General features: G+C 60.4%; 38 protein-coding genes. 16 read left to right on the forward strand and 22 right to left on the reverse strand.

From position 1 onward, the window contains the following. Window positions 1–85: 85 nt before the first annotated feature. Window positions 86–1,114, reverse strand: coding sequence for a LacI family DNA-binding transcriptional regulator (locus K5E37_RS19640; RefSeq protein ID WP_311776188.1), 1,029 nt, complete (start codon window positions 1,112–1,114; stop codon window positions 86–88). 237 nt (window positions 1,115–1,351) lie between these two features. Here K5E37_RS19640 and K5E37_RS19645 point away from each other — a divergent pair, with 237 nt between their 5' ends. From K5E37_RS19645 to K5E37_RS19655, 3 genes are all read left to right on the forward strand, one after another. Further along, window positions 1,352–2,173, forward strand: coding sequence for a hypothetical protein (locus K5E37_RS19645; protein WP_085603397.1), 822 nt, complete (start codon window positions 1,352–1,354; stop codon window positions 2,171–2,173). 166 nt (window positions 2,174–2,339) lie between these two features. Next, window positions 2,340–4,325 (forward strand): hypothetical protein, encoded by a 1,986-nt coding sequence (locus K5E37_RS19650; protein ID WP_221534901.1) that lies wholly within the window; start codon window positions 2,340–2,342, stop codon window positions 4,323–4,325. 194 nt (window positions 4,326–4,519) lie between these two features. Beyond that, window positions 4,520–7,177, forward strand: coding sequence for an autotransporter outer membrane beta-barrel domain-containing protein (locus K5E37_RS19655; protein WP_260404344.1), 2,658 nt, complete (start codon window positions 4,520–4,522; stop codon window positions 7,175–7,177). Between the two features lie 52 nt (window positions 7,178–7,229). On the opposite strand, the gene K5E37_RS19660 is transcribed toward K5E37_RS19655, so the two are convergent. The 5 genes from K5E37_RS19660 to K5E37_RS19680 all read right to left on the reverse strand — a co-directional run bounded on the left by K5E37_RS19660 (window position 7,230) and on the right by K5E37_RS19680 (window position 13,346). Next, window positions 7,230–7,871 carry a DUF1345 domain-containing protein gene (locus tag K5E37_RS19660; RefSeq protein ID WP_085603401.1) on the reverse strand — a complete coding sequence of 214 codons (642 nt, stop codon included), beginning with the start codon at window positions 7,869–7,871 and terminating at the stop codon, window positions 7,230–7,232. Window positions 7,872–8,025: 154 nt separating this feature from the next. After that, window positions 8,026–8,493, reverse strand: a complete 468-nt coding sequence (locus K5E37_RS19665; RefSeq protein ID WP_221534902.1) for a hypothetical protein — start codon at window positions 8,491–8,493, stop codon at window positions 8,026–8,028. Beyond that, a complete protein-coding gene (locus K5E37_RS19670; RefSeq protein WP_221534903.1) occupies window positions 8,490–8,948 on the reverse strand; it encodes a hypothetical protein in 459 nt (152 codons plus the stop codon). The genes K5E37_RS19665 and K5E37_RS19670 overlap by 4 nt, the downstream gene beginning before the upstream one ends. A 126-nt stretch (window positions 8,949–9,074) precedes the next feature. After that, window positions 9,075–12,173, reverse strand: a complete 3,099-nt coding sequence (locus K5E37_RS19675; RefSeq protein WP_221534904.1) for an efflux RND transporter permease subunit — start codon at window positions 12,171–12,173, stop codon at window positions 9,075–9,077. A gap of 15 nt (window positions 12,174–12,188) precedes the next feature. Then, a complete protein-coding gene (locus K5E37_RS19680) occupies window positions 12,189–13,346 on the reverse strand; it encodes an efflux RND transporter periplasmic adaptor subunit (RefSeq protein WP_221534905.1) in 1,158 nt (385 codons plus the stop codon). 263 nt (window positions 13,347–13,609) lie between these two features. On the opposite strand from K5E37_RS19680, the gene K5E37_RS19685 reads away from it, so the two are divergent. Together K5E37_RS19685 and K5E37_RS19690 are read left to right on the forward strand one after the other, a co-directional pair. Beyond that, window positions 13,610–14,311, forward strand: a complete 702-nt coding sequence (locus K5E37_RS19685) for a response regulator transcription factor (RefSeq protein WP_221534906.1) — start codon at window positions 13,610–13,612, stop codon at window positions 14,309–14,311. A 4-nt stretch (window positions 14,312–14,315) separates the two neighbouring features. Further along, window positions 14,316–15,617, forward strand: a complete 1,302-nt coding sequence (locus K5E37_RS19690; protein WP_221534907.1) for an ATP-binding protein — start codon at window positions 14,316–14,318, stop codon at window positions 15,615–15,617. A gap of 132 nt (window positions 15,618–15,749) precedes the next feature. Here the strand turns inward: K5E37_RS19690 and pncA are convergent, their stop codons facing one another. From pncA to K5E37_RS19710, 4 genes are all read right to left on the reverse strand, one after another. Next, window positions 15,750–16,376 (reverse strand): bifunctional nicotinamidase/pyrazinamidase, encoded by a 627-nt coding sequence (gene pncA, locus K5E37_RS19695; protein ID WP_221534908.1) that lies wholly within the window; start codon window positions 16,374–16,376, stop codon window positions 15,750–15,752. A 50-nt stretch (window positions 16,377–16,426) separates the two neighbouring features. Continuing rightward, a complete protein-coding gene (locus tag K5E37_RS19700; RefSeq protein WP_085603411.1) occupies window positions 16,427–17,185 on the reverse strand; it encodes an anti-sigma factor in 759 nt (252 codons plus the stop codon). After that, complete coding sequence (locus K5E37_RS19705; protein ID WP_221534962.1) at window positions 17,182–17,667, reverse strand: sigma-70 family RNA polymerase sigma factor; 486 nt, start codon at window positions 17,665–17,667, stop codon at window positions 17,182–17,184. The genes K5E37_RS19700 and K5E37_RS19705 overlap by 4 nt, the downstream gene beginning before the upstream one ends. A gap of 62 nt (window positions 17,668–17,729) precedes the next feature. Continuing rightward, on the reverse strand, window positions 17,730–18,263 hold the full coding sequence (locus tag K5E37_RS19710; protein ID WP_221534909.1) for a tetratricopeptide repeat protein: 534 nt from the start codon (window positions 18,261–18,263) through the stop codon (window positions 17,730–17,732). A 158-nt stretch (window positions 18,264–18,421) separates the two neighbouring features. Here K5E37_RS19710 and K5E37_RS19715 point away from each other — a divergent pair, with 158 nt between their 5' ends. The 3 genes from K5E37_RS19715 to nudC all read left to right on the forward strand — a co-directional run bounded on the left by K5E37_RS19715 (window position 18,422) and on the right by nudC (window position 20,927). Next, window positions 18,422–19,195, forward strand: a complete 774-nt coding sequence (locus K5E37_RS19715) for a class I SAM-dependent methyltransferase (RefSeq protein WP_085603417.1) — start codon at window positions 18,422–18,424, stop codon at window positions 19,193–19,195. Between the two features lie 82 nt (window positions 19,196–19,277). Continuing rightward, window positions 19,278–20,090: a crotonase/enoyl-CoA hydratase family protein gene (locus tag K5E37_RS19720; RefSeq protein ID WP_011334292.1), complete on the forward strand. Its 813-nt coding sequence runs from the start codon at window positions 19,278–19,280 to the stop codon at window positions 20,088–20,090. A gap of 6 nt (window positions 20,091–20,096) precedes the next feature. Next, window positions 20,097–20,927 (forward strand): NAD(+) diphosphatase, encoded by an 831-nt coding sequence (gene nudC / locus K5E37_RS19725; protein ID WP_039768669.1) that lies wholly within the window; start codon window positions 20,097–20,099, stop codon window positions 20,925–20,927. On the opposite strand, the gene K5E37_RS19730 is transcribed toward nudC, so the two are convergent. Next, window positions 20,895–21,674 carry a TSUP family transporter gene (locus K5E37_RS19730; protein ID WP_007951261.1) on the reverse strand — a complete coding sequence of 260 codons (780 nt, stop codon included), beginning with the start codon at window positions 21,672–21,674 and terminating at the stop codon, window positions 20,895–20,897. The genes nudC and K5E37_RS19730 overlap by 33 nt on opposite strands. Before the next feature lie 257 nt (window positions 21,675–21,931). Here K5E37_RS19730 and sfnG point away from each other — a divergent pair, with 257 nt between their 5' ends. Further along, window positions 21,932–23,026, forward strand: a complete 1,095-nt coding sequence (gene sfnG, locus K5E37_RS19735; RefSeq protein WP_221534910.1) for a dimethylsulfone monooxygenase SfnG — start codon at window positions 21,932–21,934, stop codon at window positions 23,024–23,026. A gap of 42 nt (window positions 23,027–23,068) precedes the next feature. On the opposite strand, the gene K5E37_RS19740 is transcribed toward sfnG, so the two are convergent. Continuing rightward, on the reverse strand, window positions 23,069–23,548 hold the full coding sequence (locus tag K5E37_RS19740) for a nuclear transport factor 2 family protein (protein ID WP_039768666.1): 480 nt from the start codon (window positions 23,546–23,548) through the stop codon (window positions 23,069–23,071). A 53-nt stretch (window positions 23,549–23,601) separates the two neighbouring features. Beyond that, window positions 23,602–24,168 (reverse strand): TetR/AcrR family transcriptional regulator, encoded by a 567-nt coding sequence (locus tag K5E37_RS19745; protein ID WP_007951264.1) that lies wholly within the window; start codon window positions 24,166–24,168, stop codon window positions 23,602–23,604. Window positions 24,169–24,423: 255 nt separating this feature from the next. Here K5E37_RS19745 and pssA point away from each other — a divergent pair, with 255 nt between their 5' ends. Beyond that, window positions 24,424–25,767 (forward strand): CDP-diacylglycerol--serine O-phosphatidyltransferase, encoded by a 1,344-nt coding sequence (pssA, locus tag K5E37_RS19750; RefSeq protein WP_115078039.1) that lies wholly within the window; start codon window positions 24,424–24,426, stop codon window positions 25,765–25,767. A 149-nt stretch (window positions 25,768–25,916) separates the two neighbouring features. Here the strand turns inward: pssA and efeO (K5E37_RS19755) are convergent, their stop codons facing one another. The 4 genes from efeO (K5E37_RS19755) to efeU are packed head-to-tail and all read right to left on the reverse strand — an operon-like array spanning window position 25,917 to window position 30,126. Continuing rightward, window positions 25,917–26,741 carry an iron uptake system protein EfeO gene (gene efeO / locus K5E37_RS19755; RefSeq protein WP_039768660.1) on the reverse strand — a complete coding sequence of 275 codons (825 nt, stop codon included), beginning with the start codon at window positions 26,739–26,741 and terminating at the stop codon, window positions 25,917–25,919. 21 nt (window positions 26,742–26,762) lie between these two features. Continuing rightward, a complete protein-coding gene (gene efeB, locus K5E37_RS19760) occupies window positions 26,763–28,061 on the reverse strand; it encodes an iron uptake transporter deferrochelatase/peroxidase subunit (RefSeq protein ID WP_221534911.1) in 1,299 nt (432 codons plus the stop codon). A gap of 17 nt (window positions 28,062–28,078) precedes the next feature. Then, a complete protein-coding gene (gene efeO / locus K5E37_RS19765) occupies window positions 28,079–29,278 on the reverse strand; it encodes an iron uptake system protein EfeO (RefSeq protein WP_221534912.1) in 1,200 nt (399 codons plus the stop codon). 8 nt (window positions 29,279–29,286) lie between these two features. Next, the gene (gene efeU / locus K5E37_RS19770; RefSeq protein ID WP_102688071.1) at window positions 29,287–30,126 is read right to left on the reverse strand and encodes an iron uptake transporter permease EfeU; all 840 of its coding nucleotides are present in this window, start codon (window positions 30,124–30,126) and stop codon (window positions 29,287–29,289) included. A gap of 179 nt (window positions 30,127–30,305) precedes the next feature. On the opposite strand from efeU, the gene K5E37_RS19775 reads away from it, so the two are divergent. The 6 genes from K5E37_RS19775 to K5E37_RS19800 all read left to right on the forward strand — a co-directional run bounded on the left by K5E37_RS19775 (window position 30,306) and on the right by K5E37_RS19800 (window position 37,172). Beyond that, the gene (locus K5E37_RS19775; protein WP_221534913.1) at window positions 30,306–31,322 is read left to right on the forward strand and encodes an AraC family transcriptional regulator; all 1,017 of its coding nucleotides are present in this window, start codon (window positions 30,306–30,308) and stop codon (window positions 31,320–31,322) included. Between the two features lie 269 nt (window positions 31,323–31,591). Next, a complete protein-coding gene (locus K5E37_RS19780; protein WP_221534914.1) occupies window positions 31,592–33,256 on the forward strand; it encodes an AMP-binding protein in 1,665 nt (554 codons plus the stop codon). 16 nt (window positions 33,257–33,272) lie between these two features. Next, window positions 33,273–34,034 carry an SDR family NAD(P)-dependent oxidoreductase gene (locus tag K5E37_RS19785; protein ID WP_085603435.1) on the forward strand — a complete coding sequence of 254 codons (762 nt, stop codon included), beginning with the start codon at window positions 33,273–33,275 and terminating at the stop codon, window positions 34,032–34,034. 12 nt (window positions 34,035–34,046) lie between these two features. After that, window positions 34,047–35,237: an acetyl-CoA C-acyltransferase gene (locus tag K5E37_RS19790; protein ID WP_221534915.1), complete on the forward strand. Its 1,191-nt coding sequence runs from the start codon at window positions 34,047–34,049 to the stop codon at window positions 35,235–35,237. Window positions 35,238–35,256: 19 nt separating this feature from the next. Then, window positions 35,257–36,384, forward strand: a complete 1,128-nt coding sequence (locus tag K5E37_RS19795; protein WP_127798246.1) for an acyl-CoA dehydrogenase — start codon at window positions 35,257–35,259, stop codon at window positions 36,382–36,384. Between the two features lie 14 nt (window positions 36,385–36,398). Then, a complete protein-coding gene (locus tag K5E37_RS19800; protein WP_085603440.1) occupies window positions 36,399–37,172 on the forward strand; it encodes an enoyl-CoA hydratase in 774 nt (257 codons plus the stop codon). Window positions 37,173–37,209: 37 nt separating this feature from the next. On the opposite strand, the gene K5E37_RS19805 is transcribed toward K5E37_RS19800, so the two are convergent. The 5 genes from K5E37_RS19805 to K5E37_RS19825 form a co-directional block, all read right to left on the reverse strand. Beyond that, window positions 37,210–38,361, reverse strand: coding sequence for an acyl-CoA dehydrogenase family protein (locus K5E37_RS19805; RefSeq protein WP_039768643.1), 1,152 nt, complete (start codon window positions 38,359–38,361; stop codon window positions 37,210–37,212). A 3-nt stretch (window positions 38,362–38,364) separates the two neighbouring features. After that, on the reverse strand, window positions 38,365–39,471 hold the full coding sequence (locus K5E37_RS19810) for an enoyl-CoA hydratase/isomerase family protein (RefSeq protein WP_085603444.1): 1,107 nt from the start codon (window positions 39,469–39,471) through the stop codon (window positions 38,365–38,367). 190 nt (window positions 39,472–39,661) lie between these two features. Continuing rightward, window positions 39,662–40,348, reverse strand: a complete 687-nt coding sequence (locus tag K5E37_RS19815; RefSeq protein WP_221534916.1) for an HPP family protein — start codon at window positions 40,346–40,348, stop codon at window positions 39,662–39,664. 157 nt (window positions 40,349–40,505) lie between these two features. Then, window positions 40,506–41,684, reverse strand: a complete 1,179-nt coding sequence (locus K5E37_RS19820) for an MFS transporter (protein ID WP_127798243.1) — start codon at window positions 41,682–41,684, stop codon at window positions 40,506–40,508. Window positions 41,685–41,700: 16 nt separating this feature from the next. Continuing rightward, window positions 41,701–42,876, reverse strand: a 1,176-nt coding sequence (locus tag K5E37_RS19825) for an MmgE/PrpD family protein (RefSeq protein ID WP_260404345.1), incomplete at its 5' end; no start/stop codon positions are given.

Consider the following 42,876-nt stretch of genomic DNA (forward strand, 5'->3'; position numbering starts at 1 on the left):
CCGCTCCCACAGATATAGCGTCGTTAACAGTTCTCGAGTACACCCGAACACCTGTGGGAGCGGGCTTGCCCGCGAAGAGGCCGCATCAGTCACCGCAAAGTCCAAGGGTCGAACCGCGCTCGATCAACACAGGCGCAAAATCCAGTATCCGCGCCGCTTCATCATCCCCACGCAACCGCTTGAGCAAACACTCAAACGCCCGCGCACCAATCTCCTCTGTAGGCTGGGCGAGGGCGGTGATTCCGCTGCCTACCAACGGATACCAATCCAGATCATCCAGCGCGATCAGCCCGACAGCCTCGAACAGCCGGCAGCCAATCTCGCGTAAGGCCATGGTACAGGCCAGCGCCGCCACGCCATTGGCGCAGAACAGGGCTTTCGGGCCGTTATCAGGTGTGTTCAAAAAGATTTGAAGATCGTTCGCTAGGCTTGGGCCGGTTTCCAGCACCGCGCCACGCATGTCTTCACGCTGGCCAATCTGCTGCTGAAAACCGCTGACCCGCTCGATCCGCGAACTGGTGCCGTCATAGGGTTCCGTCACCAGCAACACATCGCGATAGCCACGCTGCTGAAGATGTTCGAGCGCCATCTCGATGGCCTGCGGGTTGTTCAGCCCGACCATGTCGCTGTCCAGCCCCTCGACTTTGCGATCCACCAGCACCAGCGGCATTTCCCGCTTCAACTCATCCAGTTCATCCCGGTGATGGCCCAGGGTGTTCACGATCAGCCCTTCGATGTTGTACGAGCGCAACAGCGCCAGGTGCTGGCGTTCCTGCTCGTCATCGCGGTCGGTGTTGCACACCACCAGGCTGTAACCGTGCCGGCGGCAGGCGGTTTCCACGCCGTGCATCACGGCAATCGAATAAGGGTTGCGGATATCGGCCACCAGCATGCCGATCAGGCGCGTGCGGCCGCGTTTCAGGCCGCGGGCCATTTGATTGGGGCGATAGCCGAGTTCGGCAATGGCCTGCTCGATGCGCTGGGCGATGGCATCCGAGAGCAGGGCGCGGTCGTCACCAATGAAGCGCGAGACGCTGGCCTTGGACACGCCTGCGTGTTCGGCGACGTCGAGCATGGTGACGCGGCTGCGCTGGGCGGCGGAGAAATCGTTCACGGGTGGGTCTTCTTATTGTCTGAAACCGGTTTCAGGAGACACCAAACCCTTTGGTGGCGTCAAGTGAAGATGCTTTGCGTAGCCGGGTGGAAGTCGGATAAGTCCGACAGACGGTAGCAATACCTGTCAGATCTGACAGTAGGCAGCGCAGGAGATCAGATGTTTACTTTTACCCAACGAACAGCTTTTTATTTTCATCAGATTCCAATCATCAATTTTGATGGCAGGTTATGAAAAATGTCGATATCGACCAATAAGGCACCCACTTCCGCGGGAACAGTTAATTCAGCGGGAGGCGGTATTCTTGCCGACATTATAAAAGTTGACGGTGTAGACCCGAGTGATGTCGAGGGTAATCTCACACCTCCAGAATCTACAGGCGGGACTATTGCGAGAGTACCGAGATGGAAGGACTATTCGGCTGATCCAAAAAGGCCGGACAGGTTGCAAGTGTTTTTCGAACAGCTCGGAAGTATAACGACGATTCACGACAAGCCTTACGTGCCAGTGAGTATTACTGAGATTCAGATACCGCTTACTCCTTTATTGTTGAGCAAAAGCGGAGTTGCCTGGTTGTATTATCTGGTCACTGACGCGGACGGTAACGACGATCCCGCGCCCCGGCGGAAACTGACAATCGATCACACGCAGATTCCAGTTCGGCCATTACCCGAAGTAAAGTTTCTTCACACGACTTTCTGGGGGTACTGGAACTGTATTATTCTTCCCGCTCTCAGCGGGGGTGGGTGGATTGAAGTTTTGCCTCAAGTGATTGGCAGTCCCAAAGATCTTTATATATTGGAATGGAGAGGATGTGAAAGTCTCAACGGTGTAGGCGAAGTTAGCGAAACATTTGGTACTTTTGAGAGAGAGTTGAGTGCCGAGGATAATTCGAAAGGTTTCAGAATGCTCATACCGTACGAAAGGTTTATAAAGCCGTTAACGCCTGGTGTGGTCATTCAATCGGCGTTAGTGGTGGGTAAAATTTACAGTGGAGGGAGGTTGGTTGCGCAGTCCGGATCTGCGTTGGTAAAAATCGATACAACAATACCTGGATAGTTGTGCCGTCATAACGAGCACTTCGCTTGTTGTTTTTCGGGTGGATGGTTCTTGCCGATTGAATGGAAAGGGTCTTCAGAAACACGTAACTCCCTGAAAGACTCTGGTCATTTTGGTAAGTGTTCTTGAGTAACAGCTTTTCTATTCTCATCATGGAGCGTGTGAAATGACTATCGAAGAAAAAATTCCTGCTGATACAAAAAGTGCGAAAAGTGCGAATGCAGGTGGCGGCGTCCTTTCTGATCCACCGGTTATTGCTAACCTCGCAGTGAATGGGCGAGTTAAAAAGGCTGATTTTGACAGAGGGACTGTCGACATCGAACTTTCTGGATTGAACAACTCGGCCAGTGGGACGGCAACACTTGAACGGGTTAATCCGGACGGCACGGTCACGCCTCTTGAGTCAAAAAACCTGGAGGGCGCCAACGTACCGTTGATGTATGCATTGAAAATAACCGACATTCCTGAACATACAGCGCCGGAAGATCCTACTCCTTATTTATTTCGGTTCGCGGTTTACGATGGCGACGGCAACGAGGACCATTCCACGGCTCCTACTACCGTGTTGGCCAGGTATCGTGGGCCATACGCAAGGAAAACCCCTTCAGGCAGAGGCCTTGTCCCGGCGGTTGCGTATGTGAATGCGCCGGCCGATGGCATCCTGAATCAGGCTTGGTTTAACAACAATCCAGGAGGGCTCAGGTGCAAGCCAGTCACAACTTATCCTTTTAGTCATGCGGAAGATATTCATAACTTCTATTTGAATACGAGAGCTTTGCCCTCGAGTTCGCAAACTCCGATTTTTAGCGGGACGCTGAATGCGAGCGGAGAGTTTGTTTTAGGTAATGACGTCCTACGCGCACTGGGTAATGTATCACTTTATCAACTCACCAATATTGTTGACGTCGCCGGATTCAGGAGCGGCGATTCGATACCCAAAAAGGACCTTGCAATCCAGCAGCCACCGGCAGTTGTATTTTTCCCTCTTGAAGTTCCAGAAGCCGGTACCGATGGCACCACCGTGCTGACGCTGAAACACTTCAACCCTGTTGTAAATGGTGTAAGCAAAACCGTAAAGGTCAACCTGCCTCGGCCTACGAACGGTGCTGCGGGAGCAATTATTGAAGTCAAGCTGGAAAATGAAGTCCTTGGCAGTAAGCCTTTGGGCGCATCGGGAGGGCTGGAATTTGATATGACCTACGATGCATATGCTGCTGCGATTGGCACGTCAACTGTCGAGGTTGCCGCAAAACTTACCTACACCTACAAAGAGGGTTCTGCAGCTGCTCAGGATTCGAAACAGGTAACCACGGTATATTTGAACAATAAGCGGCCAGAGATAGGATTGATACCGGAGCCGGATCTTGATAGTGAGAACATTCCACCTGTTGAGGTTACCGGCGACACACGTACTCTAAATCACCTCGTTCCAGGTGACTTTGGGGAGCCGATTAAATTTACGTTCAAAATGTGGGAAATGGACGTTGGTGATCCACTGTCCGGTACTGCAACGGTGGGCTTCCATTACAACGAAAAGTTCATGGGGGATACAACCATTGAGCCGACCGATACAGAGGCCTCAATATATGTAGACTTCGCTACAGTCTCTGTTCATGGCACTGGTATAAAAAAAGCGTATTGCGACATTCGTTATCTGGATGTTGACGCTACTGTCAAACAGAAAACCCCGACCGATGTTAACTTCGAGGCTAATGAGGTCAAGCTGGAGGAGCACGCGGCGAGGACTTTCAATACCGACAGAGTATGCAGTTGCCCTTCGTTCGACCTGGTTGGAGGCGAGCTTCTATGGCGTGTGGCCGTGCCACAAGGGCAAAGTTCGCTGCCGGCAGGTCAAAGCATCACGCTGCATGCCGTAGGTTATGACGACGTCGCAATGAATATACCAATCGGTACTCCTCACTCGGAGACGAAACAGGTTGTTGCCGGGGTGCAAACCATTTTTGATGTCAACTTCACTTATCTCAAGACATTGCAAGGTCCGATCGTGCCATTTCCAGGAACCCCCGACTTTAACTACGTATATGTATGGTACGAAACCACGATCGCCGGAACACTCTACAAATCACCGGAAGTCCTGCACAGGGTCAACGTGCGCAATACCAGTAGCAAGTTCTGCGATGGCAGCGAGTAAGTAACTACCGACCGTGCCTGGCTTACAGGGAGACTGTGAGCCAGGTAACGGTTTCACTTACGAGTTATGAAGGTATGTCCGGCTACAAAAGAGGACTTGTCCTACAGATGTATGTGGGGTTGGTCTGTAGTCTCCCGCCCCGCAAATCCTGCTTCAGCGGATATTCCGACAACTTCATGTAAGAGTTTTTTCCTATGCCAATGTCGTCATTGCGTTCCAGAACAATTGTCAAAGGATGCGCACTTTCGGCGCTCTCATCATTTGTGTTTCTCGCTGCGTCCGTACAGGCCGGGACCGTTCCTGGCGGCACGACTCATACCATTGACAACACGTTACCCGCCGAAGACTGGACGTTGAATCCCGGCTCTACGCTCATTTCCAACGGTGCCCAGGCACTCGACGTGACCGCTCAGGGCGCGACATTCAACAATAACGGTGGGAGTGCGGGGCGCCTCGATGGAAGACTTAATTCAACGTTCAATCTAACCAACGCGTCCGTTGATCGTATCGGCGGTGGATTTGCGGTAATGGTCAACGACAGCACTGCAAACTTCGACAACAGCACGGTCACCAGCGACGACATCGGCCTGCAACTGATCCGCAACAATTCGGGGCAGATCGGCTCCAGGGTTTTCCTCACGAACAACAGTTCTGTTGTCGCGCTCAACGGTGGCGCTCTGGCGACCGGGTTCAGCCAGATCAATCTTGCGAATTCATCCATCGAGGCCACCAGTTCGACGGCTTATGGCGTTCGCTTGAGCAATGCCGATCTCAATGCTGTCGGCAGTACGATTACCGGTGGATTGAACGGTTTACAAATCGGTCGTGAAATTGCCGGGGTCAGAACCTCCACAATAAAACTGGATAGCACCACGGTCGAAGGTAAAGCGGGTGCTGCCATCGTTGTCGGTTTTCAGGACAGGTCGGGAATCACTGCGAATATCGACGCTACCAACGGTACTCGACTGATCGGCGCCAATGGCACGATGGTGGAGGTCAACGATGGGGCCGCAGTCAATTTCAAAGCGGATCGCAGCGACCTCACGGGCAACTTTGTTGTGGAGTCCGGCAGCTCGGCCACCGTTACCTTGCAAAATGCCTCGACGCTCAATGGTGATTTGCAGAATGTCGGCCAGGTAAGCCTCGACGCGAGCGCAATGACTGGTAACGTGTTGGCGGATAGCGCGAGTCCCGCTCTGGTGCAACTGACCAATGGTTCATCGCTCGAAGGTGATTTGCGCAATGTCGCTCGTTCGGTGCTCGACACCGGCAGTGTTCTGAACGGCAATGTACAAGCCGCTGCGGGAACCGCGGCCACTGTCAGCCTGAACAACGGCTCGGTTATCAACGGCAACGTCGACAATGTCGCCAGCCTCTCACTGAACAATGGCAGCACGCTGACCGGCAACGTCACCACCGATACCAATGGCAGTGTCCTGCTGGACAACGGTTCGGTACTCACCGGTCAGATCAACAACTCGGGCAATCTGACCATCAACAATGCTGCGCAATGGGTCATGACCGGCGACAGCACCGTGCAGCAACTGGGCATGAACAACGGTGTCGTGCAGATGGGTACCAACGAGCAGTTCCTCCATCTGAAAGTCGGCAATCTCTCGGGTAATGGCACCTTCGTGATGGGGACCGATCTGGGTAATGGCAATACTGATTTTATTGAGGCGGACAATGCCACCGGGCGTCACCAATTGTTGATCTCGGCTACGGGGACTACGCCGGTTACGGCAGATGCGGTGAAAGTCGGCAATATTGCCGCTGGCACCGCTGCTTTTACTCTGGCCAATAAAGACACGGTGGATGCCGGTACATTCGTTTACCGACTGAAGCAGGACGGGCAGGGCCTGTACCTCGACCCGGACAAGGAAACTGTCAGCACTTCGACCAACACCGCCCTGGCTTTGGCCGGCAGTGCCCGCAGCGTATTGAACGCGGAAATGAACATGCTCAGCGACCAGATCGGTGATCGTGGATTGAGCCTCCAACCCGACGCTTCGCTTCGCGCGGCCAGCGACAGTGACACCACTAAATTGAGTAACAGTGTCTGGGTGCGTACGAATGGCAACCAGTACCGCGTCAAGAATGCCTATGGCAATGGCTACAGTCAGAACACGAACGGCATCACCGGTGGTGCCGATACGACGGTGGACATTGCCGGCCGCGCCTGGGTTGTCGGTGGTTTCGTGGGCGCCAGCCGCACCAACATGGACCTCAAATACGGCTCCAGCGCGACGGTCGACAGTCTGAATGCCGGTGCCTACGGCAGCACCTACGATGTTGGAAGTGGTGTGTTCGTCAACGTCATGGTCAAGATCAACCAGTTCGACAACAAGGCCAAGGTCACCATGAGCGACGGCACGCGGGCCAAGGGCGGCTACAAGGCTTTGGGTGCCAGCGGTTCGGTGGCGGTGGGCAAGCATATTCGCCTGAAAGACGACTGGTTTGTCGAGCCGCAGGTTCGGGTATCGACCGGCGTGACTCAGAGCGACAGCTATCGATTGGACAACGGCCTTGAAGTCGAAGCCGACACCATGCGTTCGCTTCAGGGCAATGTTGGAGTAAGGGGTGGTCGAGTCATTGCCCTTGAAAAAGGCAGCCTGCTGGAACCGAGCCTGTCGCTGGGCGCCAACCATGAGTTTGTCAAAGCCAACCGGGTCAAGATCAACGACGACAGGTTAGATGACGATCGCGCCAGCAGTGGTGTTGGATATGGAGCGGGTTTGAAGTGGACACCGGCGCAACGCAACTGGCAGGTTTCCGGTCAGGTCGGTGGCAGCAAAGGTAATACCGTCAATCAGGACTGGAGTGGCAGCCTGCGGGTCAGTTACTTCTTCTGATGCGCTGAAACAACAAACGCCCCGTGCAGAGATGCCGGGGCGTTTTTTGTGCTCAACCGAACAGCCCGGCGGCGATGTTGATCGAGAAACCCAGAATCGCGGTGTTGAACACAAACCCGATCAACGACTGCGCCAGCACGATCTTGCGTATCTCCCGTGTCGCCACGCCGACATCCGCAGTTTGCACGGCCACGCCGATGGTGAACGAGAAGTACAGAAAGTCCCAATAGTTGGGCGTTGTCAGGCCATCGGCAAAGCGCAGCGCGGGCTCCTTGCCGTCCCAGGTGTAAAACAGCCGGGCGTAGTGGACGCAGAAAATCACGCCGATCAGCAGCCATGAGCCGATGACCGTCAATGCGGTAAAACCGTAATGCATCAGTTTGTGGTGGGTATCCAGGTCCTTGCTGCCGACAAGTTCCAGGGTGATGGCCGCCAGGCTTGCCAGCGCCGCAATACACACCACGAACAGCACCAGCCCGGCGTTTTCATCTTCGACGACGGCGATCTGCTTGACGTCCGGCGCCTTGGCCCGGGCGGTGAGCCAGAGCATCAGCACCAGATAGGTCCAGACCCCGGCATTCCAGCCGATGAGTATTTTACTGATGACGGAATCGGCGGGTACCAACAGGCCGACGGCGAGGCCGAGCAGGAAGGCGGCAGAGAGGCGAGGGTGGGTGCGGGCGAGGAAGCGCATGGAGAGCTCTTTGTTGACGGCGTCGAGCAAACCATAGCATGGGTGTGGGTTCTGGCAGGTGCGGGGGGCTGCAAACAAGAAACCTTGAGACTCTGTCAGCATCGACAAGACACTCAAGGTTTTTTTGTTTCTGAAAGATGGGCGTGTAGCTGGATCAGTTCTGGATTCGAAGCGTGCCTTCGGAGATCGTCACGGTTTTCGGAGGGCTATCACCGTTCTGGCCTAGGAACTCGAATTTGGATTCAATTATCCCCTTGTCCGAGCCGAGGGCAGGAACGCTGGTAAAGGTGACTTTACCTTGAGTTGCCCTGTAGAACGGATCAATGCCAACCGCCAGAGGCTCCACGAGTACCGCTCTGACCAGACCGGAATCCGAGATCAGGTCGTAGGAGACGTCCGTTTTAGCGTCCTGTGACACGTCCAGAACAATGCTCAGATCCCGCTTCGGCCGGCCATCAATCGACCAATCTCCCCGAGCCTTCCATGCTTGCTGATTGAAAGCCGAATCGAACTGTGCCGTAAGGTGGACGGTTTTCGTTGTGTAACTGTCTTCTACCGGTGGTTCGAGTCCTTTGACATTAGCGGTCAAAGTCCCTTCGGATTTTGCTTGTGCAACATTCATGGCTTGGCACTCCCTTGGTCGTTGGGCGCCAGATCAAGTTCCCCTTCAACAGTTACTTGCTCTTTTCCGTTCTGCGACACGGCAACGAAGTTGAACGTTGCCTTGGCCTCATCGGTGGTGGCGTTCACTGTGACAGTGACGGTACCGCTTTTCGCAAGGAAGGGGGGTTCGCCGGAGCCGGATGTACTTTTCCACCAGCTAGCCGAAGCCTGAGGATTAGCATCGGCGAAATCGAAAGTCTGGTTGTCGATGTCACCCTCATTCACGAATCTCAGGGAAATGTTTCTGCGTTCATTCTGCCAGTCCGGCAATGAGGCCCACCCTTGCAGGGAGCGTCCATTACCCGTTGAATAGAGCTTTTCCTCTGCAACAAACTTTAGGAGTTCGGGATCGCTTGTGTCGGCTGTAAATGTGCCCTTTGCATTGCGATTTGCATCGTCCTTTACATTCGTCATGAGAAGCTCCTGATTCAAGTCAAAACGCTAAGTCAAACGTGACAGGAGCTAGCCTAAGGGCTTGGGGCGATCGGCGAACCTGTCAAAGTTGACAGGTGTAAAAACCGATCGCCTTATAGCGAAATTTCATTTCTTGCCGGCCCATCGGGTTACGGCTTTCACCACCACCACAAAAAACACCGGCACAAAAATCACCGCCAACGTCGCGGTAATCATCCCGCCAATCACTCCGGTGCCGATGGCTTGCTGGCTCGCAGAACTGGCGCCCGTGGCAATCGCCAGCGGCACCACTCCCAGAATGAACGCCAGCGAAGTCATGACAATCGGCCGCAACCGCAGGCGCGCCGCTTGCAACGTGGCGTCAATCAGGTCGTGACCTTCGTCATAAAGACTCTTGGCGAACTCGATGATCAGAATCGCGTTCTTCGCCGACAGGCCGATGATGGTGATCAACCCGACCTTGAAGAACACATCGTTGGGCATCCCGCGCAGAGTCACCGCCAGCACCGCGCCGAGTACACCCAGCGGTACAACGAGCAGCACGGAAGTCGGAATCGACCAGCTCTCATACAACGCCGCCAGACACAGGAACACGATCAGCAGCGACAGCCCGAGCAGAATCGGCGCCTGGCTGCCGGACAAACGTTCCTGCAGCGACAGACCGGTCCATTCCTGGCCCAGACCCTTCGGCCCTTGGGCGACCAAACGTTCGATTTCCGCCATGGCTTCGCCGGTGCTGTGGCCGGGTTTCGGTTCGCCGGAAATCGAGATTGCCGGGTAGCCGTTGTAACGGGTCAGTTGCGCCGGGCCCTGGGTCCATGTGGCTCGGACGAACGCCGACAGCGGCACCATTTTCCCGGCGTCGTTGCGCACGTGCATTTTCAGCAGGTCATCGACCTGACTGCGCCGGTCGCCTTCGGCCTGCACGACAACGCGTTGCATGCGCCCCTGATTGGGGAAGTCATTGACGTACGAAGAGCCGATGGCCGTGGACAGTACGTTGCCAACATCGGCGAACGAAACCCCTAGGGCGTTGGCCTGTTTGCGGTCCACTTCCAGCTGTACTTGCGGCGCTTCGGCCAGCGCGCTTTCACGCACGTTCATCAGGATCGGGCTTTTCTCGGCGGCGGCCAGCAACTGGGTGCGCGCTTCCATCAGGGTCGCATGACCGAGGCCGCCGCGATCCTGCAAGCGGAACTCGAAACCGCTGGACGTACCGAGGCCGTCCACCGGCGGCGGCAGCACAGCGAAGGCCACGGCGTCCTTGATCTGGCTGAGGGCGATGTTGGCGCGGTCGGCAATCGAACTTGCCGAGTCATCGCTGCCACGCTGCGACCAGTCCTTGAGTGTGGTGAACGCCAGCGCGGCGTTCTGCCCGCTGCCGGAGAAGCTGAAACCGAGAATCACGGTGCTGTCGCCCACACCCGGTTCGCCAGCGTTGTGCGCTTCGATCTGCTCGACCACCTGCACCGTACGGTTCTTGCTCGCGCCGGGCGGCAGTTGAATGTCGGTGATGGTGTAACCCTGATCCTCGACCGGCAGGAACGAGGAGGGCAGGCGCGCGAAGCACAGGCCCAGCCCGACCAGCAACACAACGTAGATCAGCAGATAACGACCGGTGCGTTTCAGTGCGTAGCCGACCCAGCTCTGATAACGATCAGTCAGTTGCTCGAAGCGGCGGTTGAACCAGCCGAAGAATCCGGTTTTCTCGTGGTGCTCGCCCTTGGCGATCGGCTTGAGCAAGGTTGCGCACAGTGCCGGGGTCAAGGTCAGGGCAAGGAAGGCCGAGAACAGAATCGAAGTGGCCATCGACAGTGAGAACTGGCGATAGATGACGCCCACCGAACCCTGCATGAACGCCATCGGAATGAACACCGCCACCAGTACCAGCGTGATGCCGATGATCGCGCCGGTGATCTGGGTCATCGCCTTGCGCGTCGCCTCTTTCGGTGACAGGCCTTCGGTGGCCATGATCCGCTCGACGTTCTCCACCACCACGATGGCGTCGTCCACCAGAATGCCGATGGCCAGCACCATGCCGAACATGGTCAGCACGTTGATCGAGAAACCCAGCGCGAGCATGGTCGCGAAGGTGCCCATGAGCGCCACGGGCACCACCAGCGTCGGGATCAGGGTGTAGCGGATGTTCTGCAGGAACAGGAACATCACCGCAAATACCAGCAGCATCGCCTCGCCGAGGGTGTAGACCACTTTGGTGATCGAGACCTTCACGAACGGCGAAGTGTCGTAGGGGATCTTGTATTCCACGCCCGCCGGGAAGTAGCGCGACAGTTCATCCATCTTCGCCCGGATCAAAGTGGCGGTGCTGAGGGCGTTGGCGCCCGGCGCCAGTTGCACGCCGACGGCGGTGGACGGCTTGCCATTCAGACGGGTGCCAAACTGGTACTCCTGGCTGCCGATCTCGACCCGCGCCACATCCTTGATGCGCACGGTGGAACCGTCCGGGTTGGCCTTGAGCACGATGTCGGCGAACTCTTCCGGTGTCGAAAGCTGACCCTTGACCAGAATCGTCGCGGTGATTTCCTGAGTGCTCGGGTTCGGCAGATCGCCGATGCTGCCCGCCGATACCTGAGCGTTCTGCGCGACGATGGCGGCGTTGACGTCGGCCGGCGTCAGGCTGAAACCGATCAGCTTCTGCGGATCGACCCAGATCCGCATCGCCCGTTCGGCGCCATACAACTGGGCCTTGCCGACGCCGTCGATGCGTTTGATCTCGTTCATCACGTTGCGCGCCAGGTAATCGCTGAGCGCCACGTCATCGAGCTTGCCGTCGCTGGAGGTGAGGGTGATCAGCAGCAGGAAACCGGCGGAGACTTTCTCCACCTGCAAGCCTTGCTGGTTGACCGCTTGCGGCAGACGCGACTCGACCACCTTGAGGCGGTTCTGTACATCGACCTGCGCCAGTTCCGGGTTGGTGCCCGGCTGGAAAGTGGCCTTGATCGTGGCGCTGCCGAGGCTGCTTTGCGATTCGAAATACAGCAGGTGATCGGCGCCGTTGAGCTCTTCCTCGATCAGGCTGACCACGCTTTCGTCAACGGTCTGCGCCGAGGCGCCCGGGTACACGGCATAGATTTCGATCTGCGGCGGCGCGACGTCGGGGTATTGCGCCACCGGCAATTGCGGGATGGCCAGCGCGCCGGCCAACAGGATGAACAACGCGACGACCCAGGCGAACACCGGGCGGTCGATAAAGAACTGCGGCATAGAAGAGCGTCCTGCTTACTGACCAGAGGTCTGGGCAAGTGGAAGAGGGGTGTCGTCGATCTGCACCACTTCGCCCGGACGGGCGTGTTGCAGGCCTTCGATGACAATGCGGTCGCCGGCCTTCAGGCCTCCGGTGACGATCCAACGGTCGTTCTGCACAGCGCCAAGCTGAACCGGCTGTTGGGCGACGCGCATCTGATCGTCGACGGTCAGGACTTGCGCTACACCGGCGCTGTCACGCTGCACCGCACGTTGCGGCACGGTCAGGCCGTGTTGAATCACGCCTTGTTCCAGGCGAACGCGAACGTAGCTGCCGGGCAGCAGATCGAGATCCGGGTTGGGAAACTCGCTACGCAGGATGATCTGACCGGTGCCCGGATCGACCGTGATGTCGCTGAACAGCAGTTTGCCCGGCAACGGATAGAGGCTGCCGTCGTCCTGGATCAGTGTGGCCTTGACCTGATCCTGGCCGACCTGTTGCAACTGGCCGGAACGGAAGGCGCGACGCAGCTCATTCAGTTCACGGGTCGACTGGGTGAGGTCGGCGTGGATCGGGTTCAGTTGCTGGATCAGCGCCATGGGCGTGGTTTCGTTCTGGCCGACCAGCGCACCTTCAGTCACCAGGGCTCGGCCGACACGCCCGGAAATCGGCGCGGTGACGGTGGCGTAGCCCAGATTCAGCTTCGCGCGCTCGACGGCTGCCTTGTTGGCGGCCACGTCGGCGGCGGTCTGCCGGGCATTGGCGCGAGCGTTGTCGTAGTCCTGAGCGCTGATGGCCTGGTCGTCGATCAACTGTGCGTAGCGCTGTTCCTGCAGCTTTGCCTGGAACGCGTTGGCTTCGGCCTTGCGCAGGGCGGCTTCGGCGCTATCGAGGTCAGCCTTGAATGGTGCCGGATCGATGCGGAACAGTACGTCGCCCTTTTTCACGTCGCTGCCTTCGCGATAGGTGCGTTGCAGCACGACGCCAGCCACTCGGGCGCGGACTTCGGCAATGCGCGGTGCGGCAATTCGCCCGCTGAGTTCGCTGCTGATCGACAGGGGGCGCGCCTCAAGGGTTTCGATCCGCACGGTGGCCGGCGGCGCCTGTTCCTCGGCGTTCGAGGATTTATCACAGGCACTCAGCGTCAGCGCCAATGCGATCAGGCCGAGCCCGGCCAGCAGATTCTTCGACATGTACAACCCCCAATATTGATCTGCGCATCCTACGGACAGTCGCCGAGGGTAGCGGTGAAGCTTTGTAGGCGCTGTGTGAAATTGTGTAAGGGTTTTGCTCAGGGACGAGTGAGGGCGTATATCCTTTACGCCTTGATATTTATTGCGACAGATAAAGCATCGCGAGCAGGCTCGCTCCCACAAGGGATTGCATTCCAAATGTGGGAGCGAGCCTGCTCGCGATAGCGGACGATGGGTCGCCACTGTATTTCTGGATCACCTAAATGCCCAACATCCTCTTGGTCGAAGACGACACCGCCCTCGCCGAACTGATCTCCAGTTACCTCGAACGCAACGGTTACTCCGTCAGCGTGATTGGCCGTGGCGACCATGTGCGCGAACGGGCGCGGCTCAATCCGCCGGATCTGGTGATTCTCGACCTGATGCTGCCGGGCCTCGATGGCTTGCAGGTCTGTCGCCTGTTGCGCGCCGACTCGACAACGCTGCCGATCCTGATGCTCACCGCCCGCGATGACAGCCACGATCAGGTGCTGGGCTTGGAAATGGGCGCCGACGATTACGTCACCAAACCCTGCGAGCCGCGCGTCCTGCTGGCGCGGGTCCGTACTTTATTGCGCCGCAGCAGCCTCGGCGAACCGATGACCGCCAATGACCGGATCCTGATGGGCAATCTGTGCATCGACCTGTCGGAGCGCACGGTGACCTGGCGCGAACAACCGGTGGAACTGTCCAGCGGTGAATACAACCTGCTGGTGGTGCTCGCCCGACACGCCGGCGAAGTGCTGAGCCGCGACCAGATCCTGCAACGTCTGCGCGGCATCGAGTTCAACGGCACCGATCGCTCGGTGGACGTGGCAATCTCCAAGCTGCGACGCAAGTTTGACGACCACGCCGGCGAGGCGCGCAAAATCAAGACCGTGTGGGGCAAGGGTTATCTGTTCAGCCGTTCCGAGTGGGAATGCTGATTCGATGTTCAGAATCCTGTTTCGCCTCTATCTGGTGACGATCGTTTCCTACAGCGCGGCGATCTATCTGGTGCCGGATCTGGTGGTGATGGCGTTCAAACAGCGATTCGTCACCTACAACCTCGACTATTCCCGTGGCCTGCAATCGCTGATCACCAAGCAGTTTCGCGCGGTGCCGCAGGATCAGTGGCCGGCGCTCGCGGCATCGATGGACAAGGATTTTCAGCCGCTGCACATCGTGCTCGCCCGTATCGATGACGCCGGGTTCACCGACATCGAGAAAGAACGTCTGCGGCGCGGCGAAAACATGGTGCGGGTCGGCGACTGGGGCTGGCGCACGCTGGCGGTCACGCCGCTGAACGACGAAATGGCGGTGCAGATGGTGGTGCCGCCGGATCCGATGGACGTGAACCTGTTGTACTGGAGCATCAACGTGCTGATCGGCGCCAGTCTGCTGGCGTGCCTGTTGCTCTGGTTTCGCCCGCACTGGCGCGATCTGGAACGCCTCAAGGGCACGGCCGAACGTTTCGGCAAGGGCCATTTGAGCGAGCGCACGCAGATTGGCGCAAGCTCCAACATCGGCAGTCTGGCCAATGTGTTCGACACCATGGCCGGCGACATCGAAAACCTGCTCAACCAGCAGCGTGACCTGCTCAACGCCGTGTCCCACGAACTGCGCACGCCGCTGACTCGCCTGGACTTCGGCCTCGCGCTGGCGCTGTCCGATGACTTGCCGCAAGCCAGCCGCGAACGCCTGCAAGGGCTGGTTGCGCACATTCGCGAACTGGATGAGTTGGTGCTGGAGTTGCTGTCCTACAGTCGCCTGCAGAACCCGGCGAAGTTGCCGGAGCAGGTCGAAGTGTCGCTGGACGAGTTCATCGACAGCATTCTGGGCAGCGTCGACGAAGAACTGGAATCCCCGGAAATCGTCATCGATGTGCTGCTGCACAACCAGCTGGAACGCTTCTCCCTCGACCCGCGCCTGACGGCCCGAGCGATTCAGAACCTGTTGCGCAACGCCATGCGTTACTGCGAGAAGCGCATTCAGATTGGCGTGCAGGTTTGTCCGAAGGGCTGTGAGATCTGGGTGGATGACGACGGGATCGGCATTCCGGAAGACGAGCGGGAGCGGATTTTCGAGCCGTTCTATCGACTGGATCGCAGTCGCGATCGGGCGACCGGCGGGTTTGGCCTGGGGCTGGCGATCAGCCGTCGTGCGCTGGAAGCGCAGGGCGGGACGTTGACGGTGGAGGGGTCGCCGTTGGGTGGGGCGCGGTTCAGGCTCTGGCTGCCAACCCCCGTTTAGCGCCCCTGATCGTTGATGATCGTTCCCACGCTCCGCGTGGGAATGCATACCGTGACGCTCCGCGTCACAGTGGACGCAGAGCGTCCATGGCGGCGTTCCCACGCGGAGCATGGGAACGATCAGTGCTCTGGATTAGATGATCTCAGTCGACTGGATCAATCCAACCCCGGCCACCTGCATCCGCTCGATCGCCGTCGCCAGCGAGCCATTCAAATCAATCGCCCGGCACGCATCCAGCACCACAAACGCATTGAACCCCGCCGCCCGCGCGTCCAGCGCGGAGAACATCACGCAGAAATCCAGCGCAAGACCGACCATGTACACCGTGTCGATCCCGCGTTCCTTCAGATAACCGGCCAGACCCGTGGTCGTGACACGATCCGCTTCCAGAAACGCCGAATAGCTGTCGATGTCCGGGTTGCAGCCCTTACGGATGATCAATTGCGCGTGGGGCAGATCGAGGCCCGAGTGAAACTCGGCGCCGCGTGAGCCCTGAATGCAGTGATCCGGCCACAGCGTCTGCTCGCCATACGGCAGTTGAATCACGTCATAAGGCTGGCGGCCGGGATGGCTGGAGGCAAACGAAGCGTGGCCCGCCGGGTGCCAGTCCTGAGCGATGACCACTTGCTTGAACTGCCCGGCGAGCCGGTTGATCAGCGGAACGATCAGGTCACCTTCTGGCACGGCCAACTGGCCACCGGGAATGAAGTCGTTCTGCACGTCGATGACCAGCAGGGCTGTGCGTGGCGAAATCGGCATAAATCCATCCTTCTTGGAAAATCACCCGAGCAGCATAGTGACAAAATTCTTTAAACGTTCAGCCGGGATTTAAACATTTTCGCCATGTCTTCCAGCTCGGAAGCCGGGTGATGGCCGATCAGCATCCAGGCATGTTCGCGTTCGGTCCAGTACACCACGTTCATCCCGTGCCGGCGCTCATGGGCCAGCGGCTGGCTACCGCTGTTGGTGCGCGTGACGCACAGCGCCAGCGGGCCGTGGGTGGCGTCGAGCCAGGTCATCTGGGCGATGGGCACGCCGTCGTATTCAAGCAGCTGCGCGCGTTTGAACTGCGCGCCGGGCAGTTTCAGTTTCGCCGGCGACAGGCTCACGCCGAGCCGCGCATCGACGGTTCGCAGCTGCGCCAATTGCGAGGCTTCATCAGTGGGCAGATGTTCGAGGGTCTGCGGCACATACAGCGCCATGTAATCGCCCACCAGCTCGCGCCAGTTGTGCGATTGCTGCGCTTGCCAGGCCAGAAACAATCGGTCCGCCGCGACACCTGCGAGCGCCACGCCCGCTGCCGCTGCGCCGATGAACCAGCGTCGGCTGAAACCGGGCTTCTGCGGTGACGGCGCGGCATCGAGCCGGGCCTGCAGCCGATCGAGCGGCGCCTGTTGCGCCAGTTCGTCGTAGGCAGCCTTGAATGGCAGGTTGCTGCGGCTCAGCCATTGCACCCGCAGACTCAGCAGCGGATCGTCGGCGATGAGGCTGTCGAGCTGGCTGCGCTGTTCGCGGTCCAGTTCATCGTCCAGATACGCCACCAGTTGCTCGTCGGAAGGCGCATTCATTGCCGGTCTCCTGCGGGGGTGTTCGGTACCGCTTGCAGCGGCGGGTATTCGGCCAGCTTCAGGCGCGCGGTGGCCAGCCGGCTCATGACCGTGCCGATCGGCACTTGCAGGATCTCGGCGACTTCGCGGTAGGACAGGCCCTCGACGTAAGCGAGATAAACCGTTTCACGCTGGGTTTCCGGCAGCGCATCGACCCGGCGGATCACCTGCGCTGCCATCACATGAGTCTGCGCGGCGTATTCGCCATCGAAGGTCAGCTGGCTGTCGGCGTCTGTCACGCCCTGGCCCTGGCGCACCCGGCGGGCGCGCACTTCGTTGAGCCAGATCGAATGCAGAATGCTCAGCAGCCAGCGATCCATACGCGTGCCGGCCACGTACTGGCCCGAACGCTCGAGCGCCCGTACGCAGGTGGCTTGCACCAGATCCTCGGCCACGTGCCGATTGCGCGACAGCAGCAAGCCGTAGCGCCACAGGCGCGCCAGGTGTTGCCCGAGTTCGGCTCTGAAGGCCTGATCGCTGAAAATGTTCGCCTCCGCGTGTCGTGTCAGGTTTTCGATGAATCGTTGATGGCTTCGGCCAGGTCCCGGTATTCCTCGCAGGTCGTGCCGCAGATCTTCTGGATGTGCTGCAACTGCTCCTGCGCCAGATCGACACGCCCCTTGATCACATAGGCTTCGCCCAGGTATTCGCGGACTTGCGCGTACTGCGGATCAAGTTTGACCGATTGCAGGTAGTAACCGATGCCTTCGTCGGTGCGCCCCAGTTTTCGTGTGGCGTAACCGCGATAGTTGAGGGCCTTGGCGGTGTTCGGTTGTTCCAGCGTGTCGAGCAGGGCCAGGGCTTCTTCATATCGACCGTCCTTGGCCAGACGATAGGCGTAGTCGGTGCGGTCGGCGTCGGGCACCAGATGGCTGGTCTGCATCACGCACTTCTGCGTTTTGGTGTCGAACACCTGGCCTTTGGGGCAGTTGGGTTTCTGCACCGGCGCCTCTTCATCGCCATTGGCGAAGGCGAGGGGGCTCGCGAAAACGGCGGCCACCAGCAACGGGGCGGCGAACATAACGGAACGGATAGTCATGGGCAAGGCTCCACAGGGGGTCATGTTTCACTTTGAACACCGCAGGGTGAAAATTTATTCATTGCTTTGTCAGGCTTTGTTAAAGGAAAGCCCTTTTTCCGGCGCTATGCTCGTCAGCATTCGTTGTCGATCTGCAGTTCTACCATGGGAGTTTGGCCATGAAAGATCAGGTTCACCACTCGGCCGCCAGCGGCTACAAAACCGCTGCCGATACCTACGTCAAAGGCCGGCCCGACTATCCGCCGGCCGTCAGCGAGTGGCTGACGGGCACGCTGGGCCTCGATGGCCACAAGACCGTTATCGACCTCGGCGCCGGCACCGGCAAGTTCACCGGACGGCTGGTGGCGACCGGTGCCCAGGTAATCGCCGTGGAACCGGTGGCGCAGATGCTGGAAAAACTGTCACTGGCCTGGCCGCAAGTGTTGGCCGTCAGCGGTACGGCAACGGATTTGCCGCTGCCCGATGCCTCGGTGGATGCCGTGGTCTGCGCGCAGGCCTTTCACTGGTTTGCCAGTCGCGAGGCGCTGGATGAAATCGCCCGGGTGCTCAAACCGGGCGGCAAACTGGGCCTGATCTGGAACCTGCGCGACACCCGGATCGACTGGGTGCCCAAGCTGGACGCCATCGTCAATGCGCTGGAAGGCGACACGCCGCGCTTCTACACCGGCGAATGGCGCAAGGCCTTTCCCCATCCGGCGTTCGGGCCGTTGCAGGCTCAACACTTTCAGCATGGCCACACCGGCTCGCCGGAAGATGTGATTTTCAACCGGGTGCGCTCCACCAGTTTTATTGCCGCGTTGAGTGACCTGCAGCGCGCAAGGATCGACGAACAGATTGCTGAACTGATTGCCAGCGAGCCGCAACTGCGGGGCAGGGAGGTGGTGACGGTGCCTTACGAGACCGCCGCCTTCGTCGCGGTGAAGAACGGCTAGAGTCCCGCATTTGGCCGAACCGCCGTGCTGATGCCTTGTTATAGTTCGGGCCTCATTTTCAGCCCGGTAAAGGATTTCTGCCATGACTCAATACACCGCCTTCAGCGTCGAACTGGCCGACAACATCGCCCATGTGCAGATCAATCGTCCGGAAAAGATCAACTCGATGAACGCCGCGTTCTGGAGTGAAATCGTCGAGGTGTTCCAGTGGATCGACGACACCGACGAAGTGCGGGTGGTGGTGCTCAGCGGCGCCGGCAAACACTTTTCCTCGGGCATCGACCTGATGATGCTGGCCGGCGTGGCCAATGAGCTGGGCAAGGACGTTGGCCGCAATGCGCGCCTGCTGCGCAAAAAGATCCTGACCCTGCAAGCTTCCTTCAATGCCGTCGATAATTGCCGCAAGCCGGTACTCGCGGCGATCCAGGGTTACTGCCTGGGCGGCGCCATCGACCTGATCGCCGCCTGCGACATGCGTTACGCTGCCGAAGACGCGCAATTTTCTATTAAAGAAATCGATATCGGCATGGCGGCTGATGTAGGCACTTTGCAACGGTTGCCACGGATCATCGGTGACGGCATGCTGCGTGAGCTGGCTTACACCGGTCGCACCTTTGGCGCCGAAGAAGCGCGCAGCATCGGTCTGGTCAATCGCGTCTACAGCGACAAGGACGGCCTGATCGAAGGCGTGATGGACATTGCCCGGGACATCGCCGGCAAGTCGCCGATCGCGGTCACCGGCACCAAGGAAATGATCAGCTACATGCGCGACCATCGCATCGACGACGGTCTCGAGTACGTTGCCACCTGGAACGCCGCCATGCTGCAATCCAACGATTTGCGCGTGGCCATGGCGGCCCATATGAGCAAACAGAAACCCGAATTTCTGGATTGAGAAACCATGACATCTCGCTGGACCACTGCAGTACTGGACACCGATCAACCCGGCGGCTGGGCCGTGGCGCGCAGCCCCGAGGGTTTCCTGTTCGATGACAACGGCGCGCTGTTCCCCCGGGAATGGCTCAAGCGTCAGGACTTGTCGATCCTTGCCGAGCACGGTATCGGTCATCTCGATGGCGAACCGGTGTATCTGCTGGAACTGCGCAGCACCAGCGAGGTGCCGGGTTGCAACTGGAAAGGCTTGCGGGCGTTCATGCTCGACGGCGATCACACGATCTACAAAGTACTGGGCTATGCCGCACAGATTGGCACTTGGGCGCGCGAACACCGTTTCTGCGGCAATTGCGGTCAGGCCATGACCCAGGTGCCGCGGGAGCGGGCGATGTATTGCCAGCCTTGCGATCTGCGCAGTTATCCGCGGATTTCGCCGAGCATGATCGTGCTGGTGACCCGTGGCGATGAAGTGCTGCTGGCGCGTTCACCGCGTTTCGTCACCGGGGTCTACAGCACGCTGGCCGGGTTTGCCGAGCCTGGGGAATCGGCCGAGGATTGCCTGATCCGCGAAGTGCGCGAGGAAGTGCAGATCGAGGTGAAGAACATTCAGTACATGGGCAGCCAGTGCTGGCCGTTCCCGCACTCGATGATGCTCGGCTTCCATGCCGAATACGCCGGTGGCGAGATTGTCTGCCAGGAAGACGAGATCGAAGACGCCCAGTGGTTCAACGTGCACGATCTGCCGCCGTTGCCGGCATCCAAATCGATTGCCCGTTACCTGATCGACGTCTATGTGGCGCGGCGCTTAGGCCACGCTGAACCAGTGTTGCCAGGCTAGACGCACGGTCAACCCCAGCACCACGGTGATGAACACCGGACGAATGAACTTGGCGCCGCCGCTGATCGCGGTGCGCGCCCCGAAGAACGCGCCGACCATCACCGACAGGCCCATGCTCAGGCCGATGATCCAGTCCACCTGCCCGGAAAACACGAACACCGACAGCGCCGCAATGTTGCTGACGAAGTTCATGCTGCGCGCCACGCCGCTGGCCTTGACCAGATCGATCGGGTAGAGCAGCAGGCTGCTGACCGTCCAGAACGCGCCAGTGCCGGGGCCGGCCACGCCGTCGTAGAAACCGAGGCTGAAGCCTTGGGTCGATTGCCACTTTTTCTTGATCGGTGCGTCGCTGTCCAGCGGCGCTTTCGGCGTGCCGCCAAACAACAGGTACAGGCCACAGGCGAAGACGATCACAGGCAGCATCTTGTTCAGCCATTCGGCCGGCAGATAGTGGGCGACGACGGCGCCGGTCAGCGCACCGACCAGCGTGCCGACGATGGCGTGCATCCACTGCCGTGGGTGAAACAGCTTGCGTCGGTAGAACGTGAAACTGGCGGTGGCCGAACCGAAGGTCGAACTCAGTTTGTTGGTGCCCAGCACCAGGTGCGGCGGCAGGCCGGCGGTGAGCAACGCAGGCGTGGTCAACAGACCGCCACCGCCGGCGATGGCGTCGATGAATCCGGCAATGAAAGCGACAAGGGCCAGAACGGCCAGGGTAGTGAGGTCAACGCTGAGTTCGAAAGGCATGGAATCGGCTTATTTCGGCAGGGCGCAGAACAGGGCTGCGGGGAGGGCAGTCATGTTACTCATTTCCAAGTGTTGCGGCGACCCATAAGGCCCGGGCACCGACTGTTCAACTGTTGCCCAGCCAACACGCACACAACAAATCACCCTCCCGTCATGCATCCCGATCACCTGAAGCCTCAATAAAACCGGGCTATCGAGGCTGGCACGCTTGCTGCTCTACCTCTCTCACCTTCATCAACTGTCCCGAGGACACGCCAATGAGTCAGCAAGCCGTGAAATTTGCCTACTGGGTGCCGAACGTCAGCGGTGGGCTGGTGGTCAGCAAGATCGAACAACGCACCGACTGGGGCATCGACTACAACCGCAAGTTGGCGCAACTGGCCGAGGCGGCGGGTTTCGAATACGCCTTGACGCAAATCCGCTTCACCGCCGGCTACGGCGCCGAGTTCCAGCATGAATCGGTGGCGTTCAGCCATGCGTTGCTCGCCGCCACCAGCAAGCTCAAAGTCATCGCCGCCATTCTGCCCGGCCCGTGGCAACCAGCACTGGCGGCCAAACAGTTGGCGACCATCGATCAACTCACCAACGGCCGGATCGCGGTGAACATCGTCAGCGGCTGGTTCAAGGACGAGTTCCAGGCCATCGGCGAACATTGGCTCGAGCACGACGAGCGCTATCGTCGCTCGGAAGAGTTCATCCGCTCATTGCGAGGGATCTGGAGCCAGGACAACTTCACCTTCCGTGGCGATTTCTATCGTTTCGACAACTACAGCCTCAAGCCTAAACCGCTGGGCCGCCCGGAAATCTTTCAGGGTGGCAGTTCCCGTGCCGCGCGGGACATGGCGGCACGGGTGTCGGACTGGTATTTCACCAATGGCAACAGCGTCGAGGGCATCAAGACCCAGGTCGACGACATTCGCGCCAAAGCGGCAGCGAACCATCATTCAGTCAAAATCGGGGTGAATGCGTTTGTCATTGCCCGGGATACCGAAGAGGAAGCCAAAGCGGTGCTGGCGCAGATCATCGATCAGGCTGACCCGGAAGCGGTGAATGCGTTCGGTGATGCGGCGAAGCAGGCGGGCAGGGCGTCGCCGGAAGGTGAAGGTAACTGGGCCAAATCGACCTTTGAAGATCTGGTGCAGTACAACGACGGCTTCAAGACCAACCTGATCGGCACGCCGCAGCAGATTGCCGAGCGGATCGTGGCGTTGAAAGCGGTGGGGGTTGATCTGGTATTGGCGGGGTTCCTGCATTTTCAGGAAGAGGTGGAGTATTTCGGTCAGCGGGTGTTGCCGCTGGTGCGAGAACTCGAGGCCAAAGCGCAATCGGCCCGGGCTGCCGAAGTTGCCTGAAAATCCCTCCTGCACACTGTGCAGGAGGGATCGGCTACTTAATTACAGACCCAGCTCGGACAACCCCGGATGATCATCCGGGCGGCGGCCCAGCGGCCAGTGGAACTTGCGTTCGCTTTCCTTGATCGGCATGTCGTTGATGCAGGCGTAGCGCTGGAACATCAGCCCGTTGTCATCGAATTCCCAGTTTTCGTTGCCGTAGGAACGGAACCAGTTGCCCGAGTCGTCGTGCCATTCGTAGGCGTAGCGCACGGCGATGCGGGTGTCGGAGTAGGCCCAGAGTTCCTTGATCAGACGGTAATCCAGTTCCTTGGCCCATTTGCGGGTCAGGAAACCCTTGGCTTCTTCGCGGTTGTTGGCGAATTCGGCACGGTTGCGCCATTTGGTGTCCAGGGTGTAGGCCAGCGACACGCGCTCCGGGTCGCGGGAGTTCCAGCCATCCTCGGCCAGACGAACTTTTTCAATGGCCGATTCACGGTTGAACGGTGGCAATGGCGGACGAACTTCGGCTGCAGTAGACATGTTTGTCTCCCGATCTATTAACAGTTAAACAACTTGTCAGGCTTATTAAGGCGTTACAGGTCCAATAACTTTCGCGCCATGCATTGCGCATTATCGGCGGCACTGTGATCACCCATCACAAGCGCTACGGTAATGGCGCCGTCAATCAGGATCAGCAGCTGTTTGGCCAACAGTTGCGGGTCCTCGGCTCCATGTTCGGTACACAGCTCGCACAGGTAGTCGAGCAGTTTCTGTTTGTGGTCTTTGGCGACCAGGCGCACCGGATCCTCGGGATCGCCGGTCTCACCGCTGGTGTTGATGAAGGCGCAGCCCCGGAAACCTTCCGAGGCGAACCAGCCCTTGAGCACGGTAAACAGGTTGAGCAGACGGTCGGCCGGGGTTTCGGCCTGATCGACGGCGCTTCTGTACCAGTGCATCCAGCGCACGTCGCGGCGTTGCAGGGCGGCGACGGTCAACTCCTCCTTGTTGGCGAAGTAGCGGTAGATACTCTTTCTGGAAACGCCGGCGGTTTTCACCAGAAGATCCATGCCGGTGGCCGCGATGCCACTTTTGTAGATCAACTTTTCGGTGACATCCAGAATGATGTCTCGGGTCGTGTCGTTGCTTGTGATTTCGTTCATGTGGCAAACAGTAGAACGATCGTTCTCCTTGGTCAAATGTTTTTTATTGATCGTTCCCACGCTCCGCGTGGGAATGCAGCCCGGGACGCTCCGCGTCCCTTCCAGAGCTGGAACGCGGAGCGTCCCTTGAGGCATTCCCACGCAGAGCGTGGGAACGATCAACGATCAGTCAAGTCATTACAGACACTCACAAGACCCGAAGGAGTTGATGGTGTAAGCTCTCGGGTTCTTCGGATTCGACCCATTGCGAGCCCTATGCCGTTGCTTTTCAAACGCTCTCTGCTGCCCAAACTGCGCAGCTTTCCGCTGACCGCCGAGGCCGTGACGATCCTGCCCGGTGCCGCCGATTTCCGCCGTTGCCTGCTGGAGAAAATCGCCCAGGCGACCCAGCGCATCTACCTCGTCGCGCTTTATCTGCAAAACGATGAAGCCGGCCAGGAAATCCTCGATGCCCTGCACGCTGCCAAACTCAAGCGTCCCGAGCTTGAAATCGCGGTGGTCGTCGACTGGCTGCGGGCCCAGCGCGGCTTGATCGGCGCCGGCAAACAGCCGGGCAACTCGGCGTGGTATCAGGAAATGACCCGCACCCACCAGAGCGTGGTGCCGGTCTACGGCGTGCCGGTGCAGACCCGCGAGCTGTTCGGCGTGCTGCACCTCAAAGGCTTCGTGATCGACGATTGCGTGGTCTACAGCGGTGCGAGCCTGAACAACGTCTACCTGCACAAATTCGACAAGTACCGCTTCGACCGTTATCACGTGTTGCAGAGCCGCGAACTGGCGGACTCGATGCACCACCTGGTCAAGCACGGCCTGATCGAATCGAAAGCGGTGCATCGCCTCGACCTGCCGAACCTGCCGACCACCCGCAGCCTGCGCAACGACATCGGCGATCTGCGCAGCCGCCTTAAATATGCGGCCTACGACACCAGCGCCGGCAGCACGGCGCATACCGGTCTGTCGGTCAGCCCGTTGCTCGGTGTTGGCAAGAACAACCCGCTGAACCGGGTGATTCTGGAGCTGATCGCCAGCGCCCAGAAGCAACTGACCATCTGCACGCCTTACTTCAACCTGCCGCTGGGGGTGATCCGCGAGATCAACCGGGCGCTGGCGCGCGGTGTGAAGATCGACATCGTGGTCGGCGACAAGACCGCCAACGACTTCTACATTCCGCCGAGCGAGCCGTTCAAGGTGATCGCCGCGCTGCCGTATCTCTACGAGATCAGCCTGCGCCGTTTCGCCAAGCGTCATCAGCGCAACATCGACAGCGGCCAGCTGAACCTGCATCTGTGGCGTGAGGGCGACAACAGCTATCACCTCAAGGGCATGTGGATCGACCAGCGCTACACGCTGCTGACCGGCAACAACCTCAATCCGCGAGCGTTCCGTCTCGATCTGGAAAACGCCTTGCTGATCGATGACCCGAAAGGCGAGTGGCTGGAACCGCGTCGCGTGGAGCTGGAGAACATCTTCGTTCACACCACGCGGATCGCACGTTTCCAGGACCTGGAAGCCTTGCCGGATTACCCGGCGGGCGTGGCCAAGTTCCTCAAGCGTGTGAGCCGGGTGCGGGTCGAGCGGTTGCTGTACCGGATTCTGTAAGGCACAGAATTTTCGGCGCTGCTAAAAATGCCTTCGCGAGCAAGCCCGCTCCCACACTGGGTCTTCGCTGAGCACAATTTTGTGTTCAACAAAGATCCTATGTGGGAGCGGGCTTGCTCGCGAAGGCGTCAGAACAGGCGCTACAAGTCTCAGTTCAGACCGAGTTTGCCACGCAACGTCGACAGGTCTTCGGCCAGGGTATTGACCGGGCCGACCAGCGCCTTGCGGTCGTTGTCCTTCACCTTGTCGTAAGTCTCGAAACCACCGTCCCTGGTCTTGTACTTGGCCAGGATCTTGTCCACGGTGGCGAAGTTCTTGTCGACTTTCGCAACGAAGGCCTTGTCCTGTTTCTCGATCTGCGGACGGAACAGGTCGACGATTTTCTTCGCGCCGTCGATGTTGCCCTGGAAGTCGTAGAGGTCGGTGTGGCTGTAGCGGTCTTCTTCACCGGAGATCTTGGTCGCGGCGACTTCTTCAAGCAGCGCAGCGGCGCCGCCGACGACTTTCTCAGGCGGGAAGGTCAGGCCGGCGACGCGGGTCTGCAGGTCCTTCACGTCCTTGTTCAGGCCATCGGCCAGGGCATCAAGATCCTTGGTGCTCTTTTCCGAGAACAGCGAGTATTCGATGCGGTGGAAGCCGGTGAAGTCTTCGGCTTTCACGCCTTGCTCGTGGTCATCGACGCGGGAGTCGATGGAGGCGTCGAGGTCACTGAACAGCTCGGCGATCGGCTCGATCGACTCGTAATAAACGCGGGTCGGCGCGTAGAGCTTCTGCGCGGTGGCCAGGTCGCCTTTTTTCACCGCGTCGGTGAACTGCTGGGTGTGGCTGGCCAGTTCATCCAATTGTTCGGTGACGTAGATCTTGTAGTCCGACACCGGCCCCACCAGATCCAGAGGCGCGGTCGCGGCGAACGCCGACAGCGGGGTGTTGAGCAAACCAAGGGTCAGCAATAACGCGAGTGGCGTCTTTTTCATGGGGGCGGCTCCTGTTGAATGCTATGCAGTTGTTTTTGGTTGAGTAGCGTTGAGCAGCGAGCGACCGATGAAGTCCTTGTCGCCCGTGACACCCGGCAGGGTGAAGAAGTAACCGCCGCCGACCGGCTTGAGGTATTCCTCCAGCGGTTCGCCATTGAGGCGGGTCTGCACGGTGATGAAGCCTTTTTCCAGGTCGGCCTGGTAACAGATGAACAGCAGGCCCATGTCGAGCTGGCCGTTCTTGTTCACGCCGTTGGAGTAGTTGAACGGCCGGCGCAGGATCAGGTTGGCCTGGCTCGCGGCGGTGCGCGGATTGGCCAGGCGAATGTGCGCATCAAGCTTGGTCAGCTTGCCTTCCGGGTCCTTGCTGTAATCCGGCACCTCGGTCTCATGGCTGGCGCCCATCGGCGCGCCGGTCGTTTTGACCCGGCCGATGATGCTTTCCTGTTCCTGCAACGGCGTGCGGTCCCAGCGTTCGACGAAGTTGCGGATGATCCGCACCGCCTGATAACTGCCGTGGGCCGCCCAGGCCGGTTCGTCACTCCCCGGTTGCACCCAGACGATGCGGTCCATGGCTTTGCCGTCGTTAGAATCCGGGTTGGCCGAACCGTCGCGGAAACCCAGGAAGTTACGCGCCGATTGCGCCGGCACACCGGGCTTGGCCGGGGCTTGCGGCGGCACGCTGCCTTCCTGTTTCCAGCGCACCAGCAGCAGATCCGGCAGGTTCTTCACGATGTCGCGCAGGGCGTGGATGTTGGTGTCTGCGGTGTTGGAGCAGAACTGCAGGCTCAGGTCGCCGTGGCAGCAATCGGCTTCCAGCGCATCGTTGGGGAAACCGACCATGCGCACCAGGCGCTTGGGTTTGGCGGACGCGAGGCCGAAACGCTCGTCGAACAGCGATTCGCCCACCGACACAGTGATGGTCAAGTTGTCCGGGGTGACCACCGGGCCGAGGATGCCGGAATCCGGCGGCGGCAGCTTCGGATCGATCTGCGCCACCGGGCCGCCCTTCATCAGAAACGTGATGCGCTCGTTAAGGGTGCGGAACAGACGCTCCAGGTCTTCACGGTCGCTGGCCAGCACATCGAACGACACCAGCATGCCGGCCGCCGGGCGCGGGGTGACGATGCCGCTCTGGTGTACGCCATGAAAGTCATGGTGATCCTGGGTCTTGTCGCTGCTCGGTGCTTCGGTGACTTGCGCAGGCGAGGCGGCCATTGCCGGGCAGCTCAACGCCGTGCCGGCCAGTGCGACACCGGCGGCGCCCATCCCCATCAGTACGCGGCGACGTTGCAGGTTGAAGTGTTCGGAATCGTTCATCGGTATTCGTCTTCTGCTTACAGGCCGGAGAGGCCGAGGGCGGGATCAATGGCGTCGAGGGCGTCGGCCAAGGCCTTGGCCTTGTCGGCGATCTGCTTGCGTTGCTCACCGTTGACGGTGTCGTAACTGGCGTAGCCGTCCTTGACCTTGAAGCCGTTCAGCGTGGTATCGAAATCAGCCAGCGCGCTGTCGATTTTCGGCAGCAGGTCGGCGGCGGATTTGCTCAGCAGCGGACGCAGCAGTTCGACGACTTTGTGCGCCGTTTCCTGATTGGCCGCGAAGCCGTTGAGATCGCTGTGGCTGTAGCGTTCCTCTTCGCCGCTGGCGGCGCGCACGTCGGCGAGGGTGTTGAGGTTGCGCACGACGATTTCCACCAGTTGCTCCGGTGGCAGCGACTGGGCCAGCAGCTGTTGTTTCAGCGTGGTGACGTTGTCGAGCAAGCCTTGGGCAATCGGTGTCAGGCCGTCGAGTTTGCGTTGCTGGAACAGCGCGTATTCGAGGCGGTGGAAGCCGACGAAGGCCGGATCCTGCTCGCGCTTTTCGAAGTAATCGGCGCGGGCGTTGATGCTGTTGTCCAGCTCGGCCAAGCGTTGTGCGGCCGGGGCCAGACGCTGGTACGCGGCACGGGCCGGCAAATACAAAGCCTGGGCCTGGGCCAGATCGCCACTGTCGATGGCTTGATTCAGCGCCGTCACGGCTTTGATCAGCGCGTTGCCCTGGCTGGCCAGGTAGACGCGAAACTCCGACAGCGGCCCGACGAAGGCAACCATCGACGGCTTGGCCTTGGCGGCGGCATCGGACGCGGCGGTCGGCGTCACGTGCAGGGTGCCGCGCGGGTTGCTCAGCAGGCCGCAGGTGATGGCGTATTCGCCGGGTTGCAGGTTGGCGTTGATCACCTGGCTCAGGCCCGGCGCGATGTTCTCGCGCTCTTCGATCACCAGCACGCCGTCGAGGATTTCCCATTCCACCGCCCGGTCGGAGCGGTTGACGATGCGGAAACTGGCGTGGCCGGCCGGGACGGTGAGGGCGTTCGGCTCGCAACTGTGCGGATGGATGTTCACCACCACTTCGTCACGGTTGTGCTGACGTTTGGCGGCGGCCATTTTCGAGGCGTAGTAGAACAGGCCACCGGCGGCGATCATCACGACCACCGAACCGGCCACCGCCCAGCGCAAGGCGCGGGGAGGCGAGGCCTGAGGAGTATTAGGCTTTGACATGAAGGCCCTTATTGGCTGGAAACGGAAGACGATTGGGCAGCAGGCTTGGGCGCCGGCATGAAAAACATCACCAGCGCCACCAGCAGATAAATCAGGTACGCGCCGAGGGTGCTGACGGTCGGTGCATCCTGATAACCGAACATGCCGGCCAGCACCGAGCCCAGCGGGCCATCCATCGGCAGCGTCGCGCTGAAGTCGAAGAGCACGGTTTGCAGGTGGTTCCACACCCCGGCTTCATGCAGGGCCTGCACCGAGTTGGCGAGAATCCCGGCGGCGACCACGAGGATGAACAACCCGGTCCAGCGAAAAAACGCCGACAGATTCAGGCGCATGCTGCCGCTGTAGATCAGGAAGCCGACGATGATCGCCAGGATCAGGCCGAGCAGGGCGCCGATCGGCGCGGCCGGGCCTTCGCTCTGCTGGAACACGGCGAGCAGGAAGAACACGGTTTCCAGACCTTCCCGGGCCACGGCGAAAAACACCATCGCGATCAGCGCGATGACCTGATGTTTCGAAGACGTCAGCGCATGATCGAGGGAGGCTTGCAGCGAATGCTTGATCGAACGCGCGACCTTGCGCATCCAGAACACCATCGAACTGAGAATGCCCACGGCCACCAGCCCGACCACGCCTTCGAACAGTTCCTGCTGCTTTTGCGGGAATTCGGCGCTGACCAGTTCCAGGCCGCCGCCAACCAGCAAGGCCAGCGCAGCGGCGAGAAAAACCCCGATCCACACCGCCGGCATCCACTGGCCACGGCCGGTCTGTTGCAGGTAGCTGGCGATGATGCCAACGATCAGCGCGGCTTCGATGCCTTCGCGCAACATGATCAAAAAGGGAACGAGCATTCGACGATCACTGTGTAACGAAATGAGGTTACAAGTTGTAACATAATGAAAGTCATTCTCACATGGCATCCATTGACATTTACCTGAACCTCAGCTGAACGAGTCTGAACATCCACGCCGCCCAGCCAGCTGCGCTAAGATGCCCGCCACTCGAACAACAACAGGATTGCGCGCGTTCCATGTCGGAAAAAGACACCATCGCCATTCAACTGGTGCGCGAAGCACTGCTGCAAAGTTGTGCCCCGGGCGTGGCCACGGAAGAAGTCTTGAGCAAGGTCGGGATCGATCCGGCGCGGCTGCCCACCGATGACGCGCGCGTCCCGGCCAGCCAGTACGCGCGGTTATGGCGCCTGTTGGCCCGGCGCGGCGATGACGAGTTCTTTGGCATGGACCCGCGCAAGCTGAAATCCGGCAGCCTGGAATTCCTCTGCCGCAGCGCGATGGCCCAGCCGAACCTGGCTGCGGGGCTGAGCACCGGTTTGAATTTCCTGTCGCTGATGCTCGAACGCATGCCGGCGCAACTGGTGCACCAGCAGAGTCTGGCGGAAATCGTGCTGCTGGAAGACGATCCGGAACCGCGTCGCGCCTTCACCTATTTCACTTACTGGATGATCGTCCACGGCGTGGCGTGCTGGCTGGCGGGACGACGGATTCCGATCCTGGCCATCGAACTGCGCTGCCCGGCGCCGGATTTCTGTGATGACTATAGAGTGATGTTCTCCGAGAACCTGCGTTTTGACCGGCCGCGCACGCGGATGATCTTTGCCGCCGACGTGCTGGATCTGCCGATCAAGCGCAGCGCCGAGGAGTTGAAGCGCTTTCTGGCCCATGCCCCGGCCAACATTCTGGTGAAATACCGCGACCCGGAAAGCCTTGCGAGCCGGATCAAGCAGGATCTGCGGCAATTATCCGCAGATAAGTGGCCGGAAACCGACGCGCTGGCCCAGCAGTTGTGCATGTCGGCTTCGACCCTGCGTCGGCGTCTGGCTGAAGAAGGGCAGACCTATCAGGGTTTGAAGGACAGCGTGCGCAAGGAACTGGCGATCACCTGGCTGGCGGAACCTTCGATCAGTTTTGCCGACATCGCCACCCGCTTGGGGTTTGCCGATGCGAGCTCGTTCTACAAGGCGTTTCGCAAGTGGTCGGGGACCAATCCGGGGCACTATCGCAGCTTGATCCTCAACGAAGCGTCCTGACCCACCACCGCCCACCGCTGACTCTCGTTCCCACGCTCTGCGTGGGAATGCCTCAAGGGACGCTCCGCGTTCCAGCTCTGGAGGGGACGCGGAGCGTCCCGGGCTGCATTCCCACGCGGAGCGTGGGAACGATCAGCTGCAACCGGATTCTTGGCCAAACCAGTCATCCACTTTGAGGGCTTTGACCATTGCCGCCGCCGGCGTGCGGCGCGAGTATTCCTCTGTTGTTAACGGTTCCCCAACCTAATAAGAACAGAGGGATTCTGGCAATGCGCGATTACTTGTCTGCCACCAAACAGTTTGATTATCAGCACATCGTGGACGCCGCCCTCAGCGGCTCGCTCGAGGCGCTCAACGCCTGCGTCGAATGTTGTGACCGGCACGCGCTGCCGGGGCGCATCGCGCTGTTCTGGGAAGGCCGCGACGGCGCCAGTGCGACGTATACCTTCAGCGACCTGCTGGACAAAGCCGCGCGTTTCGCCAATTTCCTTCTCGCCCAGGGCGTGCAGAAGGGCGACAAGGTCGCCGGCCTGCTGCCGCGCAATATCGAATTGCTGATCACCGTGTTCGCCACCTGGCGCATCGGCGCGGTGTATCAACCGCTGTTCACCGCGTTCGGCCCCAAGGCCCTCGAGCATCGCCTGAACAGCTCCGGCGCCAAAGTCGTGGTGACCGACGCCGCCAACCGGCCGAAACTCAGCGAAGTCGCTGATTGCCCGACGCTGGTCACCGTCGGCGGCCCGAAAGGCCAGGGCATCGTCCGTGGCGATTTCAGTTTCTGGGCCGAGCTGCCCAACCATTCCAATGTCTGCGAACCGGTGATGCTGACCGGCGAAGACCCGTTCCTGCTGATGTTCACCTCGGGCACCACCGGCCCGTCGAACGCGCTGTCGGTGCCGCTCAAGGCGGTCGTCGCATTCCAGAGCTACACCCGCGATGCCGTGGATCTGCGCCCGGAAGATGCGTTCTGGAACGTTGCCGATCCGGGCTGGGCCTACGGCATCTATTTCGGTGTCACCGGCCCGTTGTCGATGGGCCACCCGATCACGTTCTACGATGGCCCGTTCACCCTCGAAAGCACCTGCCGGGTGATCAACAAATACGGGATCACCAACCTCACCGGTTCGCCCACGGCGTATCGCCTGTTGATTGCCGGCGGCGATGAGTTCGCCAAGTCGATCAAGGGCAAGCTGCGCATCGTCAGCAGCGCCGGCGAGCCGTTGAACCCGGAAGTGATCCGCTGGTTCGCCGACAACCTCGGCGTGGTCATTCACGATCATTACGGCCAGACCGAACTGGGCATGGTCCTGTGCAATCACCACGGCCTCGAACACCCGATCCACCTCGGCGCCGCCGGTTTCGCCTCGCCGGGCCATCGCATCGTGGTGCTCGACGAGCAGAACAACGAACTCGGCGTCGGCCAGCCCGGCATCCTCGCCATTGATCGCACGCAGTCGCCAATGTGCTGGTTCGCCGGTTACCAAGGCGCGCCAACCAAAGCCTTCGTCGGCAATTACTACCTGAGCGGCGACACCGTCGAGTGGAACCCGGACGGCAGCATCAGCTTCGTCGGCCGCAGCGATGACGTGATCACCGCGTCTGGCTACCGGGTCGGCCCGTTCGACGTGGAAAGCGCACTGATCGAACACCCGGCCGTCGTCGAGGCAGCGGTGGTCGGCAAGCCCGATCCGGAGCGCACCGAACTGGTGAAGGCCTTCGTCGTGCTCAACCCGCAATACCGCGCGGAACCTGCGCTGGCCGAAGAACTGCGCCAACACGTGCGCAAGCGTTTGGCCGCGCATTCGTACCCCCGTGAAATCGAATTTGTCAGCGAGTTGCCGAAAACCCCGAGCGGCAAATTGCAGCGCTTTATCTTGCGCAACCAGGAAATCGCCAAGGCTCAAGAGGCCGCGGCGCACAACGTTTCAGCTTGAATCCAAGGAAACAGTCATGCAGATCGAAAACAAGGTTTTTATCGTCACCGGCGGCGCATCCGGCCTGGGTGCCGCTACCGCTGAATTGCTGGTGAGTGCCGGCGCCAAAGTGATGCTGGTGGACATGAACGCCGACGCCGTTGCCGCCCAGGCCCAACGCCTCGGCGCGCAGAGCGTGGTCGCCGACATCAGCAACGAAGCCGCCGCCGAGGCCGCCGTGCAGGCAACGGTAAAAGCCTTCGGCAGCCTGAATGGTCTGGTGAACTGCGCCGGCATCGTTCGCGGCGAGAAAATCCTCGGCAAAAACGGCCCGCACGCCTTGTCCAGTTTCGCTCAGGTGATCAACGTCAACCTGATCGGCAGCTTCAACATGCTGCGTCTGGCAGCGGCAGCGATTGCCGAAAGCGAAGCCAATGCCGACGGCGAGCGCGGTGTGATCATCAACACCGCATCGGTTGCGGCATTCGACGGCCAGATCGGCCAGGCCGCGTACTCTGCATCCAAAGGCGCGATCGCCAGCCTGACCCTGCCTGCCGCCCGCGAACTGGCGCGCTTCGGCATCCGCGTGATGACCATCGCCCCGGGCATTTTCGAAACCCCGATGATGGCCGGCATGACCCCGGAAGTGCGCGACTCGCTGGCCGCCGGCGTACCGTTCCCGCCGCGCCTGGGCAAACCGGCCGAGTACGCCGCGCTGGTGCGGCATATCATCGAAAACAGCATGCTCAACGGCGAGGTGATCCGTCTCGACGGTGCCTTGCGCATGGCCGCCAAGTAAGGAGGATTTCCCATGACCATCTCCAACGATCCGATTGTCATCGTCAGCGCCGTCCGCACCCCGATGGGCGGTTTTCAGGGCGAACTGAAAAGCCTGACCGCGCCACAACTCGGCGCAGCAGCAATCAAGGCTGCGGTCGAACGCGCCGGTGTTGCCGCCGATGCAGTCGATGAAGTGCTGTTCGGCTGCGTGCTGCCCGCCGGTCTCGGTCAGGCGCCTGCGCGTCAGGCTGCGCTGGGCGCCGGGCTGGACAAATCCACCCGCTGCACCACCGTCAACAAGATGTGCGGCTCGGGCATGGAAACCACGATTCTGGCCCACGACATGCTGCTGGCCGGCAGCGCCGATGTGGTGATCGCCGGCGGCATGGAAAGCATGTCCAATTCGCCGTACCTGCTGGATCGCGCCCGCGCCGGCTACCGCATGGGCCACGGTCGGGTGCTGGATTCGATGTTCCTCGATGGCCTCGAAGACGCCTACGACAAGGGCCGTCTGATGGGCACCTTCGCCGAGGATTGCGCTGAAACCAACGACTTCAGCCGCGAGGCTCAGGACGCTTTTGCCATCGCCTCGACCACCCGCGCCCAGCAGGCGATCAAGGACGGCAGCTTCAAGGCCGAGATCGTTCCGCTGACCGTGACCGTTGGCAAAGAACAGGTTGTGATCAGCAACGACGAGCAGCCACCAAAAGCCAAGCTGGACAAGATCGCTTCGCTGAAACCGGCGTTCCGCGAGGGCGGTACCGTGACCGCAGCCAACTCCAGCTCGATCTCCGACGGCGCCGCCGCACTGGTGCTGATGCGTCAGTCGCAAGCGCAGAAACAGGGTCTGAAACCGCTGGCGGTGATTCACGGTCACGCTGCCTTCGCTGGCACCCCGGGCCTGTTCCCGGTGGCACCGATTGGCGCGATCAAGAAACTGATGAAGAAAACCGGCTGGTCGCTGGATCAGGTCGATCTGTTTGAAGTCAACGAAGCCTTCGCCGTGGTCGGCATGGCGGCGATGACCCACCTGGAAATCCCTCACGACAAGCTCAACATCCACGGCGGCGCCTGCGCCCTCGGTCACCCGATCGGTGCGTCCGGCGCGCGGATTCTGGTGACCTTGCTCTCGGCCCTGCGCCAGAAAGGCCTGAAACGCGGCGTCGCGGCGATCTGCATCGGCGGCGGCGAAGCCACGGCGATGGCCGTCGAGTGCGTCTGAACCGATTTAAGGATTTGCCATGATTCCCAATGACGACCAACAACAAATCCGCGACATGGCCCGGCAGTTTGCCGAGGAACGGCTGAAACCGTTCGCCGCCGAGTGGGATCGCGAGCACCGTTTCCCGAAAGAAGCCATCGGCGAAATGGCCGAACTGGGCTTTTTCGGCATGCTGGTGCCGGAGCAGTGGGGCGGTTGCGACACCGGTTACCTGGCCTACGCCATGGCCCTGGAAGAAATCGCCGCCGGTGACGGCGCGTGCTCGACGATCATGAGCGTGCACAACTCGGTGGGTTGCGTGCCGATCCTCAAGTTCGGCAACGACGACCAGCGCGAGCGTTTCCTCAAACCGCTGGCCAGCGGTGAGATGCTCGGAGCCTTCGCGTTGACCGAACCACAGGCCGGTTCCGACGCCAGCAGCCTGAAAACCCGCGCACGCCTTGAAGGCGATCACTACGTGCTCAACGGCTGCAAACAGTTCATCACCTCCGGGCAGAACGCCGGGGTCGTGATCGTGTTTGCCGTCACCGACCCGAGCGCCGGCAAGCGCGGGATCAGCGCCTTCATCGTGCCGACCGACTCGCCGGGCTACAAAGTCGCCCGCATCGAGGACAAGCTCGGCCAGCACGCCTCGGACACCTGCCAGATTCTGTTCGAAGACGTGAAAGTGCCGGTGGCCAACCGATTGGGCGAGGAGGGCGAGGGCTACAAGATCGCCCTGGCCAACCTTGAAGGCGGCCGTGTCGGCATCGCTTCGCAATCGGTGGGCATGGCCCGCGCCGCGTTCGAAGCGGCGCGCGATTACGCCCGTGAACGTGACACCTTCGGCAAGCCGATCATCGAGCATCAGGCCGTGGCGTTCCGCCTGGCGGACATGGCGACCCAGATCGCCGTGGCGCGGCAGATGGTGCATTACGCCGCGGCCCTGCGTGACAGCGGTCAGCCAGCGCTGGTCGAAGCATCGATGGCCAAACTGTTCGCCTCGGAAATGGCCGAAAAGGTCTGTTCGATGGCGTTGCAAACCCTCGGCGGTTACGGTTACCTCAACGACTTCCCGCTGGAGCGCATCTACCGCGACGTGCGGGTCTGCCAGATCTACGAAGGCACCAGCGACATTCAGCGCATGGTCATTTCGCGCAATCTTTGAGAAGGAATCTGCACATGAGTTACGAAACGATTTTGCTGGAAACCCATGGCCGCGTCGGCCTGATCACCCTCAATCGCCCGCAGGCGCTGAACGCCCTCAACGCGCAACTGGTCAGCGAAGTGAACCGCGCGCTGGATGGTTTTGAAGCCGACGCGAACATTGGCTGCATCGTCATCACCGGTTCGACCAAAGCCTTCGCCGCCGGCGCCGACATCAAGGAAATGGCTGATCTGACCTACCCGCAGATCTACATGGACGACCTGTTCAGCGACAGCGACCGCGTGGCCAACCGCCGCAAGCCGATCATCGCGGCGGTCAACGGTTTTGCCCTGGGTGGCGGCTGTGAACTGGCGCTGATGTGCGACTTCATCCTGGCCGGCGACAACGCCAAATTCGGCCAGCCGGAAATCAACCTCGGCGTGCTCCCAGGCATGGGCGGCACCCAGCGCCTGACCCGCGCCGTGGGCAAGGCCAAGGCCATGGAAATGTGTCTGAGCGGGCGTTTGATCGACGCGGTGGAAGCCGAGCGCTGCGGCATCGTCGCGCGGATCGTGCCGAGTGCCGAGTTGCTGGATGAGGCGCTGAAAGTGGCGGCGGTGATCGCCAGCAAATCGCTGCCGATTGCGATGATGGTCAAGGAAAGCGTCAACCGCGCGTTTGAAGTGAACCTGACTGAAGGCGTGCGATTCGAGCGTCGGGTGTTCCATGCGGCGTTTGCGACGCAGGATCAGAAGGAAGGGATGGCGGCGTTTGTGGCCAAGCGGCCTGCCGAGTTCCAGGGCAAGTAATAGCGTTCGCCCCCACGCATTGCGTGGGGGCGATCAGTCAGAGCTGATAGTTCTTCAACTCCCGAGCAATCACCATCCGCTGTATCTCGCTCGACCCCTCATAAATCTGGGTAATCCGCGCATCCCGGTAGTACTTCTCAACCGGGTAATCCTCCAGATACCCATACCCGCCATGAATCTGAATCGCTGACGAACACACCTTCTCGGCCATTTCCGAAGCAAACAGCTTGGCCTGCGAAGCCTCCGACAGACACGGTTTACCTGCCGTACGCAGCCGCGCCGCGTGCAGGATCATCAAGCGTGCCGCGTTGATCTGCATCTGCATGTCCGCCAGCAGGTTGGCGATGCTCTGGTGCTCGACAATCGCCTTGCCGAACTGCACCCGATCACGGGCGTAACCCAGCGCCGCTTCAAACGCCGCGCGGGCGATGCCCAGGGCTTGCGCCGCAATGCCGATACGTCCGCCTTCAAGGTTGGAGAGGGCAATCGCCAGGCCTTTACCGCGCTCACCCAATAGATTCGCTTCAGGAATGCTGCAATTGTTCAGCGTCACCGCGCAGGTATCGGAAGCGCGGATGCCCATCTTGTGTTCGGTGCGATCGACGATGAAACCCGGCGTATCGGTCGGCACCAGAAACGCCGAGATGCCACGCTTGCCGAGATCCGGATCAGTCACCGCAAACACGATCGCCAGTTTCGCCCGCTTGCCATTGCTGACAAATTGCTTGGCGCCGTTGATTACCCATTGTCCGTCGCGCAGTTCGGCGCGGGTGCGCAGGTTGTGCGCTTCGGAGCCGGCCTGGGGTTCGGTCAGGCAGAAGCAACCGATCACCGCGCCGCTGGCCAGATCCGCCAGCCAGGTCTGTTTCTGTTCTTCGCTGCCGTAGTTGAGCACCGGCCCGCAACCCACCGAGTTGTGGATGCTCATGAACGCGCCGGTGGCGCCGTCACCGGCGGAAATCTCTTCCACCGCCAGCGCGTAGGCCACGTAGTCGACGTACGTGCCGCCCCATTCCTCCGGCACCACCATGCCCAGCAGGCCGAGTTCGCCCATCTTTGCCACCAGACCGTCATCGATCCAGCCGGCCTTTTCCCAGGCTTGTGCGTGGGGCGCGATTTCGCCACGGGCGAAGTCCCGGGCCATGTCGCGGATCATTACCTGGTCTTCAGTCAATTCGAGATCGTGCATGGCTCAGCTCCCGCTCTCTTCGAAACCGTGAAAGAAACTCGCGATGTGCTCGGCGTGCAGCGCAGCCAGGGTCGGCGGGTTCCAGCGCGGTGATTTGTCTTTGTCGATCAGCAGGGCGCGCACGCCTTCGATCAGGTCGCCGCGTTCGAACCACTGGCGATCCAGATGCAGTTCGAGGGCGAAGCAGAGTTCCAGGCTCAGGTGCCGGCCGCGACGCAGCATTTCCAGGGTCACGCCCATGGCCAGCGGCGAGCGGGTTTCCAGCAGGTCGGCGGTGGTGGTCGCCCATTCGTGGCTGTCGGCGACGGTCACGGCGCGCAGTTGCTCGACGATACTCGGCACGTCAGGCAACGCGAAGAAATGGTCGATGGCCGGGCGCAAGGCTTCAAGCGGCGCATCCGGCAGGGTTTGCACGGCGTGGCGGGCCAGCAGGCTTTGCAGATCCTTCAGCGGCGTGTCGTGCCACTCCAGGTGATCGAGCTGTTCGTCGAGGGTGCCGAGTTTGCTGCTGTCCAGATACCAGTCGGCGAGGCCGCAATACAGCGCATCCGCCGCACGAATCTGCACGCCGCTGACGCCCAGATAAATCCCCAGCTCGCCGGGAATCCGTGGCAGGAAATAACTGCCGCCGACATCCGGGAAATAGCCGATCGCCACTTCCGGCATCGCCAGACGGCTCTTCTCGGTGACCACCCGCAGATCGGCGCCTTGCACCAGACCCATGCCGCCGCCGAGAACGAAACCGTCCATCAGCGCCAGCACCGGTTTGCGGTAGTGGTGGATCGTCAGGTCGAGGGCGTATTCCTCGACGAAGAAATCTTCGTGCAGCGTGTCGCCGCTTTTATGGCTGTCGTACAGGGATCGAATGTCGCCACCGGCACAAAAGGCTTTCTCGCCGGCACCGCGCAGCACGACGGCGTGGATATCGGCATCGGCGGCCCAGGCATCCAGGTGTTGCTGGAGCTGGCGCACCATGTCGAGGGTCAGGGCATTGAGGCCGGCGGGGCGGTTGAGGGTCAGATGACCGATGTGATTGCGAACCTCGGCCAGCACTTCGTGCGGCGTGGCATCCATGGACGAAGTCCGCGGGGATGAAGCCTGAGCAGTCATCACTAACTCCCTGCTTTTATTGTCTTTATTCGAGAAGCTCGCGCGCGAGCGTTACCGGATCGTAACAGTGCAAATTTGCCGTGTACAACGGGGATATGTGCACGGGCTGTCTGCATTTTTACCTTAGGCCAAATGCACAGGATCGCGGCTTCTTTTCAATCGACAACGCTGACAGGGACTGGCTCTGGACTCAGCGGAACACCTGGCCAATGCTGCGCCGCTTGGCATGCAGTTCACTGGCATGAATCAACTGCTCCAGATCCTCCGGCGTGACATCGATGAACGCCTCCATATCGGCCAGTGCCAATTTCAGATCCTCGGCCGTGATGGACTGAATATCGAGCGGCGCCACGGCTGGCGCGGGCTCGGCGGGGCGTTTCGGGTAGCGGATGCGGGTGAGGTTGTTGTAGGCCAGTGCGGCGAGCAGCAGGCAGGCGGCGCTGAGCATCACCGGTTCCAGGGCTTTCCAGTCCATGGCGATGGTCATCGGATCGGCCAGCACCATGGTCAACGCGACGGCGCCGGCCGGTGGGTGCAGGCAGCGCAGCCAGCACATCAGGATCAGCGCCATGCCTGCGGCGAGGCACGCGCTGCCGAGGGTTCGGCCGAGTACGTGGGCCACCAGCAACGCGACGATGCCCGCGCACAGGTAGCCGCCGATGATCGACCATGGCTGGGCGAGGGCGCCGGACGATACGGCGAACAGCAGCACCGCCGAAGCGCCCAGCGGGCCGATCAGGTGGTAGGCCACTTCAATGCCGAACACCTGACTGCACGCCCACACGCTGAACAACGTGCCCAGGGCCATGCCGATCGCGGCGCGGCTCCATTCGGTGGGGCGGGTGTTGATGGCGGCGGGCAACCAGCGAGCGAGCATGCAGAATCGATCCTTTGCGAAATTCAGGGCAAAAAAAAGGACTTGTCCGTAAACGCGGAAAGTCCTTCGAAGTGTTCCAACTATTGGGGGAGGAACGCGCACAGTGTGCCAAGCAATCACGATGCTGACAAATTCATATAAATGCAGTTTCAGTGCATTATTTATGCAGTAAAGCCACGCGGCGTCCGCTCATGAAGCACAGGAATCCACCCATCGCGGTCAGTGCGCTGAGGGCGTAGAACATGGTCGGCGCCGGCGTGTGCATCAGCAGGAAGCCGCAGATCACCGGACTCAGCGCGCCACCCAGCGCCGCCAGATTCTGCGCGCCGTAATAGCTGCCGCGCAGTTCTTCCGGGGCCAGGGTGTCGACGAACAGGAATTCCGACGGGTAAATGATCATCTCGCCGAGGGTGAAGATGAACATCGCGATGCACCACGTCACCAGGCTGTCCGCTAGGCTGAAGCCGATCAAACCGAGGATGAACAGGCTGGTGCCGGCGGCGATCCAGTAGCGCAGTTTTTCCCGGTTGAGGAAGCGGCCGATCTGGTATTGCAGCAGGATCACCGCGATGGCGTTGCAGGCGAGCAGGGCGGCCATGGTTTGCAGGGCTCGCTGCGAGTCTTCGACCACCAGCAGGTATTGCGACAGGTACAGGGTGAAGCGGCCATGGACCACGGTGCTGAGCAGACAGCCGCAGGTGAACATGATCAGCGTGCGGTCGTTTTTCAGGGTGATCAGGGTTTTCAGAAAGCTTTGCGGCTGGCCGATGGCAGCAATCGGGCTGGCGTCCTTGGGGATGCCGATCATCAGAAAGATGCTGCCGAAAGCGATGCCGGCGGCAATCAGAAACGGCGCAATCGGGTAGACCCCGGCGATTACCACGCCGAGCATCGGGCCCGTGGCGTAGCCGATGTTGGTGAGGGTGTAGCGCAGGGAAAACGCCTTGGCCCGCTGGCCCATGGGCAGGTTTTCACTGAGGATCGCCTTGGAGCCGATCAGGAACAACGCCGAGGCGGTTTCGGTGATGACCAGGGTGGCGGTGGTCAGGTACAGGTCTTTGGCGAAGGTCAGCAACACGAATCCGATAGAGCTGGACAGCATGGCGAGAATCAGCAACCGGCGCTTCTCGAGCCGGTCGATGATGTAGCCGCCGTACAGCGCAAGCAGGGTGGCGATGAACACCGCGATGCCCAGCAACAACCCGACATCCTGTTGGTTGAGGCCGAGTTTGTTGCTCAAGAACAAGGTGAGCAACGGACTGGTGATGGCGCGGCTGACGACGATGGTCAGCGAGACGATCATCAGGCGGCGGATAACGAGCGAGTAGGTGGCCACGGAAAATCAAATGTCCTTATTCGGTTAACAGGTGCTCGAGATCGCGCACGGAATCCAGCGTTTGCAGTTGCCGCAGCTGCGCCAGTAACGGCTCGGCCTTGACCGGTGAAATGACCCGCAACGCCAGACTGAAAAACTTCTCCTCCAGCGCCGCCTCGCTCAGCGGATTGCCCGGCGCGCCCAGCGGCACCTCGACACACAGACTCGCCTCACGCCCGTCGCGGGTTCGCACAACGACCACCGGCTCGCCATCCTCCGACAGTCGCTCATCCACTTCAAGACGAATGCGCGTCAGCCAGTGAGCGATGCACGGATCGTTGCGTGGCTGCTCATCGTAAGCCTCGAGTCGGCAATGACCGTGCACCAGTCGCGCGGCGAGGGCGTAGGGCAGGCTCATCTGCGCGGCGGCCAGACTTTGGGTGTCGCGGCCACCGCACATGTCGAGCAGAAACCCGCACAGGTTCACCTGGACGTCTTCCACCTGATCGGCGCCGATCTGCAGTTGCTCCAGCAGCAGCCCGAGCGCATCGATAGCCGAATGGGTGCCACGGCAAGCGGCGTAGGGTTTGATCGAACAGCGCGCGAGTTTCCAGACGCGCCCCAGTTCGAGATCCAGCGCATCCGGTTGCGCGCTGCCCGGCGCCAGCGTCTTGAGAAATCCACCCCAGACATCCTCGAACAAAACCGACGGCCCACTGACGCCTTCACGGGCAAAACGCGCCGCGAGCAAGCCACCCTCGGCCGCACGACCGCTGTGCAGTTTCTTGCTTTGCGAACCGTCATGAATGAATGCCCACAACCCGCCGCTGAAACTGCCGGCGATGCCCAGTGCCGACACGGTTTGCCCGACATTCAGCGCAAAGATCCGTGCACAGGCCGCCGCCGCGCCGAACACACCGCAGGTGGCGGTCGAGTGCCAACCGGCGCCGTTGTGCGCCGAATAACTGCCGCAGGCTTCCAGCACCCGCCGACCGATTTCGTAGCCGATCACCACGGCGGTGATGAATTCGCGACCGTCCACCGGCCGGTCCACCAGCGACAGCGCCGCCATCACCGCCGGCAACACCACCGCGCCCGAGTGATCGCAACCGCCGGTGTCGTCCAGTTCCAGCGCATGGGCGGCGATGCCGTTGAGCAAGGCCGCATGCCCCGTGCCGACGCGCAATGACGAACCCCAGACCAGCGCGGTGCC

Origin of the sequence: Pseudomonas sp. RIT778 (genome assembly GCF_019718735.1) — a bacterium.
GTDB classification, from domain to species: Bacteria; Pseudomonadota; Gammaproteobacteria; order Pseudomonadales; family Pseudomonadaceae; genus Aquipseudomonas; species Aquipseudomonas aphyarum.

Excerpts from the sequence above, each read along its gene's own strand:
- K5E37_RS19645 (WP_085603397.1), top strand. The coding sequence starts at position 1,352 with ATGTCGATATCGACCAATAAGGCACCCACTTCCGCGGGAACAGTTAAT.
- K5E37_RS19650 (WP_221534901.1), top strand. The coding sequence starts at position 2,340 with ATGACTATCGAAGAAAAAATTCCTGCTGATACAAAAAGTGCGAAAAGT.
- K5E37_RS19655 (WP_260404344.1), top strand. The coding sequence starts at position 4,520 with ATGCCAATGTCGTCATTGCGTTCCAGAACAATTGTCAAAGGATGCGCA.
- K5E37_RS19660 (WP_085603401.1), bottom strand. The coding sequence starts at position 7,871 with ATGCGCTTCCTCGCCCGCACCCACCCTCGCCTCTCTGCCGCCTTCCTG.
- K5E37_RS19665 (WP_221534902.1), bottom strand. The coding sequence starts at position 8,493 with ATGAATGTTGCACAAGCAAAATCCGAAGGGACTTTGACCGCTAATGTC.
- K5E37_RS19670 (WP_221534903.1), bottom strand. The coding sequence starts at position 8,948 with ATGACGAATGTAAAGGACGATGCAAATCGCAATGCAAAGGGCACATTT.
- K5E37_RS19675 (WP_221534904.1), bottom strand. The coding sequence starts at position 12,173 with ATGCCGCAGTTCTTTATCGACCGCCCGGTGTTCGCCTGGGTCGTCGCG.
- K5E37_RS19680 (WP_221534905.1), bottom strand. The coding sequence starts at position 13,346 with ATGTCGAAGAATCTGCTGGCCGGGCTCGGCCTGATCGCATTGGCGCTG.
- K5E37_RS19685 (WP_221534906.1), top strand. The coding sequence starts at position 13,610 with ATGCCCAACATCCTCTTGGTCGAAGACGACACCGCCCTCGCCGAACTG.
- K5E37_RS19690 (WP_221534907.1), top strand. The coding sequence starts at position 14,316 with ATGTTCAGAATCCTGTTTCGCCTCTATCTGGTGACGATCGTTTCCTAC.
- pncA (WP_221534908.1), bottom strand. The coding sequence starts at position 16,376 with ATGCCGATTTCGCCACGCACAGCCCTGCTGGTCATCGACGTGCAGAAC.
- K5E37_RS19700 (WP_085603411.1), bottom strand. The coding sequence starts at position 17,185 with ATGAATGCGCCTTCCGACGAGCAACTGGTGGCGTATCTGGACGATGAA.
- K5E37_RS19710 (WP_221534909.1), bottom strand. The coding sequence starts at position 18,263 with ATGACTATCCGTTCCGTTATGTTCGCCGCCCCGTTGCTGGTGGCCGCC.
- K5E37_RS19715 (WP_085603417.1), top strand. The coding sequence starts at position 18,422 with ATGAAAGATCAGGTTCACCACTCGGCCGCCAGCGGCTACAAAACCGCT.
- K5E37_RS19720 (WP_011334292.1), top strand. The coding sequence starts at position 19,278 with ATGACTCAATACACCGCCTTCAGCGTCGAACTGGCCGACAACATCGCC.
- nudC (WP_039768669.1), top strand. The coding sequence starts at position 20,097 with ATGACATCTCGCTGGACCACTGCAGTACTGGACACCGATCAACCCGGC.
- K5E37_RS19730 (WP_007951261.1), bottom strand. The coding sequence starts at position 21,674 with ATGCCTTTCGAACTCAGCGTTGACCTCACTACCCTGGCCGTTCTGGCC.
- sfnG (WP_221534910.1), top strand. The coding sequence starts at position 21,932 with ATGAGTCAGCAAGCCGTGAAATTTGCCTACTGGGTGCCGAACGTCAGC.
- K5E37_RS19740 (WP_039768666.1), bottom strand. The coding sequence starts at position 23,548 with ATGTCTACTGCAGCCGAAGTTCGTCCGCCATTGCCACCGTTCAACCGT.
- K5E37_RS19745 (WP_007951264.1), bottom strand. The coding sequence starts at position 24,168 with ATGAACGAAATCACAAGCAACGACACGACCCGAGACATCATTCTGGAT.
- pssA (WP_115078039.1), top strand. The coding sequence starts at position 24,424 with ATGCCGTTGCTTTTCAAACGCTCTCTGCTGCCCAAACTGCGCAGCTTT.
- efeO (WP_039768660.1), bottom strand. The coding sequence starts at position 26,741 with ATGAAAAAGACGCCACTCGCGTTATTGCTGACCCTTGGTTTGCTCAAC.
- efeB (WP_221534911.1), bottom strand. The coding sequence starts at position 28,061 with ATGAACGATTCCGAACACTTCAACCTGCAACGTCGCCGCGTACTGATG.
- efeO (WP_221534912.1), bottom strand. The coding sequence starts at position 29,278 with ATGTCAAAGCCTAATACTCCTCAGGCCTCGCCTCCCCGCGCCTTGCGC.
- efeU (WP_102688071.1), bottom strand. The coding sequence starts at position 30,126 with ATGCTCGTTCCCTTTTTGATCATGTTGCGCGAAGGCATCGAAGCCGCG.
- K5E37_RS19775 (WP_221534913.1), top strand. The coding sequence starts at position 30,306 with ATGTCGGAAAAAGACACCATCGCCATTCAACTGGTGCGCGAAGCACTG.
- K5E37_RS19780 (WP_221534914.1), top strand. The coding sequence starts at position 31,592 with ATGCGCGATTACTTGTCTGCCACCAAACAGTTTGATTATCAGCACATC.
- K5E37_RS19785 (WP_085603435.1), top strand. The coding sequence starts at position 33,273 with ATGCAGATCGAAAACAAGGTTTTTATCGTCACCGGCGGCGCATCCGGC.
- K5E37_RS19790 (WP_221534915.1), top strand. The coding sequence starts at position 34,047 with ATGACCATCTCCAACGATCCGATTGTCATCGTCAGCGCCGTCCGCACC.
- K5E37_RS19795 (WP_127798246.1), top strand. The coding sequence starts at position 35,257 with ATGATTCCCAATGACGACCAACAACAAATCCGCGACATGGCCCGGCAG.
- K5E37_RS19800 (WP_085603440.1), top strand. The coding sequence starts at position 36,399 with ATGAGTTACGAAACGATTTTGCTGGAAACCCATGGCCGCGTCGGCCTG.
- K5E37_RS19805 (WP_039768643.1), bottom strand. The coding sequence starts at position 38,361 with ATGCACGATCTCGAATTGACTGAAGACCAGGTAATGATCCGCGACATG.
- K5E37_RS19810 (WP_085603444.1), bottom strand. The coding sequence starts at position 39,471 with ATGACTGCTCAGGCTTCATCCCCGCGGACTTCGTCCATGGATGCCACG.
- K5E37_RS19815 (WP_221534916.1), bottom strand. The coding sequence starts at position 40,348 with ATGCTCGCTCGCTGGTTGCCCGCCGCCATCAACACCCGCCCCACCGAA.